Source organism: Streptomyces graminilatus (assembly GCF_001418565.1).
Taxonomy (GTDB): domain Bacteria; phylum Actinomycetota; class Actinomycetes; order Streptomycetales; family Streptomycetaceae; genus Streptomyces; species Streptomyces graminilatus.
Genome location: NZ_LIQQ01000082.1, coordinates 1 through 49826, shown reverse-complemented (window position 1 = coordinate 49826; position 49826 = coordinate 1). Strand labels below are relative to the sequence as shown.

Below are 49826 nucleotides of genomic sequence, written 5' to 3'. Positions count from 1 at the left end.
GCCCGTCCCCCAGCGCCCCGTCCCGCAACGCCGCGGCGACCTCGCCCCAGGGATGCCCTCCCTCCCGGACACGGGCGGGATCAGGCAGCCCCGGCACATCGGAAGGCGGACCCGCCGGGTCCGCGAAGAACTCGGGGATCTCGGTGTCGCTCTCGCATCCGGGACACACCAACTGGAGGCCGGTTTCCTGGAGATCGAGGAGCTGATTCATCGCTTCGCCCGTGTGGTGACCGGCGAAGGCCACGCAGGAGAGCGCGAGGTGGGCGCAGACCCGGGCGGGAGTATCGGCGGCGAGGAGGCTCCGGGTCGCCGCCCGCTCCGCCAGCCGCAGTGCGGCGAGGAACCCCGCCTCGAGATCGGCCGGGACGGGGGGCCTGTGATCGGCGGTCACCATGAATCCCAGGTCCACCCAGAAGTCCACGGTCCGCCCCGGAGGAAGGGCCGCCGCCGCCTCGACGAGATGCGGGAGGGCCGCATAGGCGCCGTCGAACACGACCCCGTCGTCCATCAGCCCACCGGTGAGGTGGGTCCAGGTCTGCCTCCAGGCGTCGCCGCCCTCGGTGTCGGCCGCGGCGGCCATCTGCTCCAGGAGCGCTGTCACCTCCTCGGCCTTCACACCGTCGAGGTCACGCCAACGAGGGCTGTGCAAGGGCAGCTTCGGAATCATGGAACAAGTCTCGCAAACAGCACTGACAATCAGGGGGCCTGGCCTCCGGCAGCGCTGTGTTCACCTCAGCTCAGCTCAGCTCGTCATCCGATCGACGACCACGGCCACTGAACGGGGCACGATCCGCTCCAGGACCGGCAGAACGGGGTCCCAGCCGTCGGCAATCACGACCTGTGCGGCGAGCCTGCGGGCGTGGGACGGCTCGGACAGTTCCACGAGTGCGGCCAGTGCGCGGGCCCGTGTCCCTCGGTGGGCGATCGAGCGGGCGAGAGTCTCGGCCCGGCCCGGATCGCCGTGCCGGGCCGTCTCCCGGGCGACCGCGAGCAGCGCCTCGCCCTGTGCCCAGCGGTCGTTGACCGAGTGGGCCAGGTCCTCGGCCCGGCCCTGGTCGCCGCGCCGGGCCAGCTCCCGGACCACTTCGATCAGCGCCCTGTCCCGCGCCCGGCGGTCGGTGATCGCGTGGGCGAGAGCCTCGGCCCCGCCCGTGTCGCCGGAGCGGGCCAGTTCCCCGGCGATGTCCGCCTGCCGCGCGCCGGTCTGATCGAGGTCGAGCCGGTCGGCGAGGGCCAGGGCCCGTTCGACCTGCCCGTGCCTGGCCAGCAGGAGCGTCAAGGACCTCAGCAGAATGTCGTGATCACGGCCGTCGCCGGTGTCGAGCAGTGTCCCGGCCCGGTCGGCCAGGGCCAGGGCCACGTCCTGGTCGGCGGTTTCGGCGACCGCGTCCAGCACACAGGCCAAGTCCCGGGCGCCGAGCGGGGATCCGGCGGGAAACGGACGGGCGGCGGATTCCTCCGGGTGTCCTTCCAGGACCATGTCCTGGTCGCCGGCTTCATCGAGTGCCCACCCGCATACGGTGTCCCCGGCCCCGACGGCGGGTCCGGGCACGGGGCGCAGGAGAGCGTCCAGCCGGTCGAGGTTTCCCTGCAGCGCCTCGCGGGCCAACACCACCGCCAGGGAGCGCGGCTTGGACCACCCGGTCGGGTTGCGGGACCGGGTGATGTCCTCCACGCGGTCGGCGAGTGCGGCGGCCCGGTCGTGGTCGCCGGTGGCGACGGCCACCTCCACGAGGAGGGCGAGCACCTGTTCCGTCCCGTCGACGGCGCAGGAACTCACCTCGTCGTCGGCGCGAGCGGCGAACCCGAGCGCCTCATCGATGTCGCCGCTGTCCGCCGCCGCCTTCGCCAGCAGGGCCCAGGCCCACCCCCAGTTGTGCGGGTAGCGGATACTCTCCGCCAGAGCGACAGCCCTGGCACGCTCACCGGCACGGGCCCACGCCGGCACGAGGGCGACCAGTGCCTTGTCCCGTAGCTGCCGCAGGGGAATCGACTCGGCCAGCGCCTGGGCGCCGCGCAGGTCTCCCGCGCCCGCCGCGGCCTTCACCAGCTCCAGCAGCTCCGTACCCTGCTTGAGCTCGTCGCCGATCGTGTAAGCCAGTTCGGCCGCGCGGACGAGGTGGCCGGTGCGGGCGAGCGCCCTCGGGAACCACCCGCTGGTGAGATCGGTGCCCGGGTCCCGGCCCGCCGACAGCCGCAGAAGGGCCAGCAGGCAGGGCTCGAAACCCCCTCGCAGGATGTCCCTTCCCGGGTCGTTCCCGGGTGCCGGGCCGCGACGCCGCTCCTGTTCCCGCACCATGAAAAGCTCTGGCCCCCACTGGGCCAACCCCTCTGGCATCCCTGGTGCCCCCTTGGCCAAACCCCCGGCCGCGCACCCGCGCGGGCGGCCCAACAGTACGGTGGGACTCCGTCGGACCGCCACGGAGATCCGCTCACCGTCCGGGCGGCCCCGTCCGGGCGGCCCCGGCCGGACGAACCGCGGAACGACCAAGATCCGTGTCAAGCACGGCCGCCCGCTCGGGACGCCGCGACGTTGCCGTTGCCGTTGCCGTTGCCGTTGCCGAGGAAGACCTCCAGCATGGTCTCGTGCCCCACCTCACGCCGCAGATCCGCCTCTGTGGCGTAGGACAGCACCATGACGGTGCGTCGGGCCCTCTCCGTGATCAGAGGTGCCACGCGATGCATCGCCGTGTCCGCGCGCAGCAGGTACACCGAGCCGACAGCCGGGCTGCGCCGCTGGATCGGACCCCTGCGCAGGTACTCCTCGACCTGTGGACTCGCCTTGTCCCACACGGTGTTCCGCACATACTCGATGGCGCCGCCGTCCTCCGGTCCGGGTGCTTCGAAAAGCCAGATGAGGGAGTAGGAGTAGTCGTCCCAGTGCCATCCGTGCGAGTCGCCCGGCCTCGTCATCCGGTTGATCAGGAGCTCCTCCGGTTGGTAGGGCACCGGTACGATCGCCGGCTCCCCTGTCAGCTCGGCGAGGAACCTCAGCATCGCGGGCGCCCGGAACAACGGGGAAATGACCTCGGAGCCCGCTACGATCGCGTCCCGGCCGACCGACTCGAAGCGGCGGGGCGTGCCTCCAGTCGTCGCCACTCGCAGATCACGGCGCTCCGCGTGTTCCTCGAGCAGCCGTCGCACGTCGGCGGCGACCTGTTCGCGTATGCCGTCGGGTCCGAACCGGGGGACCTCGATGTAGTCCTCGTCGCGGAACCTGGCCCGCATCTCGGCCATTTCGTCCCGGAAACCGGCGAAGTACTCTTCCATCCTGGACTCGACTGTGGTCATGCTCTCTCCTCGCTTTCGCTGGAAGGGGTTCGATCCGCGCCGGGTCGCCCAACCTTCAAGCCCGGGATGCGGATCGGTGCAGTGCGACCACTTCCGGGAACCCCCGGCGCATGCCCTTCATGACGTTTTCGCCGTAACTGGCCAGCAGCGGATTGCCCGGGTCGTGGGCGACGCCCGCGGCCTGCGTCACGAGACGGGACGGGAGAGCCTGCATGGTGGAGTGCAGACACGGGTTGTAGAAGAAGGGAGAGGAATAGCGCTGTACTCCCGGGCCGGGCCTGACGACCCGATGTGTCGTCGCTCGGAGATAGCCACGAGTGGCGACCTCCAGCAGCTCCCCCAGATTGACGACGAAGGCTCCGGGGATGTGGGGGACATCGATGAACTCGCCCTCCTCGACGGCAACCTGCAGGCCGCCCTGGTCGTCCTGGAGCAGGAGAGTGAGCAGCCCGAGGTCTTTGTGCACGCCTATGCCCTGGGTGTTTTCGGGCGTGTCGTCACTGCCGGGGTAGTGGAGCAGTTTCAGGTGCACATGCGGATCCGGGGTGACGACGGGATCGAGGAAGTTCTCCGGGGTCTCGACCGCCGCAAGGATCAGTCGGATCAGCCTGTACGAGACACCGGTCAGTTGCCTGGCCCAGTCCAGGAGGAACGTCCGCAGGTGGGGCATGCTCGCGGGCCACTGGTTCGGGCCGGCCAGCCAGAGGTAGTCGGGGTCGCCCGGCCCGGGGACACACGGCTCGAGCTCGGGCCCGATGTCGAGCTGCCTGCGGTGATCGGGCGTGCCTTTGGTGCGCTCGCGGCCCGTCTCGGAGTAGCCCCGGAAATGCGGAGACTTGAGGATGCTGATCTCTTCGAGTTGCCGCTCGGGGAGAGCGAAGAACTCGCGGGACAATTCGAGCAGACGGTCACTGTCGGTTATTTTATGACCGACCAGTTGGAAGAAACCCACATCATGCACCGCAGCGCGCAGCTGCTCCAGGAATTCCGCACGGGACCGCGGACCGCCGTCCGCCTTTTCCATGTCGAGTACGGGGATGACATCGGACACGATTCGCTCCATGAAGTGGATTGTTCGGGGATCGGGAATGGAAGGAGATGTGCGGCGCCGGCGAATGCCAGGTGCGACTCGCGGCATTCGGCGGGCCCGTCAGCCCACCCTGGGCTCGATTGCGTTCATGACCTCAACTCGCTTTCATCTGAACTCGGTTGAGGCAGCGCGGGAGCGGTGGGAGCCGTGCCGGCACGGATGCCGCCGAGGACGAACAAGGCTGCGGCGACCGCGGTGGCTGGAGTCAGCAACAGGAAGGCCGGTGCACCCGCGACGTCTGCCACCGCGGCACCGGCAGCGGCACCTGCCGCGAAGCCGGCCGTCGAGCAGCTGGTCGCCCAGCCCTGGGTCTCGTTCTCGCAGCCGGACGGGCCCATTGTCCCGACCGCCGTGTAAAGGTGGCCGAACGACGACCCGATCGCCAGCCCGGTCAGCGGACACACGACGAGCACCAGGACGGGCCCGACGGTCATCGCGAACCCGAGCAGGCACGCGCCCGCGACGAATACGCCCAGCAGCGCGGGCAGCATCAGCCGCGGCGGTGAGGGCACCGCGCCCAGCACCAGGGCGCCTACGATGCTGCCCACCGACAACCCGCCGAGGAACCAACCGCTGTAGCCGACGACGTGGTGCTGCTGAGCGTAGACGGGCAGGACCACCTCGATCGTGGAAAGTGCCGCGCAGAACAGGAACATCGCGGCCAGCACGCAGAGCAGCGGCCTCGACCGCAGCGGCCTCAGCCAGTCGCCCGCGTCCGTGCGCGCGGCACCCGAAGTCCCGCGCGGCGACGGCAACACTGTCACCGCGAGCGCCATCAACACGCTGGTGACCATGAAGGGCGCGAAGGGCGAGGCAGAGGTGCTCAGCCACGTGGCGGACACAGGTCCCGTGATGAGCGTGACGTCCATGAGCGCGGACTCCAGTGAGTTCGCCGGAACGCGCATCCGCTCGCCGGCGACCGCGACCCAGTAACCACGCAGCAGGATGCTCACGGGTGGGAAGCACAGACCGATCATCGCCACCGAAGCCACCACGAGCCCGAGCGGCAGCCGCCCCGCGACAGCCGCCATCAGTCCAGCGGTGCCCGCGAGGTAGCCGGCCAGGCACACCGCGAGCACGGTACGCACCGGGTACCGGTCGGCTGATCTGCCGCGCAGCGGACTGCTCACCGCGTTCGCCACCAGCATCGCGCTGACGGCCAGGCCCGCCGCCGAGTAGGAGTAGCGGGGGGACAACAGCAGCACCGTACTGACGGAGAACATGTTGATGGGCAGTTTCGACAGAAGGCTCGCGGCCGCCAGCCGCCCGCCCCCCGGCACGGACACCAGCCCCCGATAGGTGGCGGACAATCGGAGCGCCCGGCTGCCGGTGGATTCTTCGGACATTGTCAGACCTCATGGTCGGATCGGGCTTGATTCATGCCGACTTCGCCGTATGTCTATTCGGCTGCGGTTGCGGTCTGCTCCCGCATCCATCGACGCAACGAGAGGGGGCGCATGTCGACCCACACCCGCTCGATGTTGTGCAGGCACGCGGCCTTGGTGCCGGACACGCCGGTTCGTCGCCAGCCGGCGGGTGGACGCTGTTCGGCGGGCCAAATGGAATATTGCTCCTCTTCGTTGACGACAACGGCGTATGTGCGGTCGTCCGGCTCGTCAGCCTGAAACACGTGGATTTCCTTTCGAAGATTCCGGTGGCCAGGTGTCCTGACCCGCGTCGTCCGCAAGATCCCGCTCCAGTGCCCGGACCACGTAGGCGCCGCCTTCCCGCAGCAGGTCATGGGAGCCGGGGAGTACCCGAAGGCGGACGGCACCGACCGTGTGCTCCTGCCAGGCCGCCAACTCGCCGCGTGCCACAGTCGGGTCGTGCAGCCCTCCGAAGACCGAGATGGGGCAGTCCAGCGGGGGACGGGAGCGGTATCGGTATCTGTCAGCGAGTTCGAACCAAGCCGTGACCCGGGCGGACTCGGCGCGGGCGGCGGTGCCAGTGCCCGCTGTCACGGGACTCACCAGATGCGGTGCCGCACTGGCCGACACCGCGAGCCGCACGAGCGGCAGACCGCGGTCTCGGAGGCGGTGCGCCAACTCGTACGCGATCAGCGCGCCGAAGCTGTGCCCGAACAACACGGTCGGCCGGTCGGTGACGGCTGCCACGGTCGGCTCCAGAGCCGCGAGGACGGTATCCACGTCATCGCACCCGTCGGGCGGATCCATCGGATGCACGGCGATTTCCGGCGGCAGCATCGCGCACCAGGCACGATAGGGCGCCGCATACCCGCCGGCCGGTGGGAAACACAGAAGCCGCAGGCTCGGGCCTCCTGGGAGCCTCATTCCTTGGCTTCCTCTTCAGCCATGACGATGAGTTCCTTGAGGGAAGGTCCGCGTGTCAGCATCTCGATGGTGAGAGTCAGCCGCAGATCCCGCGATGCGCGTGTGACCAGTTGGGCGGCGCTCAGCGAGTCCCCGCCCAGCGTGAAGAACTCGTCGTCGAGTGTGGCCTCCGCGATCCCGAGCACCTCGGCGACGAGGCGCGTCAACGCTGTCTCCGTTTCCACGGACCGACACGTGTTCGCGCCGACGGCCGGCCGATACCGGTCGCCCGGCGGTTCGGCCAACTCCTGTAGCCGCGGGTAGTCGATCTTTCCCGACAGACCGCGGGCCAACTCGCCGACGGGCACCAGTTGCGCCGGCACGAGATGGTCCGGTACGAGTCCACGGAACCGGCGCCGCAGGTCACCGGCGTCCGTGCCCGCCGGTACGACGACGAATCCGACGAGCCGCCCTTCCACGACGAGCACCGCGGCCTCCGAAACCTCCGGCAGCCGCAGCAGGGAGGACTCGACCTCGGCGGGTTCGACGCGATGTCCCCGGATCTTCGCCTGGCGGTCGATCCGGCCGTGGAACTCCAGGTCGCCGTCTGCCGTGCTGCGCGCCCGATCACCGGTGCGGTAGACGCGGGAGCCGGGTGGCGACCCGACCGGAGCCGGCCGGAACGCCTCGGCCGTCTCGGCAGGTCTGCCCAGGTAGCCACGGGCCAGTCCGGCGCCGCCGATCCACAACTCGCCGACCTGTCCGTCACTCACCTCGCTCAGATCGCCGTCACGCACGAGCGCCGATACGCCCCCGATGGGGCGCCCTATCGGTACGCTGCCGTCAACTTCCGTGTTCCGCCAAGCCGTTGCGTCGATCGACACCTCCGTCGGACCGTACATGTTGAACAATTCGGGTGACCGATGGGGAGGGAACCGGCGGGCGAGTGCCGGAGGCAGGACGTCACCGCCGCAGAACACGTACCGCAGTGACGGACAGTCCAGCAGCCCGGGATCCTGGTCGATCAGCAGGGCGATCTGGGCCGGTACCGCGGTGAGGGCGGTCACGCGCTCACGTGTGATGGCGTCCACCACGGTGCGCGGGTCGAGGTGCGCCTTCGGAGGAAGAATGATCAGGCGCGCCCCGCTGGTGAGCGCGGCGAAGATCTCCCAGACGGACGGGTCGAAGCCGACCGACGTCAACTGCAGCACGGCGTCCTCGGCCGTCAGCGGAAACGAAGCCCGGTCCCACGCCATGCGGTTGGCGATCGCTCCGTGGTGCACCATCACACCCTTCGGCCGCCCCGTCGAGCCCGAGGTGTACATGATGTACATGAGGTTGGCCGGATGGGGGGTGTCCGGCAGGTCGGTGGACGGCTGCGCCGACAACGACTCCTCCGTGTCCAGACACAGCAGCAGCCGGTCGGCCGGAAGCCATTCGCGCATCCACTCATGAGTGATCACAACGGCGGGGTCGCTGTTGTCGATCATGTCGTGCAGGCGCGCGGGCGGATGCGCGGGATCGAGCGGTACGTAGGCACCACCCGCTTTGAGGACGCCGAGCACCGCCACCACCAGATCGGCCGACCGCTCCACGCACACCCCGACCGGCACGTCCGGCCCCACACCGTGCCGGCGCAGCGCGTGGGCGACGCGGTTGGCCCGGGTGTTGAGTTCCTCGTACGTCATGCGTTCGGTGCCGCTGACCAGCGCGACCGCGTCGGGAGTCAGCCGTGCCCGCCGTTCGACCAACCGGTACTCGGGTGTCGCCGAGCGGAGAGGGTGAGGGGCCGCGAGGGGAACGGTCGCGGCGGCGTCGGCAGCGGGCTCCCGGAGCGGGGTCACGCCGATGGCGGCGGCCTCGGCGCGCAGCGCGGCCAGTGGGCCCAAGGCCGCGGCGGGGTACCTCGCGAGACGGGCGAAGTCCTGGACCGGTCCGAGCCGAAGCAGGCCGTGTGCTCCCGACACGCGCGTCGCGAGGCGGGTCACCTCGGCGGTCGCTTCCGCGGCCAGCACGAGAACGTCGACGGCGTCGTCGTCGAGCGTGACGCCGTTGCCGAGGTCCGCCGCCATGCGTTCGGCCAGTGACCAAGCGCCCTGGGTCCGCGCCCACGCGGCGGCCAGCGCGTGCCCGATCGACTGGTTGGCCGAGACAGGACGTCCGAACTGATGCCGGCTGTCAGCGCGTTCCAGGGCCGTACGCAGCATCCGGCGGCAGCCACCGAGCAGATATCCGGCGGCGAGGAGCCGGGCATGGGCCACAGCGGCCGGATAGCGGGACGAGCCGGCCGGGCAGAGCCTGTCGGCGGGCTCGATGTGCACATCGTGCAGGTGAACACGGCAGGGTGCCGGTGACAGTGCCGTGGCAGCCGCTTCCACCGTGACACCCGGCCGGTCCGCGGACACCACCACCACGGTGACACCCGCATCGTCGAGGTCCAGGGGAAGCAGCAGGTCGACCGGGCCGGTCCCGGCACCGCGTGACTGAGCCCAGCGGGTCCCGCTGACAGACCAGCCGCCGCCGGGACGTTCCTCGGTCTTCAACGGTCCGGGGCTCACGGGGTTCTCGTGCCCGTGCTCCACCGACGCGATCAGCACCTCCGTTCCCTGGGCGATGTCGCGCTCCTGGTCGAGGTGGGCGAGTACGACCCGGCCGAGGTCGGGTCCCGGTTCTCCGGCGTCGCCCAGGCGGTGGGCGGACCGCAGGGCCTCGACCGGGCCTGACGGACCGGGTGTCCCGGGTGCGTTGCCCGCGTCGTCGGTCGCACCGCCGAGCAGACCGCGCAGGTTCGCCTGGACGATGGTGAGCATCATCTCCGAGGTTCCCGCGGCGAGGGTCAGGCCCACCGCCTCACGGTGGGCCGGAACCAGCAAGGACGCCGACGCACCACCGGACAGGTCGCCGTCGACGGCATGGGCGAGGTCGACCACATCGGCGGCGAGTTCCGTGTTGAACCACTTCGCCGTGGCCGCGGGTACCGCCGCGGTCTCAGGGCCCTGTGCGGCAAGGTCCCGTACCGCCTGCCAGGCCAGTTCGCGGCCGGCCTTCATCCGGCGCCGCAGCTCCAGCACCCGGTGGTCGGCCTCGGCGCCGGTCGGCCTGTCCATCTGCCGCAGGTGCTCCGTGAGCGCGGCGAGCCACCGGTGTGCCCGTCCGTGATAGCCGAGCCCGGCTCGTTCCAGGGTCAGCACGCTGACGAGCAGGGGCCACCCCTCACCGGCCGTGCCGACCAGGTGCTCGTCACCGAGTGGCAGCCGGTCGAATGCCACCTCGTACAGCGTTTCCACGTTGGTGGTGTCCAGGGCCGTGACCCGGACCTGCTCCGCGCGCAGCGGAACCATGAACAAACTGATGCCGGCGTAGCCGTCACCGGGGCCGGTCCGGACCGCGCAGATCGCGATGTCCGCCAGATGCGCCTTGGCGTTCCACGTCTTGGTCCCGCTCAGCTCCCAACCCGCGCCGACCCTGGTGGCCGTGCTGCGCAGGGACGCGAGGTCGGAACCCGCCTGCGGCTCGGTGAGCAGGGCTGTGGCGAGCTTCCGGCCGGAGGCAAGCCCGGGCAGGAAGCGTTGCCGTTGGGCGGGGGTCCCGGCGGTAAGCACGGCCTCCCCCGCGTTGTAGATCCCGTTGACGATCGCCGTGTCCGGCACCCCGTGCAAGGCGAGTTCCTCCGCGACGACCGCGGCCTCGACCCAGCCCAGCCCCCGGCCCCCGTAGCGCACCGGCCAGTGCGGCGCGATCAGACCACGGGCTCCGAGTTGGCGGTACAGCCGCCATGGATGCAGTTCGGGCGCCCCCGGGGCGGCCCCGTTTCCCAGCGCGGCCAACTCGCCCCGGATATCAGGACGGGTCAGCAGATCTCGCACTTCCCCACGCAGCCGTCGCTGTTCCGCTGTGAATTCAGTCATCGCTTTTCTCCCGCCCGTTGTGCAGTTCCTTGTGGGAACGTCATCGACATGAGAGTGAGGAGTCCTTCTTTTCCTCAACTCCGCTTGATTTCCAGCGAGACCAGCGAACGGATGGCTGCCAGAGTACGAAGCACCTCGTCACCGTCCGCCGCTGACACATAGGCCCCGAACGGGATGGTGAGGTCGTCACGGGTGACCGGAACGTGGTCCCCGGGCTGATAGCTGACGAGCAATTCGTCGATTCCCGGAAGGTCATGTACGGCATCGAGGCCGTGGATGGCCACCAAGGTGCCGGGCGCCTCGTCGTTGCGGATCGCGAGGGCGCCGCACCGTGCGCTGAAACTGACCGGCGTGTCGAACATCGCCGGACGCTCACCGAGGAAGCAGCGGATGCCCTCATGGAAGGGCCTGATGTTGCCGTGGTCGGCCCACGTGCCCACCATCGGGCCTCCGGGCAGCCGGGCGGCGACTTCCAGGAGGTGGACGCCGTCCTCCGAGCACTTGACCTCGGTGTGACTGGGGCCGCGCTCGATGCCGTACGCGTCGAGAACCTCGCGCACGTACTGTTCGACGCGGTGCCAGTCGGGGTGGCTCGTATCGATCTGCACGTTGTCCCAGATGGGGAAGTCGTAATCGCGGTCGTCCGGCTGAAGGAACTCCCATATGTCCACGAGCCGGTGTTCACCCTCGAAGCTGTAGAAGTTCACCGAGAACTGGCGACCCCTGATGTAGCGCTCCACCAGCCATTCCGTGATGGGCATGTCGAAGGCGTCGTGTGTTTCGAGACCACTCAGGTCGCGAAGGGCCTCGGCATCGGGCAGCAGTGTCACGCCCTGCGAGCCGGCTCCCGAGGTCGGCTTGAGGATCGCCGGAAATCCGATGTCGTGTGCTGCCGATGCGATGTCGTCCGGAGAATTCACCAGGTGGAACTCGGGAATGCGCAGCCCCGCCTGCCGGGCGCGCTCACGCATGGCGGCCTTGTTGCGCCGGGCGTCGGCGAGCGAGTGGTCATTTCCGGGCAGATTCAGCAGCTCGGCGATCCGGTCCGCGAGATGGGTGCTCACCTCCATGGCCGGCACGACCGCACGGACCGACAGACCGGCTTCCGTGACCAGGCGCACCGCCTGATCAGGGTCGTCGGCATAGTACGAGAGATCGTCGCCCTCGGCGTGGCCCGGTGCCGTGGCGGTGTAGTCGCACGTGTACAGGGAGGCGACGAGGAAGCCGAGGTCGCGTGCGGCGGCCTTGTAACCGGCACCGGTGTGGGTCGGGTCCACCAACAGGACCGCCGGCTGATCGAATGTCATAGGGGTACTTCTCCTTCGGGCTGGGTGGATCTGCTGCGCCGGCGCCTCACGCGGCGCTGCCGTGCTCCCGGAACAGGCTGTCCAGCAGGAGCTTGTCGTGCCGCTCTCCCGGAGCGAGCTGCTTGATCACCAGCAGGCAGGACATCCCGAACTCCCCGCCGGGGAACGACCTGGGCCTCGTCGCGTTCACGCACACCGACCATGCGGGGGCCTCCCCACGCGGCAGTTCCTGCCCGGTCCCGGCGTCGAAGACGCGGCTCGTGCCGGTCAGCAGCACCCCGGCGCCGAGCTTGGCGCCTCGCCGCACGCGGGCGCCCTCCACCACGATGGAGCGAGAGCCGACGAAGGCGTCGTCCTCCACCACGACCGGCACGGCGCCCGCGGGTTCGAGCACTCCGCCCAGGCCGGCTCCCCCGGACACGTGCACGTTCTCGCCGACCTGGGCGCAGGATCCGACCGTCGCCCAGGTGTCGACGAGGGTTCCGGCGCCGACGTGGGCGCCGATGTTCACGAAGGACGGCATCAGCACCGTGCCCGGGGCGAGGTGGCAGCCGTACCGGGCGATCGCTCCGGGCACCAGGCGCACGCCGGGGAACGCCGACTTCAACGGAAGCCGGTCGTGCTGGCGGAACGGCCCGATCGCGGTCTCGCGCATCGGGAACAGCTTGAACGACAACAGGATGGCGCGGCGGGCCCGTTCGTCCACGACGACCTCGTCACTGCCCGGGTCGACCCATGCGACCCTGGATCTGCCGGAATCCAGCAGATCCAGCGCCTCGACGACGACGCGCAGCGCTTCGGAGTCGTCTGTGGTCAAGTCTCCCCGGTGGTCCCACAGTTCGTCGACGGCCGCAGGAATCGGGCTGGTCCCGCCGGTCGTTGTCGCGGTGGTCGGTGCGTCGGTCACAGTGCTTTTCTTCCAGTCCCGTCCGGCCGGTGGGCGGCCGACATGTCGAAGTGAAGAATCGAGTGCAGACGTTCGACGATCTCGTCCGTGTCGCGGACGGCGGCGATCCGCACATGCCCCTCGCCCCCGGGGCCGTACTCGCTGCCGGGCATCACCACGACTCCGGCGCGCTCCGCGAGTCGCCGGGCGAAGGCCCGGCCGTCGCCACCTGGCGCGGTCAGCCATACGAACAGGCCGCCCTCGGGCATGGCGCACGGCAGGCCTGCCGTGGTGAGCGCGGCGACCAGACCGGTGACACGGCGGGCGTTGCGAGCGCGCTGCGCGGTGGCGTGCTCGTCGTCGGCCAGCAGATCGGCGGCGGCGTCCTGTGCTTCGGCGGAGCCGATCAGCCCCGCCGCACGCCTGAGGGGCACGAGCCGCGCCACCACGGCTGGATCCCCGGCGTAGAACCCGACGCGCAGACCGGGCGCGTTGGACCGCTTGGACATGCTGTGCACGGCGAGGACGCCGTCCGGGCCCTCCGCGAGGGCGGTACGCGGATCATGGCACCAGGTCGAGTCGGCATACGCCTCGTCGGACAGCAGGAGCACGCCGTGGGCGCGCGCCCACGTGGTGATCTCCGTGAGCGGTTCGACCACGCCGGTGGGGTTCGCGGGGCTGTTGACCCACAGGCACAGCGCTCTCGCGCTCACCTCCGGCGGCACGCGGTCCAGCCGCATCCGGAACCCCTCGTCGACGGGCACCCGATGGGTGCGCAGCCCGGCGAGCCGGGCCCCGAGTCCGTACGCCGGGTAGCCCAGCGCGGGGATGAGAACGGTGTCCCGGTCCGGGCCGCCGATCCCCGCCTCCCGCAGGAAGAGCGGGACGGTGGAGATGAACTCCTTGGACCCGGCCGAGGCGGCGATCGTCTCCGGATCGGCCGTCACGCCATAGCGTCTGGCGAGGTAGCCGGCCGCGGCTTCGCGCAGGTTCCGCGTGCCTCGGCTGAGCGGGTACTCGGCTGCCGTCGCGGGGCTCGGCCGCCGCGTCCGCCGGGGCGGCGGATCGGCTGCCACTCCCAGCGAGAGGTCAATCGGTGTCCGCCCGCTCGCCCTCGCGAGCACCATGGCCCGATCGCGGTCCCATGGTGGCGTCCGCGGACCGCTCATCGGGCAGTCGACACGGCATGGGCCGTCCGGCCGGGGACCAGACGGGACGGCTGGAACGTCAGCGTCGCGAAGTAGTCCTCCTGTTCCTCCGCGCGCCGAACGCGCTCGATGCCGCCGTCGTGGCGCAGGAGCAGTTCCTGCGGGCGAAGCCTGCCGTTGTAGTTGAACCCCATGGACAGGGCATGCGCGCCCGTGTCATGGATCACCACGAAATCGCCCTCCACCACGGCGGGCAACGACCGCTGCTCGGCGAACTTGTCGTTGTTCTCGCACAGCGAGCCGACGACGTCGACCACTTCGACAGGTCTGCCCTCACCGCCGGGCACCGTGATGTGGTGGTAGGCCCCGTACATCGCGGGCCGCATGAGGGAGCTCATGCCCGCGTCCACACCGACGTACTCGCGAGTCTTGCTCATCCGGTTGACCACCCGGGTGACGAGCGCACCGTGCGGGCCCGTGATGTAGCGCCCGCACTCGAACAGCACCCTTGGCCGGGGCAGACCTGTCCGCCGTTCCCACGCCACGAGCGCGTGCGTGATCTCCCGGCCGAGCGCGGGCAGGTCGAACGGTTCTTCGTCGGGCCGGTACGGGATGCCGATGCCCCCGCCGAGGTTCACGAACCCGACGTCGGCACCGAGTTCGCGGTGCAGCCGCTCGGCCTGATCGAGCAGAAGACCGAGGCTGAGCAGGAACGGTTCATGTGTCATGAAGCCCGAGCCGAGCATCATGTGCAGCCCGACCTTCGACACCCCGAGCCGGAGCGCCTGCGCGCACAGGTGCGGCAGGCGGTCGGCGGGGATACCGAACTTCGCCGACTCGGCCCGCCCTAGATACGACTCGCCCACTTCGGCACCGGACGTTCCGGGGTGTACGCGAAAGCACAGCGTGTCGGGCAGCGGGCCGAGGGTGGTGAGTTTCGTGAACACCGACTCGTCGTCGACGTTGATCAGTGCCCCGAGGCGTAGTGCCGCGATCAACTCGGCCGCGCTCGTGTTGTTCGACGTGAAGCAGATGTCGTGCCCGACCGCTCCGGCCTGGGCGGCGAGGGTCAGCTCAGGCAGCGAGCTGCAGTCGAACCCGAACCCGTGTTCCCCCAGCAGGCGCAGCGGGACGGGGTTCGGGAGCCCCTTGACCGCGAAGTACTCACGGTAGGGCGTACCAGCGAACGCGCGGTCGAAGCGCCGGCAGTTCTCGTGGATCCCCCGCTCGTCGTAGATGTGGAACGGGGTCCCGAAGTGCTCGGCCGCAGCGGGCAACACCGCATGAAGTCGTCGCTCGAAATCCGAACTGATCGGCATGGGATCACCCTCCTGTTCAGGATTCGGTGTGCGCGGTGATGACCGCGCGGCTGCGGGCGCCCGACTCCGGCCGGTCGTAGTCGAAGTACTCCACGCTGACGTCCTGGAACCCGGCGGCGACGGCCTGGTCGTGCATGTACTCCCCTGACAGCCAGTGGAAGCCGGGCACGCCGGGGGCGGCCTGTACACGGCTGCCGTCCTTCGGGCCGTCGTTCGACGCGATCAGAGTGCCTCTCGTGTCGGTGTTCGACAGCCATTCCCGAATCCGTGACAACAGCGGTGCCAGGCCGGTCGCCGGCTGGTAGATGTGGCCCAGCAGTCCGTCCGCGTAGACGACGGGCCACGAGCCATCGGGGCTCCAGGTGGTCACGTCCGCGCACTGCGCCTCGATGCCTTTGGCCCTGGCGAGTGCCACGGCGTCCTCGATGGCGTCCACCGCGAGCACGCGGTAGCCGCCTCGGGCGACATCGCCCTCGACGGCCGCGTTGCCGCAGCCGATACTGAGCAGCCGGTCCGTCCGGTTCTCCTTGACCGCCGTGACCAGTTTGTCGCGCATCCAGCTCCGGTACGCGTCCGAGTAGGTCGACGGTGTCACGGAGTCCCCGCGGGCGCCCCCGGCCTCCCAGATGTCGAACAGCGTCGGTTCGCCGGGGCGGGACGACAGGTAGAACTGCCGAAGAGTGTCTATGTGCACTTCGCGTCCGCACCTTTCGTTGTCAGATTGTGAAGCCGCACTAGCGGTGCAGGGGTGAGTGGTTCTGCGCGAGCGTCATGAGCTGCGACCGCTCAGGCCCGTCGTGCTCGAACACGCCCCCGAACACGGCGGACGTGACCCGTGCTCCGGTGCGGATGCCGCGCATGGTCATGCACAGGTGCTCGCCCCGGCCGATGACGGCGACGTCCTTCGCCCCCGTGATCTCCGAGACCTCGGCGGCGATGTCCGCGACAAGTCGCTCCTGTACTTGGAGCTTGTGCGCGTGCTTGTGCGCGATGCGCGCGAACTTCGACAGCCCCAGAAGACTCGCGTCACTGCGATAGGCCACGCTCAGGACGCAGTTGAAGGGCAGCAGGTGATGCTCGCACAAGGACCAGACGAGCATGTCCGAGATGATGACCAACTGGTTGCTGGAAACGGACTCGAACCGCGTCTCCACGTTCCCCGGGTCGTACCCGACGAACTCGCGCCACCACTTCGCGTACCGTTTGGGCGTGTCCGCGAGACCCTCGCGGGTGGGGTCCTCCCCGATCTCCACCAGGAGACGGCGAGCGACGTCTTCGAGCGGGTCGGCCCCGGGCACCGGCCCGGCAGACAGCCCGTCGGAGTGGCTTGGTTCCAAAGTGACGGACATTCTCATACTCCTCGGCGATCGCCCCAGGCCAGTACGTGCAGCCGGGTGGTCAGATTCCATCCGCGGCGCACCACTTCGCCGGCGACCGTTTGCAGATGTGCGATGACGGCTTGCTCTTTCTTGCCCTCGGGCATGATCCAGATGGGATCCAGGCCTAGGGCGGCCTGCAGGTCTCCGACCTCGGCGAGGTCGTCGACCGAGCGGCAGACGAACTTGAACGCGACACCCGGGGTCTGCTGGAACTTCCGCAGCGCGTCGGCGTTGATACGGCGGTGCTCCTCGTCGCCCGAGTGGGCGAGCTTGGGTGAGACGTTGAACCGCACGCCGAGCGCGATGAGTTCGTCCTCGGGCACGACGGTGCCGTTCGTCTCTATCTCGACGGCGATCCCGCGTGAGATCAGCTCGGCGACCAGCGGGCGTATCCTTCGCTGCTGACTGAGCGGTTCGCCGCCACTGATGACGACCAGCCGGACATCCATGGCCAGCAGTTCCGCCAGCACGTCGTCGACCGACCGGGCGGTCAACTCGGTGTGCGGGTCGTACGCGTGGCCGTCGTCGCTGAGCCCCTGCCAGTCCCATGTGTACGGGGTGTCGCACCAGCGGCAGGACAGGTTGCAGCCGCCCAGTCGCAGGAAGGCGCACCGGTGTCCGGTGGACGGTCCCTCACCCTGCACCGTAGGCCCGAAGACCTCGTTCACCACGATCTTCGTCGACATGACAGTCCTCGGTTCGAAATTGGGCCGGAGGCTGTTCGGGGCCGGTCAGGGCCGGTACTCCGCCCACGTCTTGGGAGTCTCCGAAACACGGACGGCAGTGATCTCGGGGAAGCGCTCGGACCACACCGAATGGATCCACATCGCCAGGTTCTCCGCCGACGGGTTGAGATCGGGGACGACCTCGTTGAGGTGGCGGTGGTCCAGCTCCGCGTCGAGCCACTTCTTGAAGTCCGACAGGTCGCCGTAGTCGCGGACGAAGCCCGCCGAGGTCAAGTCCTCCCTGGGGGCGGACAGTTCGAGCTGCACGGTGTAGTTGTGGCCGTGCATACGGGCGCACTGGTGATCGGCAGGCAGATGGTCGAGGCGATGACTCGCCGAAAACTGAAAGTCCTTGGTGATGCGCAGCACGGAATCAGCTCCCCGCATAGGTGGTCGGATCGGATACGCCCGCTTTTTCAAAGGCCGTGCGCCGGTCGTGGCAGGTCACGCATGTCCCGCACTGCAGTTCCCCGTCCCTGAAGCAACTCCAGGTGTCGCCCCAGGGCACTCCCAGGGAATCGCCGAGGTGAATGACCTCGTGCTTCTGCAGGTGCACCAGCGGGGCGACCACGACGAGGTGGCCGGGGGCGCAGTCGGCGGTGGCGACGCGTTCCATCGCGTTGAAGGAGTCCACGAACGCTTGTGTGCAGTCACCGGTCCGGGAATCGCCGGCCATCGCGCCGATGGCCACCTGGTCGGCGTCGAGTGTGACGGCCGCGGCGAAGGCGATCGACAGCAGAATGACGTTGCGATTCGGTACGACGAAGGTCCGCCCCGGGACGGGGCCGCCATGGTCGGGGACGGGGACGGCCGGGTCGAGGAGCGCGTTGCCCGGAACCAGCGGACCGATGGCGCGAAGGTCCACTTCACAGAACGGCAGGCCCAGTAGTTCGGCGGTCTTCCGGGCGAACTCGTGCTCCTTTCGGTGTCGCTGGCCGTAATCGATGCCGAGCAGGTGCACATCGTGGTTCGCCTGGCGGAGCTGATAGGCGAGAACCGTCGACTCGATTCCTCCGGAAAACAAGAGGACCGTCGTTGGAGTTTTTGTCTCCGCCACTCATTCACCCCCTGTTGGTCATGTTGCAGAATGGATTTCATGGCGTTTTCCCGCAGCCCGGCACATATCCGTCACCGCGGTGACGCCACCGGCGGAACTTGACACTTCGCTGCGAAGGCCGCCCGCTCGAATGAATCGCTCACTGATAAGTACCGACGATTCCCTGAGCGCCGATGATCACGATCGTGGCACAGGCGATCAGCTGTTTCTGTGCCATCGGCCCTTTACCGGCTAAGTGCAGGGATTCCTGACGCGAACCGCCGTGTCCGCGCCGGTCGGGATCCGGGCGGCGCCGCGATGGCGACTGGGTCCGGTGCCGAGGGCTGGGACTTGCGATGAGCCCGCTGATCACCGGGCTGCGCGATGGTGGCCTTGATCCCGCGCCGCCGCAGGCAGGCGCGGTTCTCGCGGCTGGAGTACGCCTTGTCGCCGCGCACCCGCTCCGGCCGGGGGCGCGGGCGGCCCTGCCGCGGCCGGACGCGTAAGCCGTCCAGCACCGGGGCGGACATCGGGCTGTCACCTCGCCGGCCGGGCGAGGTAACGCGAACCGTCTTGTCCTGGTCTGGTCGTCAGGCGGCTGCTGGGGTGGGCGGCCCGGCGGATCCGGGGAGGGGGGTGTGGTGCTGTGTCAGAGGGAGCCGGTGAGTACGGAGGTGACGACCTCGGCGCGGGAGCGTTTTCCGATGCGGGCCAAGAGGCGGGACAGGCGCTGGGCCACGGCGTCCTCGTTGAGCCGCAGGACGGTGGCGATCTGCCGGTTGGTGAGTCCTTCGGTGACGAGGGTGGCCAGCAGGTGCTCGTTCTCGGTGGTGGTCTGTTTCCGGCCGGGGCCGGCGAGCTGGGCGGCGCGCATGGCGGTCCTGGTGTGGTGGCGCCACAGGGTGGCGCCGGTCGCGCCGAACAGGTCGTACGCCTCGTACAGCAGCTTGGCCGGGACCGCGCCCGCCGTGGCGGCGGCCAGCAGGGTGGTCGCCGTTTCGAAGGTCAGGCCGCGGGTGCGGGCGAGGTGCACGGCCTCGCGCAGGTTGTCGCGGGCGGTGTCGGGGGCGTCGGTGCGCAGGATGCGGGCCGAGGCCAGCAGTCGTAACAGGTGGGACCGGTCGGCGCCGGTCCGGGCCGCGATCCGTTCCAGGTGGTCCAGGCAGGCCGTCGCCTCGCCGGTGCGTCCCGCCCGGACTGTCACCTCTGCCAGCAGGGCCCACAACTCGTCCGTGCCGTACATCTGGTCGTGCTCCTGTGCCGTGGCGAGCGCGCCGCGCAGAGTCTTCTCGGCCCCGTCCAGGTCTCCCAGGGTCATGAGCAGTTCTGCTTCTGACGCGTTCAGCGCACACTGCGGCGGGCTGCCGTCGGGATCGCGCATGTCCTCGACCATCTGGAGAGCGGTGGTCAGGCGCCCCCGGGCCAGGAGGATGGCCGCTGTCCGCGCGGGGAGCAGCGAGCTGTCGAACACCGGGGCGGACTGGACCTCGTTGTTGGCCAGCATTCGGCGGGCCGATTCCAGTGCCTGATCCCACCGGCCCGTGGCGTGGTCGAAAAGGAACCGGCCGAGCGGGGGCAGTGTTTCCACGGTCAGGTCGGCGGCCTCCAGCAGGGCGTTGGCCGCGTTGAGGTCGTAGCCGGTGAACAGTGTGTCGAACATGCCGCCGGCCAGCGCGTACACCTTGCCCGGAGGCAGCTCGGAGGCGTCGTACATGGTCACTTCGTGCCGGTAGGACTCCGGCCGCCCCCTGGCCAGGTCGGCGTGGGCCTTGAACCGGGCGGGCGCCGCTCGGGCGCGTGGACCGGTGTCCCACACCGTCTCGTTGCGCTGGAGCAGTTCCGCCGCCTCCCGCCATCGCGAGAGGTAGTTCAGGGCCAGGGCCCGGCCGGTCACCTTGGCCAGGTCGGGCACCGGCAGCGCGTCCCACCAGTGGGCGGTCGCGAGCCGGGGCATCGTCTGCCAGTCCCGTTCGTTGGCCGTGACCGCCACGACAAGGCAGGCGGCCTCCTGCAGGTCGAGTTCGGTCAGTGCCGGTCCCGGGTTGCGCAGCAGGGACTCCCCGTCGGCCCGGCCGGTCCGGTGGTCGCACGCCCAGTAGGCGGCCAGGACGTACCGCTGAAGAGCGAGATCGCGGGCATCGGCGTGCTCGGTCAGGTTGTGGGCAGCTCGCAGCCACCGGAGCACCGCCTGGTCATCGGTGCCGGGCGGGATCCGCCGGGCGGCGTCCGTCAGTTCGGCCACCGCGCGCTCCCGGTCGACCAGGCTGCCCGCGTCCGCGACCCGGTCCGCCCTGTACACCACCGCGGTCGCCTCGTCGAGCGGGACCGCTGTCGGCGGGATCCCCCCTCCGGCTCGCCGGGAGTCCGCGCCGGTCCATACCGCCTCGGTCGCGAGGGCGGACAGTCGGCTGCGTTCCATCGGTCTCAACCCCTCCCGGATCGTGTGCTCCGTCAGCGGGAGCCGGAAGGTCCAGCCCTGTGCCGTGGTGCCGTCCGGGCCGGGGGCGGGCAACTCGTTGAGTATGCCCGCCTCGACCAGGCCGCGGACACTGTCGTTGACGGCGTCGGCGGACAGGCCCGTCCACGTCGCGGTCAGTCGCAGGGCCGGCCGGCCGAGCGGCCCCAGGATGCTCAGCGCCGCGGCCACCGCACGATACGGCTCACCCAGTGCGTCCAGTGCCGTGACGAACCGGTCGTCCTCGGGCAGCACCGGTACCGGTGTCCTCGCGCCGATGAAGGCGTGGCCGTCGGCGACCCGGATCTCGCCCCGGCGGGTCCAGCCGGTGAGCAGAGCGTCGACCGCTGCTGGGACACCGCGGGTCAGCTCGCCTGTCTGCCGGGCGAGGGCGGCGTCGGGTATCGCCTGCAACCAGTGTGCGGCCAGCGCGGTGACGTCGTCGTGTCCCAGCGGGGACAGGGCCACCGTACGGGCCCCTTCGACTCCGGCCAGCCCGTTCAGGAGCCCAGCTGGGCCGTCGCGGCCCGGCTCCCGGGCGTCCTTGGCCGACACCACCAGCCGTACGCCGGGCGCGAAGCCCGAAAAGTCCATCCGGCACAGCACGGCCAGGGAGTCGGGATCGGCATGCTGGACATCGTCGACCAGGACGGCCAGCGGTCCGGCCTGAGTGAGGGAAGCGCGCAGCGACGTCTCCATCGCCGTCCGGTCGCGCCGGTCGACGGCGCCCAGCGCCTCAGTAACCGGCTTCTTGCCGGCCGGCCGCTGCCGCCGCGGGGCGGATCGGTGCTCTTCCAGTGCCATGACCAGCCTCAGCGCCAGCAGCAGCGGCCTTTCACCGTCGCCCGGCACACAGTCCACCGTGTGCGGGGCGGTCCCTCGCGCGCGCAGTTGCTCGCCGACCGTCTTGAGGAACGCGGTCCGGCCCACGCCGAGTTCACCGCGCACGAGCACCAGGCGGGGACCGTCGGGATCGCTCAGGTAATCGTGGACCTGCTTCAACTCGCCGTCACGGCCGAGCAGACCATCATCAGTACGGTCCAGGCGCGCGGCCATACCCCAGCGGATCAGTTCTTTGGTGTCGTACCACGCAGCCACAGTGCAGTACATCGCCTTTTCGTAGGTGGGCCTTCGTCCGCAGGCTGACATTGTGAACCGCCAGGGCCGTTGCGCACCAACTCCCGTAGGCAGGAGAGCCCTTGGCCCTTGGTCATCAGCCGGGTAATGGGAACGGAAGAGGGCCGAGTGCCATCTCTCCTCGGGGGGGTGAGAAGAACGAGCGAGGTGGCACCGTGCGGCAACAGCGTGAAGCGGTCATCGGCAGGGACGGCGCCGTCCACGATGTGGTGGAGGCACTGCGCGCCACCGGCGAACCGGCGAGTGTTCTGCTGGTCACCGCGCAGGCCGGGATCGGCAAAACCGCTGTCGTGGAGCAGGCGCTGCGGGTGGCGGCCGATGACGGCGCCGCGGTGCTGCGTCTGGGCTGGGCAGGCACCGGCGACACCGACGCCGCAACCGTTGTCGAGGTGGGCCGCGGTCTGGTCGTAGAGGATCCCGACGGCCTTCTGCTGTCCGGCGCCGCCCAACGCCGGGCGCTGTCGCGTGCCGCCGCGCGGGAGGGCGAGATGAGTGCGCTGTCCGCTTTCTCCGAGCTGCTGACGGAGGCGTCCCGCCAGACCCCGTTCGCGCTGGTCGTCGACGGCATCGAGCGGATGCCGCAACGCGGCGCCGACACTCTCACACTGCTTCTGCGGGTCTTCCGCCCACGAGGCGTACCCGTGGTGATGGCCGGTCGGACGCGGCCCGCGGCGGACCCCGGCGGCCTCCAGCTGACGGCCGCCGCCGACCGGGTACTCGAACTGCCCCCACTGCGGCCCGACGACATCGCCGCGCTGGTGAACGTCCACATGGCCAGGCGGTTCGGCCGCCCGGCCGAACCCGCGCTGGCGGACGCCGTGTCACGGGCGCTGGGCACGCTGGCGGGCAACCCGCGGGCCGTGCTGTCGGTCCTCGACGCGCTGGACGAGCAGGACCTGGTGGAACTCGACGGCCTGCTGTGCCTCACCCTTCCGGAGAAACAGCTGCGCCTGACCACCGGGGCGGCCGCGCTGCTCCCCTTGGACTGGCCCCGCACGCCCGCGGACTCCGATACCGCACAGGCGGCGATCGTCACCGCCCGCGTGCTGGACCACGCCGAAGTACACATTGACGACGCGTTCAGAATGGCACCATCGGCCGGCGCCCGAGCCCTTGAGCACGCTCTGGACCGTCTGATCATGGACCGGATCCTGACCGCGGACCCTCAGGGCCGCCTGTCGTTCGCCGTCCCGGCATTCGCGGCCACCTTACGGACCCTGCCCATCCAGCGTGACGTGCAGGGCAACTCCGCCCGGTACGTCACGCGGCTGACCGACAAGATCGGTGCCGAGGCGGTGGGCCGCAGCCACCCCAGGCTCGCCGACCGTGTCTTGGCGGCCGGCCCGCGCCTGGACGACGGCCTCGCGGTGCCGCTGCTGCTGGCCGCGGCCCGCGAGGAGGCCAGGACCAACTGGCGCCGCTCGGCCCGCGCCTACGCGGCCGCGCTCCACCGGCTCACGCCGCAGGACCGGCGCACCCCGGGTGTGCTTCACGAGGCGAGCAGCCTGAACCTGCTGCACGGCGACCACGCCGGGCTCCTGGCGCTCGGCGAGCCGCTGTTCGCCCTCCTGGACACACCGCACACCGGACACACCGAGGACGTCGCCGCCGCTTGGGCGTGGGCGGCACTCCACGAACACCGCTCCCCCCACACCGACCGGCTTCCCGCCGCGGCCGGGCAGCCCACGGCACTTGGCGGCCTGTACGGCATCGGCCCGCTCGCACCCCGGACAACGATGTCCGACAGGCACACCACACCGGACACAGCGTCCGGTCACCGCCCCACGCAACTGCCCTCACCCGCCGAACTGCGGCTGTTGGTCGCCGCGGTGGGCAGCCACGCCGAACTGCTCCGGGCACGGTGTGACCTGCCCGCCGACGCCGTCGACGATCAGGCCCTGGACCGGCTGCGCGACGCCGCCGCCTACGCGGACCTGGCCGGCGCGTGCGCCGTCGTCCTCGGCGACCGGTATGCCGCGGACCCCGACGGCATCGCCGTCCAGTACCACGGGATGGTCCGCGACTACCTGGCAGGGAACTGGGACACCGCGCTGCGAGCGGCCCGTCGCATCGAAGTACGCGGCCGGACCCACCCCGCGGCGGGCGTCCCGCACTTACCACCGGCACTGGCCGCGGAGATCCACGCCACCCGAGGGAAGATCACACACGCCCAGGCATGGCTCGACCTGGTCCCCGACACCGTCACACACCCCCTGGCAGCCCGCGCCCGCCTGGCCCTGCGGTACCAGTCCGGCCGAACGGAAGAAGCACTCGAAGAAGCCTGGTCCGACGCGCGGCGGGCCCGCAAGAACGGCCAACTCGCAGGCGTCGAACGACTGCTGCTGCGCACCCTGTTTCTCGCCGCACTTCACGACCGGCAGCACAGGACGGTCTGGCAGACTCTGGAGGAACTGGAAACCCTGCACACCGAATCCGCCACGCCCATGACCCACGAGGCCCTCCTCCTCGCACGCGGCATCGCCCACCACGACACAGACAGCGCGCTGACCGCCCACCACCTGATCAGCAGCCGGGGCGACGTCCACCTGAGCGTCACCTCCAGCATGTGCCTGGCGGACATCGGGGACGACCCCCGGAGCCGGCTTGCCGAGGCCCTGCGCCATGCCCATCGTCTTGGCCTCGGCGGCCGGTTCCGCAGCGCCATCACCCGCGTCGCACAGCGGCACAACGTCCCCGTGCCCAGAATCCGCCTGGGCCACGAGACCTTGACCGAATCCGACATCACCCTGGTACGCATGGTCAGCGACGGCGCGACCAACCGGCAGATCGCCGCCGAACTCGCCTGCAGCCCCAAGACCGTCGAACAGCGCCTGACCCGCCTGTTCCAGCGCACCGGCACCCGCTCCCGGACAGAACTCACCGCCACCTGGCTGAGCGGAACCCTCACCTAGGGCCTGTCACTGTCCGACGGGCCGAGGACGAACTCCTCGACCCGCGCGGGCCGGCCCTGCCCGGCTGGGAGACCCTCGTCCGACCGACCGACACACTCGTGGCCGCCTCCCACGACGACTACCGCGGCTGGGGAGACGTCGTCCTCTGCGCCGCGTGCACCGCCGCCCGGATCGGCGAGGCACACCCACACCCACACCCGGCGGACTGACCGACAACGGCACCAAGGGCAAGCGCGCCCGCAAGGTTCCCATCGCCGAGGAGATCCGCCTCCTCGGCGCCCCACGCTCCCTGCCGAGCCCGATCGTCATGACGCGCTGACGCCGGTCAAGGGCCCTGGTCCCCAACTGGTCCCCAAGAATGCGCCCCGGGCTGAGAATGGTCCGATCTGCGCTTCTCGCCCCTCGCCGAGGGACGAGTGAACCAAGGTCTGCACTTTCGCACCCGGGACCGCCTCAGCGAGACGCACCGCGCCCGCGACCATGGCGTCGGCCCAGCCTAGGAAAGGCGCCCTCAGAGAACAGTCGTCGGCTGCGTCGCCGTGTCGGAACTGGTGCGGGTGGACGCGCGGGTACTCTCCGCGCCTGCGGAGGCACAGCGACGTCGCTCACCGCAACTGCTACCCCTATTGGACGAGATTCCAGCGGTCGCGGGAGTCGTCGGCCAGCCGCGCAGGCGGCCCCGACAACCTCTTCGCGGATCGCAGCTACGACAAGTACCGCCCTTATTTACGCAAGCGCGAGATCCGCCTGGTGATCGCCGCGTGGGCAGGTGCACGGCATCGGACTGGGCGCCTTCCGTTGGGTCGTCGAGCGGACAGTCTCCTGACTGCACGGCTTCCACCGCCTTTGCATCCGGTGGGAACGACGCGACGACATCCACGAAGCCTTCCTTCCTCGGACTCGCCGTATGCCTGATCAATCACGGCACGTTCAGAGGCTTTGCCAGGGCCGGTTAGCCCCGCCCCTCCGTGACGTCCTTGGGCAACCTGTTGGGTGATGGGTCCTGCCGGGGCGGCTTCACGTCAGGTCGGCCAACTGAGCGGCGAACTCTTTCAGTTCGGCCAGTGAACGCTGCAGGGGGGTCGGGTAGGGCTCGTCCGTGGGTGCTGCGAAGGGCACCAGGTCGAGAAGAGGGGTGTCGCGACGGTGTTCCGCCTGCTGATGCATCACCTCGATCTGGGCCAGCAGCCTATTGCGGTATTCCTGGTGAAAGTGCCGCACTTCCTCGGCCTTCGGGTCCAGCGGGGGCAGCTCGGCTGGGAGGCTGTGCTCCGAGAGCCTGCGGCTCTGCGACTCCAGATACGCCATCAGTCTGATCTCGGCTTGCCTTGTCATCACCACGCCAAAGACCCGATCGAGCAGAGGCTGGGTCGCCATCTCACCCCGCGTCGCCACCGCCCTCCGCCACCGGGCACAAACAACGCCCCGAACACGCGATCGGCAACTCCCGCCGGGACGCCGCCCTCGCCCGCCGCCACCAAGCCGCCCGGGAAAACCAACAGCGCCGCGAGGCGCGGAAAGCCGCGGAGCGGGAAGCCCGGCGCCCCGTGTGCGCTGACTGCGGGAACAAGTTCAGCGACGACCGATGGACGGCGGTCGACCTACGGGACTGGGACCAGCCGCGCGAGTCGCACCCGCATCTGCGCGAGGACTGCCAGAACCGGGCAGTCGCAGCCAGGCGCCAGGCCGAAGCCGACGAACGCGAGCGTCAGGAGCACGAGCACCTCCACCAGGAGGCGGAAGCCGAGCAGTCCGCGCGGAAGGCCGGCGGCTGGCTCGGGCGCTGGCGCACCTGACCCGGCCGCGCTGGCCGTCATCGACGAACTCGTGGGGGCCCCGGTCCCGCAGCTCTACATGACGCTCATGCAGAAGGCCCACGCCATCCTGTGCGACGCCAGCCGCGAAGGCCTGCGCCTGCACTACCACAACGGCGACGTCGAACACGTCACCCCCCAGGTCCGCGCCGACGTCCACGCCGCCATCACCACCAGCCTGGAGCGGGACTGGCCCGCCTACATCCAGGACCTCATCGACCGCGGAGCCATCCAGACCCAGTAGCCCCGCACCCCACCGTCACGGGCCCGGCCTCCACTCAAGCCGGGCCCGTCACCGTCTCCACGCCCGCGATGTCGGTGGCGGCTGGAAAGCTTGGTCGGATGAACGGCGATGAGCAGCTGCGCAACGGCCGCGTCTACGGCCACGACCACGACGACCCCAACCCCGGCCCGCTCCCGCACCGGACCTACGCCGAACTGGTCGGCGGTCCGCTGGACGGCCTGCTGCTGGACATCCACGGATGGCGGACCGTGGAAGTCGACGACGGGGTGGCCCTGTCCACCGAGCTCGGGCAGTTCCCCGGCGGGCGGTCGCTGTACGACCCGCGCCCCGGCGAGGCGCGTACGCCGGGCCCGGGTGTGAGCTGCCGCTTCTACTACTCCGGCGACACGCCCTGACCATCGCCCCGACCACGGTGGGAAGCCCCCGACCATGACCCCGACCACGGCAGGTCAGCGTGCCGTGCCGTGCCGACCGCCCCGCGCCCGGCGCTCCTCGAGGAAGTCTTCGCAGAGGGTGCCTTCTTCGCGAGCGGGCGTGCTCCTGGCCCTCCCGCTCACCGCCGGGCAGACGTCGGGAAAGATCGGCGCGAGCGAGGTACGAGCCGTCAAAGCGGCCGTGACCACGCTGTACGTCAAGGACCACGACCACGGCTCCGCGCCGCTGCGCCATGCCGCGTCCGAGGCGCTGCACACCGCCTACCAGTGGCTCCAGTCCGGCACCTACACCAGCCGCACCGAGTCGAAGCTGCGCTCAGCGACCGGCGCCCTGTCGATCGCCGCCGGATGGCTCTCCTACGACTCCGGCCGCGCAGGCGACGCCCACTCGCCACTCCGGGCCAGGTCGCCCGACGAGTCCCCCTACGAGTCGCCTCATCGCGACGGTCGAGATAGAGAAAGCAGCACGTCACAGGCCCGGTCAAGGGATACCGGCCGCGCCGACTACTTCTCTACGAGACCCCCAAAGGCACTGAGGACACAGCGAAGAACCAACAGACCAACAACGGAAGCCGCCTTGGGGGACAGACTCACAGGCCACCTTCCGGATGGCGGACGGGCTCCTCGGTGAGGCTCGGCGCGGAACGAGGCCCGGACCGGGAGTCGAGGAAGGCCGCGAGGCCGCGGCGGTTGGTCACACCCAGCTTGGTGTAGACGCGCTGGAGATGGTTGTCGACCGTACGGACGGACAGGGTGAGGGAGGAGGCGATGCCCTTGCTGGTCGTGCCGGCCGCCGCCAGGAGAGCGACCTCACGTTCGCGTGCGGTGAGGGAGCGGGTGCCCAGGGCAGTGGCGAGCACGGGGGTGGCGGCGGACTGGCAGTGGACGCGTGTCGTCTCGGCGCGGGCCGCGGCAGCCGCGGCCTGGCGGTGCATGCCTCGTTGGCGCAGCGCGGCGGAGGCGGCGGTGACTGCCTCCGCGGAGAGGAGAAGAGCGCCCACGGCGTCGAGCCGGTCGGCGGCCCCCAGGAGCCTCTGGGGGTCGTCGGCGGCCAGAGCAGCAGCGAACTTGGCACGCGCGGGCCCGAGTTCGCCGTCGCAGCGCTCGGCAAGGGCGGCCAGCGGAGCCGCCACATCCTTGGCGCCGCCCAGCCGGGCGATGTCGGTGAGCAGCAGGGCCTCGCTGTTGAGGTGGCCGCTGGCCTGCGCAGTGCGGGCGGCGGCCCGCAGCCGGGCGCGGGCGCGGGCGAGGTCCCCGCGCATGGCTGCCAGCCAGGCGGCGCCGAGTTCCTCCTCCCCGGCAGAGAGCATTCCGGGCGCGGTGCCCTGTTCCGTCCGCACGGCGGCCAGTTCGGCCAGCGCGGCCTCGGCGGTGGAGAAGGCTCCGGTGACCGCGCAGGCCGCCGCCATGCCGCTGAGGGCGACGCGCCGGGCACCGAAGTGGTCCATCCGACGGGCGGCGGTGATCGCCTCCACGTACCACTGGCGGGCGGATCCCGGCCGTCCGGCCAGCCAGTGTGTCCGCCCCAGCAGGGTGGCTAGCCACACCCGGCTGTGCAGGACGCCCGCGGCGACGAGGTCGGCGAAGCCCTCCTGACCGAGGCGAGCCGCCTCGGTCAGGAGGCCCGCCTCGGTGAGCGTCATGACTACGGCCCGCAGCCGGGCGCTGGGATGCGACACGGACACGGCGGGGTCCTTGAGATGCACCGTGTGTGCGTCCCGCGCCCAGCCGACGGCCTCCAGGGTCCGGCCCACCATGGCCAGGCCGAACGGGAGGAACGACGCATGGTGCAGCCAGACGTCGAGGCCGCGCCGCCTCGCGGCGGCGGGTTCGAGACCGGACAGCAGGTCGAGTCCCTCGCGGGGCCGGCCGGAAGCGATGAGGATCGAGCCTTCGTTCATCCGGAGGTCCGCGCGGCCCTCGGGGCTGGTGATCCGGGACAGCGCCGATGCGTTGTGCGCGAGGATTTGCTCTGGCTGGCCGCCGTAGTGGAGCAGGTTTGTCGTACGGAACATGGTGACGGCGACCCGTTCCTCGTCGGTCGTCGCGTGCAGGTCGGTGTCGGCCAGCACATCTTCCGCACGGCGCGGATACCCGGTCATGAAGTATGTCTGGGCCAGTAGTAGACGCGTCGGTGTCGAGTGGCCGGCCGGCGGAACAGCCTCCAGTAGCGGCAGGGCCTGGCAGTAGTCGTAGGCCCGAAGGGCAGTCGCCGCCCCCTGGTGCAGCAGCGGGGTGTCAGCGCGACCGGTGGCGGCGAGCTGCCAGCCGGCCACGCGCAGCGCGTCGTCTGCGCGTCGGCCGCCTCTGGCCAGAACCCGTTCGGTCTGCCGCAGCAGGATCGAACGGGCGCGCAGGCTGGGCACGTTGGCCCGCAGTACGTGGGCGTACGAGGGATGCGCTAGCGACACCCGGGTGCGCCGCCCGTCCTGCACGACCGTGATGAGCCCGGCCGTCTCCAGCGCGGCCAGGACCTCCAGGGGCGCTGTGTCGTCGAGGTCGGCCAGCGCCACCGGCGCGCACAGAGCCAGCAGTTCCAGGGCGGCGCGGGACGCGGGCCCGGCCGCCGCCAACCGCCGTTCGATCAGCTCGGTCAGCCGGGGTGTGCCCAGGTACTGCCCGTCCTCCATCAGCTCCATGAGCACACCGTTGGAGCGCAGCGCACCGCTCCTGAGCGCGCCGATGGTCAGCTCGCGCAGATACAGCGGGTTGCCGCCGCTGGCCGCAGCCAGCGCGTAGGAGGCACGCTTGGCCGGCGGCCGTTCCAGTGTACGGGTCAGCAGTTCCTCGACCGCTTCGGCGGACAGCGGTGCCAGGTCGAGACGGACGACGGAGTCGCCGTGCAGCAGCGCGTCGGTAGCCGACGTCCCCGTCCCGGCCGCGCCCGCAGTCCGGGTGGCGATGAGCAGGACCGCTCGGACGTCGATGAGCTGACGCAGCAGCATCGCCGAGGCCGGATCGAGCAGGTGGGCGTCGTCGACGAGGACCGCCCAGCGGTCACCCTGCCCGCCGACGAGAGCCTCGGCCACCGCGGTGAACCTGGCCACCGGGTCGGACAGGTCCACCCCGGGCGGCAGCAGGTGTGCCAGGGCCCCGAGCGTCACAAGGGAGGTCGCCGTGCTCGCCACGGCCCGGCCGGCCCGGAACCCTGCCTCGACGGCCTGCGCCAGCATGGCCTCGGCCAGCCGCGTCCGGCCCACGCCCTGCGGGCCGCACAGCACGACACCTCGAGGCCCTGCACCTGCCAACAGCCGTGTGAAGAAATCGAGTTCATTCTGCCGCCCGGCGAGGGGCCACGGCCCCTCGTCCGCGCTCCCCGTCCCCGCACGCGTCATGCTGAGCCCCACAGCCGTCTCGACGGATGAGCCCCCTGCCGAGGCCCCGGCTCCCGGACCACGGTCCTTTGGGCTTGCGCCGACGGTCCGGGAGTCCGCCCGTTTGCCCTGAGGACATCTTCGCCCGGCGGGCGTTCGCGGCACCTGAGTATTCGCTACTCAGTCCGCGACGGGCCTGCACCGGCACGTAGGGAAAGGTTCGTCCGCCGATGCCGGAGCCGGGCCGTAACAGCCTCACCGGCCCGCTGGGCGATGTTCGCGAGAGGCTCCAGGCGCTCGGGCCGCCTGGTCAGGGCGCACAGCGCGCCGACCGCGCCGCCACCCTTGCCCAGCAGGGGCACGGCCGCCCAGCAGACCCCTTCGACCACCTCCCCACGGTCGAGGGCGGCACCGTACGCCCGGATGGCCGCCGCCTCGTGCGGCCAGGAAGGGGGAAGCGGTCCCAGGGATCTCAGGGACGACGTGGGGCTCACGACGTCGGCGGGATCGGCGGGCGGCCCCGGACGGCCGGCTGCGGCCTGCGCTTTGCCCGCCGCCGTGAACCACGGCCACGAGACCACGTCCAGCAGCGGGGCGAGTACGGCGTCCTGACCGGCCGTCCACTCCAGTATGAGAGTCCGTCCCTCGCTCAGCACGCTGATTCCCACCGTCGCCCCCGTGGCCGCGACCAGACGCCGGACCGGCTCGCGGGACGCGGCCCGCAGCCCGGGGCACGGCTCCCACCCCTGCCCGAGCCGGAACACCCGCGGCCCCATCCGGTAGGTGCCGGCCAGCTGTTCCACGGCGCCCAGATCGGCCAGCTGCCGCAGGAGGCGGAGAGCCGTCGTCTTGGGCAGTCCGCTCAGTGCCGTGAGCCTCGTCGGCCGAGCCTGGCCCACCCGGTCCAACGCCGCCATCAGCTGGAAGGCGCCCTCCAGGACACCACGCCCGTGCTGCCAGGAAGACGCAGCGTCCCCCGCGCCTTGACCGGTCTCGCACGGCTGCCCGAATTCCCGATCCATCGGTAGTCCCTCCGTTGTGGCCACACGAGCACTGTGGCCACGCGCAGCGGACGGCGGATCGGTAGTCATTACTCAACCCGGTCCCGGAATCTGCCGGGCGGGAGGAGCGTGGTCCGCTCACCGGTCCGGCGAGCGACAGCTCCTGCCCGGTCGGACGATGCTCTGCCTGTCACGCACCAACGTCATCGACGAGGAGTAGTACACGCATATGAGAACGCAGCGAAAAGGAACAGAAATTGGACGTCTGCTCGGTGCCGTCGCGGCCTGTGCCGGTCTACTGGTCGGCGGGGCGGCGATCACCGCTCCCGCCTACGCGGCCGAGGCCCCGGCGTCGGCCGTCGCTGCCACGGCCCGCACCGTGCCGACGCCGCACTCCGTGCAGGACCAGCTCGACAGCATCATGGCCGGGCACCCCGGTGGCACCCGGACCGGCAAGGACGCCATCACCTGGAAGAGCGAGGGGGTGACACTGAAGCTGGCGTCGCCAGCGGCGCTGGCGGACTGCGGGAGCGGGCAGTTCTGCCTGTGGCAAGACAACTGGAGCGGCCGGATGCTCAGTTGGACTCCGAGCGCCCGGCTCTGCTCGGGCTTCGTCATCAACCTGACCGACTTCGGGTTCAACGATGTCGCCTCCTCCTGGGCGGACAAAACACAGAACTACACCGTCGATGTGTGGCACGACATCGGCGCCGGCGGATCAAGGCTGTGGACCGAACTGCCGGGCACCAGCTCCCAGTTCGTGACGGACAACGACGAGGCGTCCAGTCTGAACTGTCACCTCTGACCGTGCCGTCCGCGCCCGCCGGGACCATGCGGGCCCCTGTGCCGTACCGGTGAGCACGGCGGCTGTCCTCGGTCATGTCGAAGTCCCGCTGCGGCACGCCCACACCCGTGCCGCAGCGGGGTGCTGAATACCAAGAGGCGAGCCGCGCGAGTCGGTGGTCCCTGTCCGCGTACCGTGGCGAGCGAAGGTGTGTCCGGCCTGGGTCAGACAGCGGGTGGAGTCAACCGGGTGAGCGTAGGCGTCGGTGACGGCCGTGGTGGACAGCTGGCCGGTCTCGGGCCCCGGCTGTGACGGAGACGTCGTCGGGGCGTCACGTGGAGGCCTTGCAGTGCACCAATATGGTCGGATTGTCAAGTTTTGGCTTGGCTGATCCGACTCCTGCAAGAATGTCAGTTCCTGGCTCTACCGTCGAAGCAATGACCTCCGACGGTGAAGGCGGTATGCGTTGGCGAATGAGGTCTGGCACAAGAAGCTCCGGATTTTTCTCGACCTGACCCGGGACGACCTGGATCACCCGGAGCTCCCCGGGCTGTGGGACACGGTCTACCGGACGGACCGGTTCTACGGGCGGCTGGGAGTGCCGGTCAACGAGCGGGACCTGCAGTGCGGAGGCGTGTGCCGCGACATGGGCGTCGAAGCCCCCATGCACCTGCGGATGCGCGGCGGACGACGTGAGGCCGTTCACGAACGGCGGGAAGACGAAGACCGCCACACCGCTCCCATGAGTGACGAGCACAAGGCCTATCAGGAACGCATCCTGCGCGCGGCGCAGCAGGGAGGCTTCAGCGGCGACAGCGAGGTACGCACTCGAGTGGGCCGCAGCTGGATTCAGACCGACACCCTCGTCGAAGGAGCCGACGGCCGCCGCATCGGCTGGGAAGTACAACTATCCACCATCGACCAGAGCGGTCTGCGCGGCGTCCGCGCCCGCGCCGCGAAGGCCGCCAAGAACGGGATCACCCCGGCCTGGCACACCGACCGCGCTGCTTAGCTTGTTCTTTATGGTCTGAGAGCGTTGTGGCCAACCGAACCGCAGCTCGAAGAGCTGCGGTTCTTCCATGATCGACGTGTTCTCGTCGGTGGGCCCGGGCAGCACCGGGGCGGGTGGTTTTCTCGTTCTGGAGGTGGTCGGTGCCGTCGGTGATCGCGTTGATGGAACGGCGTGAAGTGCGGGCTCGTGAAGTGCTGGACGGGGCGGAGGCCCGGCTGCGCGAGTCCGAGGAACAGGCCGCCGAGGCTCGTCAGCGGTGGGAGTTCGCCCGGATCGGGCGGGAGGAGCTGATGGACGAGCTTGCCGCGACGGGTGCGCAGGCGGCCGCTGATGCCGGGGCGGTTGCCGATGTGCCGCAGGAGCCGGACAGCGAGGCCAAGGTGCCCTCGCGCAGGGGGCGTGAGGGCTATGACGAGCGGCCGTCGCAGTGGCACGTGGGCCTGGAAGGACGGTCGTTGTGCGGCATGTACCGGCAGATTTTCGAGACGGTCGTGGCCGCCGACGGCCTGGTGGACGTGGCCACGATCGCGGACACTCTGGGGCTGGGACGGGAAAAACTCGCGGTGGAACGGGTGCGTCATCGCACCTATGCCCTGCATGCGAAGGGCTGGCTGCAGCGGGAGAGGGGCCTGTTCAGGCCGGCTGCGGGCCCGGGCGGCGGCCCGGACGGCGATCGGGCCAGTGCCGGCGCTCGCCGGCGATCCGGCGGGTGAGGGTGATCAGGCCGGCCCACCAGACCATCTGCTCGTGATGGTCCGGGCGGCGTTCGTGGTCACGGTTGAGACGCCGGGCCCGTGAGAGCTGACCCAGGGTGCGTTCCACGACCCATCGGCGGGCCAGGACGGTGAAGCCACGTGTCCCGTCCGGGCGTTGAACGACCTCGACCCTCACGCCGTGCCGGGCGAAGGCATCGGCCAGGGGCTGCCCCTGGCAGGCGCTGTCGGCCCAGACGAGTTTCAGCAGCCGTCCGGGCTCGTCCATGTAGCGGTCCAGGAGCGCGGGCGCGGGCTTGGAGTCGTGGACATCGGCCGGGGTCACGATGACTTCCAGCAGGTCACCGCAGGTATCGGTCAGGATCGAGCGCTTACGGCCGTCGCGCTTCTTGTTCCCGTCGAAGCCGCGTGACATCACGACGGTGTCCGCGCCGTCGACGGACTGCGCATCGATGATCCCGGCGGTCGGCTCCGCGCTGCGGCCCCTCACCACCCGGTTGGCGCGGCGCAGCCGCTGGTACAACTCCCGGACGTATCCGTGCGCACGCCAGCGGCGGAAGAAGTCGTACACCGCCCGCCACCAGGGGAAATCCCGCGGCACCGCAGACCACTTCGCGCCATTGTCGACCACGTGGCGCACCGCGTCGACCATGTCGCGGTGGCAGTGCGCCTCCGGCCGGCCGCCCCTGGACTCCATCCAGGCCGGCATCGGCATCGACGCCCGGACCAAAGCCCATTCCGCGTCGCTCATGTCGGTCTCGTAGTACGACTCCCGCCGCCTTGGAGCGATCGCCCCGAACTGGTGGACGTAGCAGTCGCATTCCAGGGTGACGGGGTTGGACGTCTCGGGCACGGCAGTGGTCCACTGGACGGGCAACGGGTCTCCTCGGAGGGCTTGGTCGACTCAACCGTGTCTCTACCGAGGGGCCCGTTCTTTCATGCCCGCCACCCGCACCGCACGAGCGCCCGAACCGCCCCCGGCTACCGCTCGAACACAATCCGATTGGCCACAACGCTCTGAGTTCTACTTGTGAGTGGCCCACCATGTGAGGCCCGCTCCCACGCCAGCCGCAAACGCGGACGTGACGACCTTGGTCACGAAGCGCTCAAACGCGCGCGCATTGCGCCGGGGTCGTCCTGCCTGGACATGCAAGGTGCCTACTCGCAGCTCAAAGTAAGCCGATGGGGCGGGGGTTGACTCTGCCACGGGCGTGCCTTTCTACAACGGTCATGACAAAACAACCGAGTGCGCGCAAGCGTGCTCCGGTGGCATAACTTCAGCACAGTGGCGTGGAGTTGGCGAATGTGCCTGGTGGGGAGCCTGAGCCCCCAATCGTTGGCCAGGGGCCAACCGATACGGGGAGTCTACGGGTGACATTTTCTCTCTTGCGAATGTGTCACCTGGCACAGTTCGGACCTTTCAGCGTCCACATTCCCCGAGGATGACAGAGGCAGGCTGAAGGCGGCAGACAGAGTGAGCCGATGGTTCCAGCCGAGGATGTAGCGCTGGAGGGCCTGAAACGGCTGAAGCAACTGACTTAGTGCAGTTGCTTCAGTACCTCACGCTCGGCCGGTTACGGCGTTCGACCTGATCACATAGAGGTAGACGTATTCCGTGGCGATCTCAGTCTTTCCGACACCGCCCATGCCGTGCACAACCTGCGCCACCCGATCTGAGCGGCGCTCACGAAGTCGCACATGGCGTGCAGCAGTCCGGCCGGCGGTCGCGGGTCGTTACGCCGGGATGCTCAGCGAACCAGCACGATCAGGTCGGCACAGAAGACCGACGGGTCACTGAATCCCGGGGGCGCGGCACGCGAGCGGGAGGTCCACGAGTCGACTCGCGCTCACGGATCACGCCGCCCGTCCGATTGAGCCAGCTGCACCAGTGCCTCACGCTGGCCTATCTGACCTGGGCCAGTTGCGCCAGTGTCGTGCGCCTCTCGGCAGGCCCAGCCTGACATGTCAGGTTGCGTACGCAGCTGCGTACGCACCCGTTGTCACCCCTCCTGCGATCACACCCACTCACTGTTTCGCAGTTGTTTATCGGCAGCTCTCGAAGACTCACAGACCCACGAGAGTCCGAGTTTCGAAGGCCAGAGCCCGCACCCTAGCGAACCATGGCGAATAGTCGACCCTCGACGTTCGGGTGGACCCCTGCATCACGGTTGATATGACGCAACGGTAACTTTGCGCGGAAGTCACGACCTGAACTGATGCGACAGTTTAACGGCGCGGATTCACCGGGACTCAGCCGACAGATCCCCCTGCCGCCCGCTCCATCCAGCCGTCAACATCACCCTGGCACGCGACAGCTAGCGGCGTGGCCAACCGCCGGATGAAGAAGACATCGACAGAACATGTTCCGACCCCTTGAGAGATGCACTCCAGGCAATGGAACGCCGTAGCTGCCGTGACGTCCGCCAGGGAGGCGAACCCGGACCTGTCCACGGTGGCCGGAAGCAAGACGCTGGCGCATTCCGACGCCATGGACTTGCAGCTCCCGTTCCGGACTCGGGGTGGGAGCCGGAGCCAACGCCCGAACCGCCGCCTGACACTTCGGGGTGCACCCCCTCCCAACTACCCGAGCCGAGGGGGTGACCAGTCACGCCCGGCTCCGCACACAAGCTGTCCGATCAACACCGGACGCGGACCGGGTCCGACGGCCCGGCCGCGATTAAGACAGGGGCGAGTACAGTCCCAACCATCCCCCGCACGTCCGGCGCCGGGGCACCCCATTGCCAAGCGCTGGCACCACCCCCTGAAGAGCTCCAGCCAGGCCCCGTTCTGCGAATCTTCGGATTGACGTACCACCATGTACGAGACAGAGGCCACATCCCGGAACCTTCCCCAGTCCCAGTCCTGCACCCAGCTCTTGCCCGCACATCGCGGTCGTCGGCCGAATTGTCCGCGGCGTACGACGCAGAGCCAACGGAGAAGTCAGTATCCGACAGCACCTCCGACGATACGGTTGCCCTACTCCATCGAGACCAAGGGGAGAGCGCGATGGCCAAGGCGGCTAAGTACGAAACTGTGGCAGAGGGCATCCGTCAGAAGATCCGGACAGGGACGTACGCCGGGGGCGATGGCCTGATCGTGGGGGAGGTAACGGAGCAGTACGGCGCCACCAAGGCGACCGTGTCCCGCGCCTTGACACTCCTGCTAGATGAGGGCCTGGTGACCTCGACCGGGGACGGCTGGACCGTGACGGAGAGCCTGTTCCCAGCGGGGAATTCCGCCACGGACAGTTCAGCTGTCTGTGACGCTGAGGAGTCTCAATCTGCGGCCGCCCCTGCCGTCACAGACACGGCGGAGGAACTGGAGGCCGACATGGCTGCCAAGACGGGGGCGGATACGGGAAGCGGCGCGGAAGTGGTCGTCCATGCCCCAAAGGTCCTGGAGGGCCGCGTGGTCACGGAACACGTGGACCCCAACGCGGAGCGCGCCCTGAAACAGGAGGGCGTGGCGGAGGCATACCAGGCGGCCAAGGTCCTGGGGCGGGCGTGGCTGGAAGCGGAGGGCCGTGCCACGGATGCCAAGAAAGCCGTGGCAGCCAAGCTGGTGGACCTCCGGCAGATGTTCAAGTTCAAGGGTGACCCCGACTGGAACGGCCAGTCTCCGGAGTACCAAGCTCTGGCCGCCCTCCTCTACCGGGACATCGGGGCGGACCGGACCGCCCAGCGCGCCATCCTTCACCACGTAGAGGACCGCAAGCGGGCCGTGATTCCTTCGGCCCAGTGGGACAGGTTCGGCGTGGAGGCCCTGACTCGGGGTGAGCGAGCGGGCCTGGAGAAGAAGGCAGCCAAGGCCCTGACGACCGTGGACGAGACCGCCAAGGCCACGGCCGGGGAGGCTCGGAAGGGTAAGGCCACCGGACACCAACTGGTGACGCTCGCCAAGCGCATTGACGACGGCCTGTCCGTGTTCTCCACGGCGTCCCTCCGGGTGATGACTCCGGCCCAGCGCCGGACCTTCGGAGACCAGGTGAGGGACGCCCGAGACCGTGCAGATGCCCTCTTGAAGGAGCTGGCCGGCCTGGAGGAGTAACGCCAGGACGACCCGCTCTCGCTCTGGGCCTCATTCCCATCACGGAGCGGGGCCCTTGCGTGTCCACAGGACCATGAAAAGCACCCAAGGAACCTACTGCCCGAAATCCCGTCGGTGAGGGAACCACCCAGGGCACTATTCCTGCTCAGCCGTTGCAGGAGCCGAAACACGCCCTGGACTGGGGCGAGCGCTCCCGCCACCAGCTGATGACCGCCGCGCGACATTCCCGCACGACGCTCATCGCCGAAGACGCCGGCAGCGAGGCGGACTGCCGGGACGGAAGGCCCGTCCGGCCCTGGATCGGCCGCGCCTCGGCCAGAGCACTCCGTCTCGCCCGATCACGATTCCCCCTGCTGCCAGCGAGCAAGACCGCGGTACGCAGATTCTGTTCCGCTCGGCGGCCGGGAACATAGCCGACGATCGCCGGTTAGCCAAACCGGCGATCCTGCGGACCATTGATCTTCCCGCTGCCACTCCGCACCGTGTGGAAGGTCCTGCATGTTCCCGTCTTCCTCAACTCCTCCGCCGACGCCGGACTTCGCGCCGACGCCCGACCCGCTTACCCCCGCCCGGGACATCACCCACGCCCATTTCCAGGCCGGTGACCAGGTCATCGTCGTCAGAGGCGTGGCCGGCGGGGAACTGTGGGGGGATTCGATGCGGATCGTCGCTCCCTCATGGCACACCCCGACCGACGAGGACGGGTGGCGGCTTCGCGACGCCACCGGCGGCGCCCAGAGTTTCGTCACGGCCCACCCCCGCTATCTCGTGCACCTCTCGCGCAGCTGCCCGGACTGTCTGATCTACCTGCGCGCCATGGAGGAGCACCTCCTGCCGAAGCACGCCGGACACGAAGCTCTCATCGACTGTCGCTGGTACACCACCACCGCCCTCGGCCAATTGGTCCACGTGGCCGACGCCCGGGCCGGCCGGTGAGTCTTCCCGTCAACCGTCCCGATCGTGCTGGCCACCCACCCCGACCTGCGGGCCGAGGAGGACCGTCTTGAGGCGGCCGAGGCCGCCCTCGACGACGGCGTCGAACCCGACGACCCGCGCGTCGAAGAGCTCGCCGTACAGCGATGCGCTCACCAAATGGCCCTGAATCAGGCCATCGAGGCAGCTGGTCTCGACGCGGCCGAGGAGAGGATCTTCGAGATCTACGACGCCGACCTGAAAGGGGAGGAGGGCACAGAGATGAGTGCCGCCACAGCGATCACCAAGATGCCTTACGACTTCTCTCCTGCCCGGATGCGCTGCATGGAACTCGCCGGACGGCTCTTCGGCGAGGCCCTTGCCGACGCCCACTCCGCGGACAGCTGATCACCTGTGCCTGGCACTGACGTGGCCCGACAACCGGTCGCGTTCATCCGCATGTGACCGATCGGGACAGACGTCGAGCCCGGGCCGTAACCAAGAGTGACATCACAACTGGCCGTACGGGGGGGTTCCGAACTGGCCGCTGACACAAGCTGGTGACCGCCCTGCGCCGCGAGGGAGCGGACACGGTCCGCCGAGGCCGGCCGTGGAGCCTGCCCCTGGAGGACCGCGTCCTGCTGGTCGCGGCGTGCTGGCGCACGAACTTGACGCTGCACCAGCTCGCGCCGCTCTTCAGAATCTCGAAGTCTGCGGCCGACCGCATCATCAACCGCCTCACATCCCTGCTCGCACTGCGGTCACGCCGACGATTCCGCAGGGACACCGTGCTCATCGTGGACGGCGACCTGGTCCCCACACGTGACCACACGGTGGCAGAGCAGTCGAAAAACTACCGGTACTCCACGAAACACCAGGTCGTCATCGACGCCGATACCCGGATGGTCGTCGCGGTTGGGCGACCTCTGCCCGGCAACCGCAACGACTGCAAGGCATGGGAGTTGTCCGGAGCGAAGCAGCTGTCGGCAACACCACGGTGATCGCTGATGGCGGCTACCGCGGCACTGGCCTGGTGATCCCGCACCGCCGTGAACCAGGCCAGGCCGAACTCTCAGCCTGGAAAGAGCAGCACAACCGCTCACACCGCAAGGTTCGTGCCCGCGTCGAGCACGCCTTCGCCCGCATGAAGAGCTGGAAGATCCTCCGCGACTGCCGATTGAAGGGCCACGGCGTTCATCACGCCATCCTTGGCATAGCCCGCCTGCACAACCTCGCGCTCACCGGATAGTCCGCCCCAAGATGGGCGTCCTCGATGCTGACCATGCCAAGTCAATTGATCATTGCGGAACAACCTTTAGCGAAGCTCGTTGAGGACGTCCTCAAGCAGGTGGAACCGCACGCGTTCTTGTTCGAGCCGCACGTTCGGGCCGAACTCGCCGTCCACGAGGCTGTCGTAGACATCGGCTTCGTCGGGTGTGAGCGTGCCGAGTGGCCGGTGGGTGGGCGCATCTTCCTTCACCCACTGCCCGCGGTGTTCCAGGAGGGTGGGCCGGTTCATCAGGATCGACTGCGTGTGCGCGAAGGTCCGGCGCAGCCGGTCAAGGATGGTGAAGCCGTGGGTGTCCACATCGCCCCAGTAGACCAGGCGTACGTCGTGCAGCCAGGTCAGGGCGGACAGTTGGGTGACGGCGTAGCCGCCGCCGTGGATCACGATGCTGTGAGGCTGGTCGGGAAAGGCGAGGTAGGTGGTTTCGTTCTCGACAACATACACAGTCGTGATGGCGGGCGGTGGCGCGGTGAACTCGTCCGCGCGCAACGTGAGTTCACTGAAGCCCGCCAGCGACTCGCCGCCGAGCAGCCGGAACCGCAGGTAGGCGGGTTTGCGCAGGAAGCGGAAGCGGGCGGCGAAGTCGGTGCGCGCGGCCTCGGCCTCGATGCGGTCTTCGGGAAGGCAGTGCTCGAGCAGGGTGGTCAGGATGGCTCTGTGCTGTTCGATGAACTTGGTGTCCACGCCGGGTACGTCGAGCTGGCGCAGGTAGACGGCCGGACCGCGGTAGTCGGTGATCCAGCGGATGGTGGCTTGGAGGCGTGGCCAGTCGGCTTCCCGTTGGACAACTTTCATCGGGTTCTCGGCCATCCACGTGGCCAGTGGGGGCAGGGTCTCGGTTGCGGCGGCGAGGAGGGACGCGTAGCGGTTGACCGTGTTGGTGACGCCGAGGAGTTTGAACAGGTCGTCGCGGCGCTCGATCCAGACCCGGGCGGGGGCGTTGTTCACGCCGGCGAGGCGTCCGCCGAGCCGCCGGTATTCAATGCGCAGGTGTCGGTGTGCTGCGGGAGCCCAGGACGTTGCCCAGGCGAGGACGTCGTCGTAGTGCCGGGTGATGTCGCCGGCCTTCGGACCGCGTAGGGGGACGGCGAGGGGTTCCCAGTTGCTGCCGTCGGCGACCTGGCTGAGGAACTCGCCGCGATCCCAGCGCTTGCGCAGGCGAGCGACGACGTCGCGGGGCGTGGTCCAGTTCGGGGTGCTGGTGGTTGCCATGTCAGCTCACCTGTCCGGCTACGGGCTGCAGGGCGGCCAGGGTGTGGGCGAGGCGTTCTTGGCGGTACTGGGCGATGGTCAGGGTGCGCAGGCGGGAGTGGTGTCCGGTGGGGTTGTCGACGAAGCCCACGGCGGATACGTAGGGCTCGATGACGTGAATCTTCTGCAGGGGCGTGACGATGAGGAGTTGCAGGCCGAGGCGCTTGAAGAGGTCCAGGGCGAAGCGGGCGGATTCCTCCGAGCCGCGGCCGAAGGCTTCGTCGATGACAACGAACCGGAACGTGCGGCTCCTGTTGCTGGTGGTGTCGAGCTTGAACTGGTAGGCGAGGGAGGCGGCCAGGATGGTGTAGGCGAGCTTCTCCTTCTGCCCGCCGGACTTGCCGCCGGAGTCGGAGTACACCTCGTATTCGGAGTTGTCCTCGCGGCGTCGTTCGCTGGCGCTGAAGACGAACCAGTAGCGCACGTCGGTGACGCGCTTGGTCCAGGCACGGTCCGCATCCGTGTGCCCCTCGCGGCCCTTGAACCGTTCGATCAGGCGCTGGACCTGGTGGAACTTCTCTTCGGAGTACAGGTCGGAATCGTCGCCGGACAGGACGTCGTCGGTGCAGGCTCGCAGTTCCGCGGTGAACTCGCGGATCTCGGTGTTCGGGGTCTGCTCGGGCTTGAGCATGATGTAGCGGCCCGGGTTGTAGTCGATGCCGGCCAGCGACTCGTTGATGGTGGCGATGCGCTCGCCGATCTCATCGGCCCAGATGTTCAACTGTGCATGGAATCCTGCGACTTCGCGGATCACGTTGGTCTTCAGATACGTGCGGAACTGATCCTCAAAGCGCGGCAGGTCGTCGGCGACGAGCCGTTGGTGCAGGGCGCGGTAGCCACCGGCGGAGGCGACGGAGTCGTCGAGCTCGTTGGTCTCGGCCGGGTAGTTGGTGCGGAAGGTGCCCATCTGGGAGGCGATCGTCTGGGCGAGGCGGGTCTGCTCTTTGCCCCAGCGGTTCTTCTGAGCTGTCAGCTCCTCGCGCAGCCGGGTCTCGGTCTGGCCGCACTCCTGCGCGGTACGGCAGGTCAACCGGGTGGTGGTCAGGCGCTGTTCGAGGGCCGGAAAGTGGGCCTGTGCATCGGCGGCGGCCGCTTCATCGAGTACGGCGCGGGCCGCATCACGGGCGTGGATGGCCGTGTCCCGCTCGCCCGACACCTTCCCCCAGTTCTGGTTCGCCTTCTCGTAGGCGGCTTCATGCTCGCCGATCTCGACGGCGATCTCCTCCAGGTGGCGGGTGAGTTCGTCCAGGTCCTTGGAGTCGGCCTGAAGGCGCTGCTTCTCCTTGGCCAGCTCGGTGATGTGCCGCACAGCGGAGGTCCAGTCGATCTCGCTGTAGTCGCGCATCGCCGCCAGCCGGTCGAGGACCTTGTCGCGGCTGATGGAGTCCTCGTGGGCGGCTTCCAGGCCGCGCTTCTTGCCGGCCAGCTCGCGCTGGGCGGCGTGGACCCGGCCCGCTTGGTCCAGGAGGGCATCGATCTTCGCCTGGTTCGTCCAGCCCAGCACGTAGGTGCTGCGGTCGTCGATGCGGGTGCTGTCGTTCTTCTCGTGGCGGCCCCGCGCTCCCTTGATCAGTCCCTGTGCGGTGACGGCCAGTTCGGCATGCCGGAAGTCCTCCATGGTGGGCACGCAGGTGTGCGACGCACGGCGTTCGAGCTCACCGGCCACCCACGGGGCGAAGGATGAGTCGTCGCGTACTTCGAGTTTGGCGAACAGCGCGGCCGAAGGGGCTGTCTGGGGGCGCCGGGGCAGGAGCTTGTCGGGGACGCGGAAGTAGACCAGCTTCGTCCCCAGGTGGTGGTTGTTGATCCACTCGGAGACGCGGGCGTACTGATCGCCAGGGACGAGGAGGGACAGGGCGAAGCCGCGCAGCAGCCGCTCGGCGGCGCCGGCCCAGGCCTGTTCCCCGTCGCGCACCTGGATGAGTTCGCCGGAAAACGGCAAGGCGCTCTCCTCGATGCCGAGTTCGCGGCACAGGCGGGTGCGTACCTCCAGCTGCCGGCGAGGGACGTTGCTGCGGCGCGAGCGCAGGCTGACCAGATCCTTGTTGAGGTCCTCTGCCTGCTGGTGCAGGCGATCGGCGTCGACCGCGAGCGTCTCCAGGGCCGTGAGCGACTCCTGCTTGCCCGCGGCGACGTCGTGCTGGGCCCGGGAGATCTCCTCCAGGCGGTCGGTGAACTGGGCCTGATCAGTGACCGGGGCCAACTCGGCCTGTTCCAGCAGGCGGGCGTGCTCGCGGGCGCGCCTGTCCCGTGTCGTGCGCAGTCGCTCCATCTCCTCGATCTGGCGCTCCAGTTCGCCCAGGCGCCCGCCGCCCAGGCCCTCACGCTCCAGTTCCCACCGGCGCTCCTGGCCCCGCAGCCGCTCCAGCTCGTCCTTCGCTGCCTTCATCTGACTGTCCAGGCGGGCCAGCGACCGTTCCAGGTCGGTGCGCTCGGCCTCGTGCAGGACCGAGGTGCGCTCGGCGATGAAGTACCGCAGGGCGGCCTGCTGGGCCTCGGCCTCCTCGATCCGCGCGGCCAGGCCCTCGTAGGTGCGGCAGTCCTTGAGCAGCGGGGTGAGGGCCTCGATCTGGGCGCGGGCCCGCTGAACGGATTTGTAAGTGGTGGTCAGGGCGTCGAAGTGGCTGACGATGTTGTCGGTCATGGCGGCCGCGTCGAATGGTTCGAGCATGTGGCTGCGCACGAAGTCGTCCAGGCTGCCCACCGACTTCATCGACACCGTCTGGTGGAAGAGATCCAGGGCCTGCTCGGACTCGATGCCCATGCGGCGCCGGAAGTCCTTGCTGTAGGGCGGGAACGTCTTGTGCACGCGGACATCGTCGGCGTCGAGGCGCTTCTTCAAGGTCCGCACTTCGGTGCCGAAGTCGGCGAAGTCGCCGGCGACGGACAGAGCCCGGTCTGCGACGAGGAGCAGCCGCTCCGGACTGGTGGCGTTGGCGTCGGCCAGCCAGAACACCTGTCCCAGCGTGACGGTCGACTCCAGCGCCGGGTTGCGGAACACCCCCAGGATGACCGTGTAGTTCCCGGGCTTGCGCAAGGCCACCGGCTTGGTGAAACCGGTCTCTTCGTTGCGTTCGGACTTGTAGTGGCCCAGGACATAGGAGCGCAGGCTGCGCTCGCGGCTCTCCGCGCCGGCCGCCCGGTTGTAGGCGATCTTGTGAGCGGGCATGAACAGGGTGGTGATCGCATCCACCAGGGTGGACTTGCCGGAGCCGATGTCTCCGGTCAGCAGTGCGTTGGCGCCGCCGAGGCCGAACGACCACACGTGTTTGTCGAACGTGCCCCAGTTGTAGACCTCCAGGCGCTCCAGCCGGAACCCGGCCGCGGCAGGGTCGGTGGAGGTGGCCGTGCCGACGGGGCCGGACTGAGCGGGAATCACTGCTGCTTCTCCTGCGGGGTGTGGGAGGCCGCGTACTGGGCCAGGTTCGTTTCGAAGTCGGCGAGCCACTGCCCGTCGACGAAGGCTTTGATGATCCGCTGCACCTCGAACAGCTGCTCCTGGCCGCGGGCACGCCGCAGGAACTGCAGGTCGACCACCTTGTTGATGTGGCCGTCGATCTGGTCGACCAGGCGCGCCTCGTTGGTGCCGGCCGGGAGGAACGTGCGGATCATCTCGACAATTTCGTCCCTGGTGATCATGAGCCGGGTGCCGTCGGCGCCCGCGTCGAACTCGGCGAGCCGCTTGCGCAGCAGCACGACCAACAGGCTGACCGGGTAGGACAGCGACCGGCGGGGCATCAGCCGCGGCGGCCTCGTACGCGGATCGTGAACTTCGTCTTCGGCGTCGGGCTTCGACTGGAGGAAGGCATAGCCCTCCACCTCGTCGATCACCACGCGCAGACCCATGACCTCGACGTAGTCCTTGACGCGGGCACTCATGTACAGCAGCGCGTCCCAGGCCCGCTCGTGCTGGTCGCGGAAGATCGGCCCCTTGAGCAACTGGTTGACCGGCAAGGACAGAGTGTGGGATGGCTGCGCGGTGGGGGTGGAAGGCGTGGTCATCGCCCCTCCTTCTTCTGGCTCGTGGCCCAGGCAACACCGGGGCTGGTGCGGGCAAAGGTGACCACGGGCACGGTGGCGACCTGCCGGACGTCGTCCCCGCCGATCCAGGTGATCTCTTCTTGACGGTGGTCGTCGAAGACCGTGGTGAACCCGTCGTCCGGAAGGGCGAAGTAGGCGACGAGTTCGGCCAGCCCCTGCTCGAGCGGGTGCTCGCGCAGCGTCTCGGCAAGGGAGACCTGGGTGCGGGTGCCAAGAGCGCGGTGGACCGCGGCCGTGAGCCGGGCGGGATCCACGTACGCCGCCTCGAACAGGACGTCAGCGGCGAACTGCTCGTCGCCCGCCTGGATACCGGTACTGTCGATCAGCGCCTTGACCACCGGCGTGTACAGGGGCCGTTCCATCGGCAGCACGATGGCCGGTGCCGTGGCGTCGAGCTCAGCTATCAGATCCACACCGGGAACGTCGCGCAGGTCCAGGGCCCGGGACTCGATCCCGTGCACCAACTGCAGGACGCGGCGGTCCTCCGAGCGCACCTGGTCATCCAGGAAGCGGCGCAGCTGGTCCGAGAGCTGCCGCACCGTGCCCTGGGTGCGTTCGGCGGCCTCCAGCCAATCCCGGGGCATGCGCCGCATCCTCGGGTCGGGCTCGCCGATGGCCTCCATGGTCTCGACCTCGGCCAGCAGCGTCTTGAGTTCGTCCTGTCGACTCGGGGCGAGCAGGAAGTCGTAGAACGCCTGGAAGGTCCGGCCCTGGTCCGACTCCGCGATGCTCTCGCGACTGCCCAGCACCTCATCGAGGAGTCCGGCCTTGGCCCCGTCCCACGCGGCGATCTTGCTCCGCAGGTCGCGGTCCAAGTCCCGGAAGTTCGCCTCGACCTCGCGGAAGTCGGCCAGCAGCCCGTACGCGGTCGCAGTCATCTGCTGATATCGGTCCCGCAGCCCCGCGCTGTCCAACACATCTACCTCGCCGGCCTCAACCCGCTCGATCTCCTGGTCGATCTCGTGCCGACGCCGGGTGAGCTCGGCCAGTCGCGCATCGGGGTCGGTCTCGGCCCCGAACGTCATCTGCCGCAGCAGATCGAAGATCGTGTTCAAGCGCGACTCGGTACCGACGAACGAGCGCTCCTCCAGCGACCGGATCCACGAGATGGCCTTCTCCACCGCAGCCGTGGCGTCAAAGTGCGGCTCGTCCGAATCCGGCGGGTAATACTTGCGCAGCCAGCCATTCTCCGGCGCCGACCAGACATCCAGATACGCCTTCGCAGACTGGGGAAACGTGCTCCGCCCCAGCCGCTCATTGAGCGCGAACAACTCGTCGTCCAGCCGTTCAACAAGCTCCGCACCGGCAATCGAGCGCGCCCCCTGCTCGACGAACACCTTGTTGAAGAAGCTCAACATCAGCGCCGCGTTACCGGCCGTCAGCAGCCGCCACGCGGAGCTCTGCTTCCGCAACGCGACCAGACGGTCGTAGTCCAACTCCATGCATCCTGCCCCTCACTACCCCACCGCGCACGACGGTATTTCTCGCCAGCGGCGAAAACGCACGCCCCACACGGCCGACGCCCACGCCCGCACAAGCCGTGCACGGACATTCCGTGGCGGCCACAAAAGAACCGTAGAGGCCGCCACTGACAACGGGGCTTCGCAGGAGAGGCGGCCGGATGGGTCACACGCGGACTCAGGGAAGGAAGAGAGCAGGCAGGAGGGCCTACCTAACCTGATTCCAGAACCTTTCCGATCCTCATCCCCGCAGCCCCTTCCGAACGAAATTTCGAATCCCAACCCGAAGACTCTGGTCCGTCGACCGATCTGCCAGCGTCCTGCGTCATCGGGTCTTGGGCACATGCCATCTGCCGGACGCAAGGCCACCTCATCGAATCTCGATCGCGCCCGGTCGGAGCTGGGCGGAGGGTGCCATCCATACGCCGAGACACCTGAATGCACGGCAGGACACAGCAAGATCAGAAAGATCCCTGAGCCGGTTGGGTGCGGCTGGCGTGACGCTGCTGTCCCGCATCGCCGACTTGAAGGCGGCCGAGCGAGTAACGACCAGGACTACGAAGCAATACCCACCTGGGCAACGCCCGGCGTGCCGAACAGGTCATCGAAGCGACGGGCTCCCTGGGCAGAGACCAGAAAGTACGGGGCGCCCGATCCCGCAATGCTGTGCGGCCCTTTCTGTCCCGCGACGAGCACGTCGTACGGCGACCACGCATCGAGGCCATCGAACACGTAGTAGACCGGCAACTGCGTCCAGGCAACGAGCTGCAAATGCGCCAGCACGGCCGCGCGTTCGACAGCATGCCGGCCCGTTCGCCTGCTGGTCACGCCGCCCTTGCAGTCGATCAGTACGAGGTCTTTTGCCTTCGCCGCAATGAGATCCGGGAACCAGCGAATGGAACTGTCGCTCTTCCGGAGCGCGCATTGAAGCGCCCGGCTCAGCTGCCTTTGGCCCCAGAAGTCGACTTCCCACCCTCGCTCGGTGAGCTGCTCGGCGACGTACCGCTCATGCGCGTCACCTATTGCTTTCCGCTGCTGAAAGCTCGTCATGGATGCAGTGTGGCCCGCGGAACGAAGCAGGTAACCCATCGTGGATTGAACCTAGCCAGTCCCATTCAGTCTCAGTAGTTCTCACTGTGTTCGCGTCAGTCCGTGGACGTCCGCCTACGTCCGCACACGTTCACCGCAACTTGGCCGAAATTCGACAGCACAACTGCGCTGCGACAGGGGAGCTACTCCAACTGGAGGCCGTGGTCAGCCCACGCAGACACCAGGACCGCCAGCTCGCCGGCCTCTGAAACAGGGCCCGCACCAGGAGTCAGGAGCAGTAACTGCTTCCAAGCGGATCGTCGTCTTCTCAGTCAGTACGGCATCGTCCCCGATCGGCCACCGGCCGGCAGCCGCCCCGGGCTCCGTCCTGGGCGAACGCCGATCCGTGTCCGTTCGGCCCAGCACCACGCGCCGGGCCGGCGTCCTCTCCATAAGGTCGCTGTGACGGTCGTGCAGGCCACCGAACCGAAAGGAATGACCCATGCGGATACGCACCGCGTTCGTCGCCGCAGTGACGGTTGCCCTCGCCGCCGGCCCCTCGGCAGGCCTGGCCCATGCCCAACCCGATCTGGACTGCCGAGACTTCGCCTTCCAGGAAGACGCACAGGCAGAGCTGAACCGAGACCCCAGCGACCCCCACCGGCTGGACGAGGACCAAGGGCCGGACGACGGCATCGCCTGCGAGACCCTGCCCCACAGAAGCACCACCAGCACGACGACGCCCACGCCTTTGCCCACCCGCGGCGTCCAGGGCGGCATCGGCGGCAGCACCGGCCCCGCCGACTTCGAGCGGACCCTGGGAACGGCCCTGGCCTGCACCTCCCTCGCTGCGGCAGCTGGTTACGCGGCCCGGCGACACCGAGGCGCCGACCTACGCAGACACTGACCGGCCACCGCAGAGAGCTTCACCGACGCGAGCCGCCCCTCACCGTCGCCGAGCGTCCGGGACGAGTTTCCCCAGGCCAGCCCTGTTATCGAAAAGCGGATGCATCTCAGGTCGGGACCGCGCCAAGGTGCCCCGGACGGGTCTCCGGATACGGGAGCGGTCTTGCCGGCTACGTGTGAGCTGGTTTCCTGATGGCCTCGCGGATCTGTGTATCCAACTCACTGAGGCCGGCGGAAGCGCCGGGCACGGGGCACGGGGTGGGTGAGGCTCTTGGCGAGTTCGGGGTCGGCAAGGGCGGGAAAAGGTATGCCGGCGGCGTGGTGATGGGTGCGGGACTGCTGCAGTGTGCGGAGGACGTCTTGGTGCCGGCCGGCGGCGCCGTAGAGGCGGGCCAGGCGGAAGCCGGCCTGAGCGGCGCCGGCGTGGTCGCGGAAAGTGGCGAGGGCCTGTTCTGCCAGCGTGATGGCGTCGCTGAGGCGGTTTGCCTCGGCGAGCAGCAGAGCCTGGAGGGTCAATGCCCTGCTGTGGCCTCGATGGTCGCCGCAGGCGTCGGTCTCCTGGAGCGCACGCCTGATCAGTTCTGCGGCGGTGTGGTCGCCTTCATAGAGGGCCATGTCTGCCAGCCCCAAAGTGACCCAGGTGTGCCCGCGGTGGTCCCCGACGGCGTGCAGGATTTGGGCAGCGTCCTCGTAGTGGGTGCGGGCCGCGGCCC

The 49826-nt window shown here is 69.2% G+C and carries 38 protein-coding genes and 6 pseudogenes; 15 read left to right on the top strand and 29 right to left on the bottom strand.

Going from position 1 to position 49826, the window contains the following annotated elements; all coding sequences use genetic code 11:
- From AOK08_RS08830 to AOK08_RS08745, 19 genes and pseudogenes are all read right to left on the bottom strand, one after another.
- Positions 1–667, bottom strand: a pseudogene (locus AOK08_RS08830) (hypothetical protein); the annotation flags it as partial.
- Between the two features lie 75 nt (positions 668–742).
- A complete protein-coding gene (locus AOK08_RS08825; RefSeq protein WP_055524904.1) occupies positions 743–2299 on the bottom strand; it encodes a hypothetical protein in 1557 nt (518 codons plus the stop codon).
- Positions 2300–2499: 200 nt separating this feature from the next.
- A complete protein-coding gene (locus tag AOK08_RS08820) occupies positions 2500–3291 on the bottom strand; it encodes a HalD/BesD family halogenase (RefSeq protein ID WP_055524903.1) in 792 nt (263 codons plus the stop codon).
- Between the two features lie 55 nt (positions 3292–3346).
- The gene (locus AOK08_RS08815; protein ID WP_055524902.1) at positions 3347–4354 is read right to left on the bottom strand and encodes an isopenicillin N synthase family dioxygenase; all 1008 of its coding nucleotides are present in this window, start codon (positions 4352–4354) and stop codon (positions 3347–3349) included.
- 113 nt (positions 4355–4467) lie between these two features.
- Positions 4468–5727 (bottom strand): MFS transporter, encoded by a 1260-nt coding sequence (locus AOK08_RS08810; RefSeq protein WP_055524901.1) that lies wholly within the window; start codon positions 5725–5727, stop codon positions 4468–4470.
- A 53-nt stretch (positions 5728–5780) separates the two neighbouring features.
- Positions 5781–6011: an MbtH family protein gene (locus AOK08_RS08805; RefSeq protein ID WP_055524900.1), complete on the bottom strand. Its 231-nt coding sequence runs from the start codon at positions 6009–6011 to the stop codon at positions 5781–5783.
- Positions 5998–6672: a thioesterase II family protein gene (locus tag AOK08_RS47145; protein ID WP_079053914.1), complete on the bottom strand. Its 675-nt coding sequence runs from the start codon at positions 6670–6672 to the stop codon at positions 5998–6000. Before AOK08_RS47145 ends, AOK08_RS08805 begins: the two co-directional genes overlap by 14 nt.
- Entirely contained in the window at positions 6669–10559 is a 3891-nt protein-coding gene (locus AOK08_RS08795; RefSeq protein ID WP_079053913.1) for an amino acid adenylation domain-containing protein, read from the bottom strand. Before AOK08_RS08795 ends, AOK08_RS47145 begins: the two co-directional genes overlap by 4 nt.
- A 74-nt stretch (positions 10560–10633) precedes the next feature.
- On the bottom strand, positions 10634–11866 hold the full coding sequence (locus AOK08_RS08790; RefSeq protein WP_055524897.1) for an ATP-grasp domain-containing protein: 1233 nt from the start codon (positions 11864–11866) through the stop codon (positions 10634–10636).
- Between the two features lie 46 nt (positions 11867–11912).
- Positions 11913–12773, bottom strand: coding sequence for a 2,3,4,5-tetrahydropyridine-2,6-dicarboxylate N-succinyltransferase (locus tag AOK08_RS08785; protein WP_055524896.1), 861 nt, complete (start codon positions 12771–12773; stop codon positions 11913–11915).
- Positions 12770–13879 (bottom strand): pyridoxal phosphate-dependent aminotransferase, encoded by a 1110-nt coding sequence (locus AOK08_RS08780; RefSeq protein ID WP_198539195.1) that lies wholly within the window; start codon positions 13877–13879, stop codon positions 12770–12772. The genes AOK08_RS08785 and AOK08_RS08780 overlap by 4 nt, the downstream gene beginning before the upstream one ends.
- Before the next feature lie 38 nt (positions 13880–13917).
- Positions 13918–15219, bottom strand: a complete 1302-nt coding sequence (locus AOK08_RS08775) for a diaminopimelate decarboxylase (protein WP_055524894.1) — start codon at positions 15217–15219, stop codon at positions 13918–13920.
- A 16-nt stretch (positions 15220–15235) separates the two neighbouring features.
- Complete coding sequence (locus tag AOK08_RS08770) at positions 15236–15913, bottom strand: class I SAM-dependent methyltransferase (RefSeq protein ID WP_055524893.1); 678 nt, start codon at positions 15911–15913, stop codon at positions 15236–15238.
- A gap of 40 nt (positions 15914–15953) precedes the next feature.
- Complete coding sequence (gene folE, locus AOK08_RS08765) at positions 15954–16568, bottom strand: GTP cyclohydrolase I (RefSeq protein WP_055524892.1); 615 nt, start codon at positions 16566–16568, stop codon at positions 15954–15956.
- 2 nt (positions 16569–16570) lie between these two features.
- Positions 16571–17284 carry a 7-carboxy-7-deazaguanine synthase QueE gene (locus AOK08_RS08760; RefSeq protein WP_055524891.1) on the bottom strand — a complete coding sequence of 238 codons (714 nt, stop codon included), beginning with the start codon at positions 17282–17284 and terminating at the stop codon, positions 16571–16573.
- A gap of 45 nt (positions 17285–17329) precedes the next feature.
- A complete protein-coding gene (locus tag AOK08_RS08755) occupies positions 17330–17692 on the bottom strand; it encodes a 6-pyruvoyl trahydropterin synthase family protein (protein WP_107100889.1) in 363 nt (120 codons plus the stop codon).
- 4 nt (positions 17693–17696) lie between these two features.
- The gene (locus AOK08_RS08750) at positions 17697–18347 is read right to left on the bottom strand and encodes a 7-cyano-7-deazaguanine synthase (RefSeq protein ID WP_055524889.1); all 651 of its coding nucleotides are present in this window, start codon (positions 18345–18347) and stop codon (positions 17697–17699) included.
- A gap of 257 nt (positions 18348–18604) precedes the next feature.
- Positions 18605–18916 (bottom strand): annotated as a pseudogene (locus tag AOK08_RS42940) (hypothetical protein); the annotation flags it as partial.
- Between the two features lie 92 nt (positions 18917–19008).
- Positions 19009–21924 (bottom strand): AAA family ATPase, encoded by a 2916-nt coding sequence (locus AOK08_RS08745; RefSeq protein ID WP_055524888.1) that lies wholly within the window; start codon positions 21922–21924, stop codon positions 19009–19011.
- Between the two features lie 182 nt (positions 21925–22106).
- Between AOK08_RS08745 and AOK08_RS08740 the strand changes: the two genes are divergently transcribed.
- From AOK08_RS08740 to AOK08_RS47135, 3 genes and pseudogenes are all read left to right on the top strand, one after another.
- Positions 22107–24863, top strand: a complete 2757-nt coding sequence (locus AOK08_RS08740; RefSeq protein ID WP_055524887.1) for a helix-turn-helix transcriptional regulator — start codon at positions 22107–22109, stop codon at positions 24861–24863.
- Positions 24864–25017: 154 nt separating this feature from the next.
- On the top strand, positions 25018–25182 hold the full coding sequence (locus AOK08_RS47140; RefSeq protein WP_241826874.1) for a hypothetical protein: 165 nt from the start codon (positions 25018–25020) through the stop codon (positions 25180–25182).
- Between the two features lie 292 nt (positions 25183–25474).
- Positions 25475–25819, top strand: a pseudogene (locus AOK08_RS47135) (transposase family protein); the annotation flags it as partial.
- 61 nt (positions 25820–25880) lie between these two features.
- Here the strand turns inward: AOK08_RS47135 and AOK08_RS08735 are convergent.
- Positions 25881–26240 carry a hypothetical protein gene (locus AOK08_RS08735; protein WP_157876613.1) on the bottom strand — a complete coding sequence of 120 codons (360 nt, stop codon included), beginning with the start codon at positions 26238–26240 and terminating at the stop codon, positions 25881–25883.
- 170 nt (positions 26241–26410) lie between these two features.
- On the opposite strand from AOK08_RS08735, the gene AOK08_RS08730 reads away from it, so the two are divergent.
- The 4 genes from AOK08_RS08730 (at position 26411) to AOK08_RS45605 (ending at position 27986) form a co-directional block, all read left to right on the top strand.
- Entirely contained in the window at positions 26411–26659 is a 249-nt protein-coding gene (locus AOK08_RS08730) for a hypothetical protein (protein ID WP_055524885.1), read from the top strand.
- Between the two features lie 31 nt (positions 26660–26690).
- Positions 26691–26921, top strand: a complete 231-nt coding sequence (locus AOK08_RS08725; RefSeq protein ID WP_055524884.1) for a hypothetical protein — start codon at positions 26691–26693, stop codon at positions 26919–26921.
- 98 nt (positions 26922–27019) lie between these two features.
- On the top strand, positions 27020–27316 hold the full coding sequence (locus tag AOK08_RS08720; protein ID WP_055524883.1) for a hypothetical protein: 297 nt from the start codon (positions 27020–27022) through the stop codon (positions 27314–27316).
- A gap of 118 nt (positions 27317–27434) precedes the next feature.
- On the top strand, positions 27435–27986 hold the full coding sequence (locus AOK08_RS45605) for a hypothetical protein (RefSeq protein ID WP_157876612.1): 552 nt from the start codon (positions 27435–27437) through the stop codon (positions 27984–27986).
- Here AOK08_RS45605 and AOK08_RS48375 read toward each other — a convergent pair.
- Positions 27946–30690: a LuxR C-terminal-related transcriptional regulator gene (locus AOK08_RS48375; RefSeq protein WP_055524908.1), complete on the bottom strand. Its 2745-nt coding sequence runs from the start codon at positions 30688–30690 to the stop codon at positions 27946–27948. The two genes, AOK08_RS45605 and AOK08_RS48375, sit on opposite strands and share 41 nt — an antisense overlap.
- 155 nt (positions 30691–30845) lie before the next feature.
- Complete coding sequence (locus AOK08_RS08705) at positions 30846–31691, bottom strand: helix-turn-helix domain-containing protein (protein ID WP_055524881.1); 846 nt, start codon at positions 31689–31691, stop codon at positions 30846–30848.
- 208 nt (positions 31692–31899) lie between these two features.
- On the opposite strand from AOK08_RS08705, the gene AOK08_RS08700 reads away from it, so the two are divergent.
- From AOK08_RS08700 to AOK08_RS08690, 3 genes are all read left to right on the top strand, one after another.
- Positions 31900–32475, top strand: coding sequence for a peptidase inhibitor family I36 protein (locus AOK08_RS08700; RefSeq protein WP_055524880.1), 576 nt, complete (start codon positions 31900–31902; stop codon positions 32473–32475).
- A gap of 445 nt (positions 32476–32920) precedes the next feature.
- Positions 32921–33466, top strand: coding sequence for a hypothetical protein (locus AOK08_RS08695; RefSeq protein ID WP_055524879.1), 546 nt, complete (start codon positions 32921–32923; stop codon positions 33464–33466).
- Positions 33467–33606: 140 nt separating this feature from the next.
- Positions 33607–34179, top strand: coding sequence for a hypothetical protein (locus AOK08_RS08690; protein WP_055524878.1), 573 nt, complete (start codon positions 33607–33609; stop codon positions 34177–34179).
- Here AOK08_RS08690 and AOK08_RS08685 read toward each other — a convergent pair.
- Entirely contained in the window at positions 34100–35056 is a 957-nt protein-coding gene (locus AOK08_RS08685; protein WP_055524877.1) for an IS5 family transposase, read from the bottom strand. The genes AOK08_RS08690 and AOK08_RS08685 overlap by 80 nt on opposite strands.
- Before the next feature lie 2129 nt (positions 35057–37185).
- Here AOK08_RS08685 and AOK08_RS08675 point away from each other — a divergent pair.
- From AOK08_RS08675 to AOK08_RS08660, 4 genes and pseudogenes are all read left to right on the top strand, one after another.
- Positions 37186–38226 carry a GntR family transcriptional regulator gene (locus tag AOK08_RS08675; RefSeq protein WP_055524875.1) on the top strand — a complete coding sequence of 347 codons (1041 nt, stop codon included), beginning with the start codon at positions 37186–37188 and terminating at the stop codon, positions 38224–38226.
- Positions 38227–38724: 498 nt separating this feature from the next.
- Positions 38725–39162 carry a hypothetical protein gene (locus AOK08_RS08670; RefSeq protein ID WP_055524874.1) on the top strand — a complete coding sequence of 146 codons (438 nt, stop codon included), beginning with the start codon at positions 38725–38727 and terminating at the stop codon, positions 39160–39162.
- Between the two features lie 21 nt (positions 39163–39183).
- A pseudogene (locus AOK08_RS08665) lies at positions 39184–39546 on the top strand (MerR family transcriptional regulator); the annotation flags it as partial.
- Between the two features lie 146 nt (positions 39547–39692).
- A pseudogene (locus tag AOK08_RS08660) lies at positions 39693–40387 on the top strand (transposase); the annotation flags it as partial.
- 66 nt (positions 40388–40453) lie between these two features.
- Here AOK08_RS08660 and AOK08_RS08655 read toward each other — a convergent pair.
- From AOK08_RS08655 to AOK08_RS42305, 5 genes are all read right to left on the bottom strand, one after another.
- The gene (locus AOK08_RS08655; RefSeq protein WP_055524873.1) at positions 40454–41638 is read right to left on the bottom strand and encodes a Wadjet anti-phage system protein JetD domain-containing protein; all 1185 of its coding nucleotides are present in this window, start codon (positions 41636–41638) and stop codon (positions 40454–40456) included.
- 1 nt (position 41639) lies between these two features.
- Complete coding sequence (locus tag AOK08_RS08650; protein WP_198539191.1) at positions 41640–45056, bottom strand: ATP-binding protein; 3417 nt, start codon at positions 45054–45056, stop codon at positions 41640–41642.
- Positions 45053–45679: a DUF4194 domain-containing protein gene (locus AOK08_RS08645; protein ID WP_055524872.1), complete on the bottom strand. Its 627-nt coding sequence runs from the start codon at positions 45677–45679 to the stop codon at positions 45053–45055. Before AOK08_RS08645 ends, AOK08_RS08650 begins: the two co-directional genes overlap by 4 nt.
- Entirely contained in the window at positions 45676–47160 is a 1485-nt protein-coding gene (locus tag AOK08_RS08640) for a DUF3375 domain-containing protein (RefSeq protein WP_198539189.1), read from the bottom strand. Before AOK08_RS08640 ends, AOK08_RS08645 begins: the two co-directional genes overlap by 4 nt.
- A gap of 573 nt (positions 47161–47733) precedes the next feature.
- A complete protein-coding gene (locus AOK08_RS42305) occupies positions 47734–48228 on the bottom strand; it encodes a PDDEXK family nuclease (RefSeq protein WP_063794034.1) in 495 nt (164 codons plus the stop codon).
- 481 nt (positions 48229–48709) lie between these two features.
- On the opposite strand from AOK08_RS42305, the gene AOK08_RS08630 reads away from it, so the two are divergent.
- Positions 48710–49114, top strand: coding sequence for a hypothetical protein (locus AOK08_RS08630; RefSeq protein ID WP_055524871.1), 405 nt, complete (start codon positions 48710–48712; stop codon positions 49112–49114).
- 218 nt (positions 49115–49332) lie between these two features.
- Here the strand turns inward: AOK08_RS08630 and AOK08_RS08625 are convergent.
- Positions 49333–49826: pseudogene (locus AOK08_RS08625) on the bottom strand (hypothetical protein); the annotation flags it as partial.

Coding starts and splice junctions, on each gene's coding strand:
- AOK08_RS48375 (WP_055524908.1), bottom strand. CDS start 30,690: ATGACGCGTGCGGGGACGGGGAGCGCGGACGAGGGGCCGTGGCCCCTC.
- AOK08_RS08820 (WP_055524903.1), bottom strand. CDS start 3,291: ATGACCACAGTCGAGTCCAGGATGGAAGAGTACTTCGCCGGTTTCCGG.
- AOK08_RS08700 (WP_055524880.1), top strand. CDS start 31,900: ATGAGAACGCAGCGAAAAGGAACAGAAATTGGACGTCTGCTCGGTGCC.
- AOK08_RS08760 (WP_055524891.1), bottom strand. CDS start 17,284: ATGTCGACGAAGATCGTGGTGAACGAGGTCTTCGGGCCTACGGTGCAG.
- AOK08_RS08780 (WP_198539195.1), bottom strand. CDS start 13,879: ATGGTGCTCGCGAGGGCGAGCGGGCGGACACCGATTGACCTCTCGCTG.
- folE (WP_055524892.1), bottom strand. CDS start 16,568: ATGTCCGTCACTTTGGAACCAAGCCACTCCGACGGGCTGTCTGCCGGG.
- AOK08_RS08675 (WP_055524875.1), top strand. CDS start 37,186: ATGGCCAAGGCGGCTAAGTACGAAACTGTGGCAGAGGGCATCCGTCAG.
- AOK08_RS08775 (WP_055524894.1), bottom strand. CDS start 15,219: ATGCCGATCAGTTCGGATTTCGAGCGACGACTTCATGCGGTGTTGCCC.
- AOK08_RS08720 (WP_055524883.1), top strand. CDS start 27,020: ATGAACGGCGATGAGCAGCTGCGCAACGGCCGCGTCTACGGCCACGAC.
- AOK08_RS08670 (WP_055524874.1), top strand. CDS start 38,725: ATGTTCCCGTCTTCCTCAACTCCTCCGCCGACGCCGGACTTCGCGCCG.
- AOK08_RS08745 (WP_055524888.1), bottom strand. CDS start 21,924: ATGTACTGCACTGTGGCTGCGTGGTACGACACCAAAGAACTGATCCGC.
- AOK08_RS08640 (WP_198539189.1), bottom strand. CDS start 47,160: ATGGAGTTGGACTACGACCGTCTGGTCGCGTTGCGGAAGCAGAGCTCC.
- AOK08_RS08705 (WP_055524881.1), bottom strand. CDS start 31,691: ATGGATCGGGAATTCGGGCAGCCGTGCGAGACCGGTCAAGGCGCGGGG.
- AOK08_RS08735 (WP_157876613.1), bottom strand. CDS start 26,240: ATGGCGACCCAGCCTCTGCTCGATCGGGTCTTTGGCGTGGTGATGACA.
- AOK08_RS08825 (WP_055524904.1), bottom strand. CDS start 2,299: ATGGTGCGGGAACAGGAGCGGCGTCGCGGCCCGGCACCCGGGAACGAC.
- AOK08_RS08795 (WP_079053913.1), bottom strand. CDS start 10,559: ATGACTGAATTCACAGCGGAACAGCGACGGCTGCGTGGGGAAGTGCGA.
- AOK08_RS08790 (WP_055524897.1), bottom strand. CDS start 11,866: ATGACATTCGATCAGCCGGCGGTCCTGTTGGTGGACCCGACCCACACC.
- AOK08_RS08810 (WP_055524901.1), bottom strand. CDS start 5,727: ATGTCCGAAGAATCCACCGGCAGCCGGGCGCTCCGATTGTCCGCCACC.
- AOK08_RS08645 (WP_055524872.1), bottom strand. CDS start 45,679: ATGACCACGCCTTCCACCCCCACCGCGCAGCCATCCCACACTCTGTCC.
- AOK08_RS08630 (WP_055524871.1), top strand. CDS start 48,710: ATGCGGATACGCACCGCGTTCGTCGCCGCAGTGACGGTTGCCCTCGCC.
- AOK08_RS42305 (WP_063794034.1), bottom strand. CDS start 48,228: ATGACGAGCTTTCAGCAGCGGAAAGCAATAGGTGACGCGCATGAGCGG.
- AOK08_RS47145 (WP_079053914.1), bottom strand. CDS start 6,672: ATGAGGCTCCCAGGAGGCCCGAGCCTGCGGCTTCTGTGTTTCCCACCG.
- AOK08_RS08655 (WP_055524873.1), bottom strand. CDS start 41,638: ATGGCAACCACCAGCACCCCGAACTGGACCACGCCCCGCGACGTCGTC.
- AOK08_RS08815 (WP_055524902.1), bottom strand. CDS start 4,354: ATGGAGCGAATCGTGTCCGATGTCATCCCCGTACTCGACATGGAAAAG.